49 protein-coding genes and 1 pseudogene (2 of these 50 running past the window's edge) are annotated in these 57671 nt (G+C 65.0%); 33 read left to right on the top strand and 17 right to left on the bottom strand.

The window, feature by feature from the left end; translation table 11 throughout:
- From A9971_RS13785 to A9971_RS13680, 22 genes and pseudogenes are all read left to right on the top strand, one after another.
- Positions 1–347, top strand: the 3' portion of a protein-coding gene (locus A9971_RS13785; protein ID WP_011059019.1) for a DUF2946 domain-containing protein. 52 nt of this gene lie to the left of the window's left edge; only the last 347 of its 399 coding nucleotides appear in the window; the start codon falls outside the window, past its left edge; it ends in the stop codon at positions 345–347.
- Positions 348–396: 49 nt separating this feature from the next.
- A complete protein-coding gene (locus tag A9971_RS13780; protein ID WP_232644061.1) occupies positions 397–891 on the top strand; it encodes a copper chaperone PCu(A)C in 495 nt (164 codons plus the stop codon).
- Positions 892–946: 55 nt separating this feature from the next.
- Complete coding sequence (locus tag A9971_RS13775) at positions 947–1357, top strand: DUF2946 domain-containing protein (protein WP_183000714.1); 411 nt, start codon at positions 947–949, stop codon at positions 1355–1357.
- 88 nt (positions 1358–1445) lie between these two features.
- Positions 1446–3578 (top strand): TonB-dependent copper receptor, encoded by a 2133-nt coding sequence (locus A9971_RS13770; RefSeq protein ID WP_015633979.1) that lies wholly within the window; start codon positions 1446–1448, stop codon positions 3576–3578.
- A gap of 99 nt (positions 3579–3677) precedes the next feature.
- Entirely contained in the window at positions 3678–5060 is a 1383-nt protein-coding gene (locus A9971_RS13765) for a PepSY domain-containing protein (protein WP_053148836.1), read from the top strand.
- 155 nt (positions 5061–5215) lie between these two features.
- Positions 5216–7345, top strand: coding sequence for a TonB-dependent siderophore receptor (locus tag A9971_RS13760; RefSeq protein WP_183000713.1), 2130 nt, complete (start codon positions 5216–5218; stop codon positions 7343–7345).
- 41 nt (positions 7346–7386) lie between these two features.
- A complete protein-coding gene (locus tag A9971_RS13755; protein WP_011059013.1) occupies positions 7387–8175 on the top strand; it encodes an ABC transporter ATP-binding protein in 789 nt (262 codons plus the stop codon).
- Positions 8172–9131: an ABC transporter substrate-binding protein gene (locus tag A9971_RS13750; protein WP_015633976.1), complete on the top strand. Its 960-nt coding sequence runs from the start codon at positions 8172–8174 to the stop codon at positions 9129–9131. Before A9971_RS13755 ends, A9971_RS13750 begins: the two co-directional genes overlap by 4 nt.
- Positions 9128–10139, top strand: a pseudogene (locus tag A9971_RS13745) (FecCD family ABC transporter permease). The gene A9971_RS13750 and the pseudogene A9971_RS13745 overlap by 4 nt, the downstream one beginning before the upstream one ends.
- Positions 10140–10288: 149 nt before the next feature.
- The gene (locus tag A9971_RS13740; RefSeq protein WP_015633974.1) at positions 10289–10588 is read left to right on the top strand and encodes a hypothetical protein; all 300 of its coding nucleotides are present in this window, start codon (positions 10289–10291) and stop codon (positions 10586–10588) included.
- Positions 10589–10813: 225 nt separating this feature from the next.
- Entirely contained in the window at positions 10814–12079 is a 1266-nt protein-coding gene (urtA, locus tag A9971_RS13735) for an urea ABC transporter substrate-binding protein (protein WP_015633973.1), read from the top strand.
- 147 nt (positions 12080–12226) lie between these two features.
- A complete protein-coding gene (gene urtB, locus A9971_RS13730) occupies positions 12227–13729 on the top strand; it encodes an urea ABC transporter permease subunit UrtB (RefSeq protein WP_011059008.1) in 1503 nt (500 codons plus the stop codon).
- Entirely contained in the window at positions 13729–14808 is a 1080-nt protein-coding gene (gene urtC, locus A9971_RS13725) for an urea ABC transporter permease subunit UrtC (protein ID WP_011059007.1), read from the top strand. Before urtB ends, urtC begins: the two co-directional genes overlap by 1 nt.
- A complete protein-coding gene (urtD, locus tag A9971_RS13720; RefSeq protein WP_015633970.1) occupies positions 14805–15665 on the top strand; it encodes an urea ABC transporter ATP-binding protein UrtD in 861 nt (286 codons plus the stop codon). Before urtC ends, urtD begins: the two co-directional genes overlap by 4 nt.
- Positions 15666–15768: 103 nt before the next feature.
- Positions 15769–16467: an urea ABC transporter ATP-binding subunit UrtE gene (gene urtE, locus A9971_RS13715; RefSeq protein ID WP_019094031.1), complete on the top strand. Its 699-nt coding sequence runs from the start codon at positions 15769–15771 to the stop codon at positions 16465–16467.
- A gap of 30 nt (positions 16468–16497) precedes the next feature.
- Positions 16498–17337: an urease accessory protein UreD gene (locus tag A9971_RS13710; RefSeq protein WP_015633968.1), complete on the top strand. Its 840-nt coding sequence runs from the start codon at positions 16498–16500 to the stop codon at positions 17335–17337.
- 57 nt (positions 17338–17394) lie between these two features.
- A complete protein-coding gene (ureA, locus tag A9971_RS13705) occupies positions 17395–17697 on the top strand; it encodes an urease subunit gamma (RefSeq protein WP_011059003.1) in 303 nt (100 codons plus the stop codon).
- A gap of 9 nt (positions 17698–17706) precedes the next feature.
- Complete coding sequence (locus A9971_RS13700; protein WP_011059002.1) at positions 17707–18240, top strand: GNAT family N-acetyltransferase; 534 nt, start codon at positions 17707–17709, stop codon at positions 18238–18240.
- Positions 18241–18247: 7 nt separating this feature from the next.
- Positions 18248–18781 carry a GNAT family N-acetyltransferase gene (locus tag A9971_RS13695; RefSeq protein ID WP_183000712.1) on the top strand — a complete coding sequence of 178 codons (534 nt, stop codon included), beginning with the start codon at positions 18248–18250 and terminating at the stop codon, positions 18779–18781.
- The gene (locus A9971_RS13690; RefSeq protein WP_011059000.1) at positions 18778–19083 is read left to right on the top strand and encodes an urease subunit beta; all 306 of its coding nucleotides are present in this window, start codon (positions 18778–18780) and stop codon (positions 19081–19083) included. Before A9971_RS13695 ends, A9971_RS13690 begins: the two co-directional genes overlap by 4 nt.
- Positions 19084–19191: 108 nt before the next feature.
- The gene (gene ureC, locus A9971_RS13685) at positions 19192–20892 is read left to right on the top strand and encodes an urease subunit alpha (protein WP_183000711.1); all 1701 of its coding nucleotides are present in this window, start codon (positions 19192–19194) and stop codon (positions 20890–20892) included.
- A 98-nt stretch (positions 20893–20990) separates the two neighbouring features.
- A complete protein-coding gene (locus A9971_RS13680) occupies positions 20991–22124 on the top strand; it encodes a sensor histidine kinase KdpD (protein ID WP_011058998.1) in 1134 nt (377 codons plus the stop codon).
- A 209-nt stretch (positions 22125–22333) separates the two neighbouring features.
- On the opposite strand, the gene A9971_RS13675 is transcribed toward A9971_RS13680, so the two are convergent.
- Positions 22334–22636: a chaperone modulator CbpM gene (locus tag A9971_RS13675; RefSeq protein ID WP_011058997.1), complete on the bottom strand. Its 303-nt coding sequence runs from the start codon at positions 22634–22636 to the stop codon at positions 22334–22336.
- A 23-nt stretch (positions 22637–22659) separates the two neighbouring features.
- Positions 22660–23601, bottom strand: a complete 942-nt coding sequence (locus A9971_RS13670; protein WP_011058996.1) for a DnaJ C-terminal domain-containing protein — start codon at positions 23599–23601, stop codon at positions 22660–22662.
- A 297-nt stretch (positions 23602–23898) separates the two neighbouring features.
- Between A9971_RS13670 and A9971_RS13665 the strand changes: the two genes are divergently transcribed.
- Positions 23899–25164 carry an Hsp70 family protein gene (locus A9971_RS13665; RefSeq protein WP_183000710.1) on the top strand — a complete coding sequence of 422 codons (1266 nt, stop codon included), beginning with the start codon at positions 23899–23901 and terminating at the stop codon, positions 25162–25164.
- 66 nt (positions 25165–25230) lie between these two features.
- On the opposite strand, the gene A9971_RS13660 is transcribed toward A9971_RS13665, so the two are convergent.
- From A9971_RS13660 to A9971_RS13635, 6 genes are all read right to left on the bottom strand, one after another.
- Complete coding sequence (locus tag A9971_RS13660; RefSeq protein WP_011058994.1) at positions 25231–26241, bottom strand: AI-2E family transporter; 1011 nt, start codon at positions 26239–26241, stop codon at positions 25231–25233.
- Positions 26242–26366: 125 nt separating this feature from the next.
- Positions 26367–27218 (bottom strand): hypothetical protein, encoded by an 852-nt coding sequence (locus A9971_RS13655; RefSeq protein WP_183000709.1) that lies wholly within the window; start codon positions 27216–27218, stop codon positions 26367–26369.
- Complete coding sequence (locus A9971_RS13650; RefSeq protein ID WP_259652327.1) at positions 27215–36853, bottom strand: hemagglutinin repeat-containing protein; 9639 nt, start codon at positions 36851–36853, stop codon at positions 27215–27217. The genes A9971_RS13655 and A9971_RS13650 overlap by 4 nt, the downstream gene beginning before the upstream one ends.
- A 20-nt stretch (positions 36854–36873) precedes the next feature.
- On the bottom strand, positions 36874–38577 hold the full coding sequence (locus tag A9971_RS13645; RefSeq protein WP_065364943.1) for a ShlB/FhaC/HecB family hemolysin secretion/activation protein: 1704 nt from the start codon (positions 38575–38577) through the stop codon (positions 36874–36876).
- Between the two features lie 245 nt (positions 38578–38822).
- A complete protein-coding gene (locus tag A9971_RS13640; protein ID WP_011058988.1) occupies positions 38823–39122 on the bottom strand; it encodes a PsiF family protein in 300 nt (99 codons plus the stop codon).
- A 71-nt stretch (positions 39123–39193) separates the two neighbouring features.
- Positions 39194–39982, bottom strand: coding sequence for a helix-turn-helix transcriptional regulator (locus A9971_RS13635; protein WP_011058987.1), 789 nt, complete (start codon positions 39980–39982; stop codon positions 39194–39196).
- Between the two features lie 96 nt (positions 39983–40078).
- Between A9971_RS13635 and A9971_RS13630 the strand changes: the two genes are divergently transcribed.
- Positions 40079–40984, top strand: a complete 906-nt coding sequence (locus A9971_RS13630) for a DMT family transporter (RefSeq protein WP_011058986.1) — start codon at positions 40079–40081, stop codon at positions 40982–40984.
- A 2-nt stretch (positions 40985–40986) separates the two neighbouring features.
- Here A9971_RS13630 and A9971_RS13625 read toward each other — a convergent pair whose 3' ends face one another.
- From A9971_RS13625 to A9971_RS13615, 3 genes are all read right to left on the bottom strand, one after another.
- The gene (locus tag A9971_RS13625; protein WP_174395576.1) at positions 40987–41877 is read right to left on the bottom strand and encodes a triacylglycerol lipase; all 891 of its coding nucleotides are present in this window, start codon (positions 41875–41877) and stop codon (positions 40987–40989) included.
- A 120-nt stretch (positions 41878–41997) separates the two neighbouring features.
- Positions 41998–42303, bottom strand: coding sequence for a multidrug efflux SMR transporter (locus A9971_RS13620; protein WP_011058984.1), 306 nt, complete (start codon positions 42301–42303; stop codon positions 41998–42000).
- Positions 42304–42315: 12 nt separating this feature from the next.
- Positions 42316–42954 carry an FMN-dependent NADH-azoreductase gene (locus A9971_RS13615; RefSeq protein ID WP_015633958.1) on the bottom strand — a complete coding sequence of 213 codons (639 nt, stop codon included), beginning with the start codon at positions 42952–42954 and terminating at the stop codon, positions 42316–42318.
- 125 nt (positions 42955–43079) lie between these two features.
- On the opposite strand from A9971_RS13615, the gene A9971_RS13610 reads away from it, so the two are divergent.
- Together A9971_RS13610 and A9971_RS13605 are read left to right on the top strand one after the other, a co-directional pair.
- Positions 43080–44003, top strand: coding sequence for a LysR substrate-binding domain-containing protein (locus tag A9971_RS13610; protein WP_162470465.1), 924 nt, complete (start codon positions 43080–43082; stop codon positions 44001–44003).
- Positions 44004–44113: 110 nt separating this feature from the next.
- Complete coding sequence (locus A9971_RS13605; protein ID WP_015633957.1) at positions 44114–44644, top strand: bacterioferritin; 531 nt, start codon at positions 44114–44116, stop codon at positions 44642–44644.
- Positions 44645–44710: 66 nt separating this feature from the next.
- On the opposite strand, the gene A9971_RS13600 is transcribed toward A9971_RS13605, so the two are convergent.
- Positions 44711–46786: an AsmA family protein gene (locus A9971_RS13600; RefSeq protein ID WP_183000708.1), complete on the bottom strand. Its 2076-nt coding sequence runs from the start codon at positions 46784–46786 to the stop codon at positions 44711–44713.
- A 385-nt stretch (positions 46787–47171) separates the two neighbouring features.
- Between A9971_RS13600 and A9971_RS13595 the strand changes: the two genes are divergently transcribed.
- The 7 genes from A9971_RS13595 to A9971_RS13565 all read left to right on the top strand — a co-directional run bounded on the left by A9971_RS13595 (position 47172) and on the right by A9971_RS13565 (position 52435).
- Positions 47172–47639 (top strand): hypothetical protein, encoded by a 468-nt coding sequence (locus A9971_RS13595; protein WP_011058979.1) that lies wholly within the window; start codon positions 47172–47174, stop codon positions 47637–47639.
- Positions 47640–47807: 168 nt separating this feature from the next.
- Entirely contained in the window at positions 47808–48440 is a 633-nt protein-coding gene (locus A9971_RS13590; RefSeq protein WP_011058978.1) for a TetR family transcriptional regulator, read from the top strand.
- A gap of 280 nt (positions 48441–48720) precedes the next feature.
- On the top strand, positions 48721–49221 hold the full coding sequence (gene ureE / locus A9971_RS13585; protein ID WP_015633955.1) for an urease accessory protein UreE: 501 nt from the start codon (positions 48721–48723) through the stop codon (positions 49219–49221).
- Positions 49218–49892 carry an urease accessory protein UreF gene (locus A9971_RS13580; protein ID WP_183000707.1) on the top strand — a complete coding sequence of 225 codons (675 nt, stop codon included), beginning with the start codon at positions 49218–49220 and terminating at the stop codon, positions 49890–49892. The genes ureE and A9971_RS13580 overlap by 4 nt, the downstream gene beginning before the upstream one ends.
- A gap of 9 nt (positions 49893–49901) precedes the next feature.
- The gene (gene ureG / locus A9971_RS13575) at positions 49902–50516 is read left to right on the top strand and encodes an urease accessory protein UreG (RefSeq protein ID WP_011058975.1); all 615 of its coding nucleotides are present in this window, start codon (positions 49902–49904) and stop codon (positions 50514–50516) included.
- Between the two features lie 38 nt (positions 50517–50554).
- Positions 50555–51127 (top strand): HupE/UreJ family protein, encoded by a 573-nt coding sequence (locus tag A9971_RS13570; protein ID WP_123431194.1) that lies wholly within the window; start codon positions 50555–50557, stop codon positions 51125–51127.
- 168 nt (positions 51128–51295) lie between these two features.
- The gene (locus tag A9971_RS13565; RefSeq protein WP_183000706.1) at positions 51296–52435 is read left to right on the top strand and encodes an AGE family epimerase/isomerase; all 1140 of its coding nucleotides are present in this window, start codon (positions 51296–51298) and stop codon (positions 52433–52435) included.
- Positions 52436–52495: 60 nt separating this feature from the next.
- Here the strand turns inward: A9971_RS13565 and A9971_RS13560 are convergent, their stop codons facing one another.
- The 5 genes from A9971_RS13560 to livM form a co-directional block, all read right to left on the bottom strand.
- Positions 52496–53401: a cation diffusion facilitator family transporter gene (locus A9971_RS13560; RefSeq protein ID WP_011058972.1), complete on the bottom strand. Its 906-nt coding sequence runs from the start codon at positions 53399–53401 to the stop codon at positions 52496–52498.
- Between the two features lie 247 nt (positions 53402–53648).
- Positions 53649–54416 (bottom strand): SDR family oxidoreductase, encoded by a 768-nt coding sequence (locus tag A9971_RS13555; RefSeq protein ID WP_041115482.1) that lies wholly within the window; start codon positions 54414–54416, stop codon positions 53649–53651.
- 871 nt (positions 54417–55287) lie between these two features.
- Positions 55288–56004 carry an ABC transporter ATP-binding protein gene (locus tag A9971_RS13550; RefSeq protein ID WP_011058970.1) on the bottom strand — a complete coding sequence of 239 codons (717 nt, stop codon included), beginning with the start codon at positions 56002–56004 and terminating at the stop codon, positions 55288–55290.
- Positions 56001–56873, bottom strand: coding sequence for an ATP-binding cassette domain-containing protein (locus A9971_RS13545; protein WP_011058969.1), 873 nt, complete (start codon positions 56871–56873; stop codon positions 56001–56003). Before A9971_RS13545 ends, A9971_RS13550 begins: the two co-directional genes overlap by 4 nt.
- Positions 56870–57671, bottom strand: partial view of a high-affinity branched-chain amino acid ABC transporter permease LivM gene (gene livM, locus A9971_RS13540; RefSeq protein WP_011058968.1) — the 3' portion only. It continues 494 nt past the right edge of the window; the window shows 802 of its 1296 coding nt (coding positions 495–1296); its start codon lies off the right edge, out of view; it ends in the stop codon at positions 56870–56872. The genes A9971_RS13545 and livM overlap by 4 nt, the downstream gene beginning before the upstream one ends.

The raw sequence follows: 57671 nt of genomic DNA, 5'->3' as shown, positions 1-57671 counted from the left end.
TCAACATGCTTGCCATGCCGCTTTCCGGGGCCATGCAGCGCAGCGATTCGGGGCTGGACGAGCAACTGCTGTGGGGCAGCTTCTGCTCCTCCACCGGCACCAAGCTGGTGGCCATTTCCCTGGGCAAGCTCGACCAGCAAGCGCCGCAGAACGACGACCATTCCACCATGCAGCACTGCTGGTGCTGCTCCGGCTCGCCGCCGCTGGTGGCCTTGCCCGGGCACGTTCCCCAGCTGTCTTTCACCCGCTTCGCAGTCCAGCCGGGCGCACCGCAACCGCAGGTAGAACGGCTCACCCTGCGCCAGCAATGGCCCAGCCTGAACCCCGGTGCCCCGCCTCTGGCATGATTCCCTTTCGCAAGTGATCTGCGTCTTTGAATCGTTCTGGAGAACTCACATGTTCAAACCATCCCTGGTCAAGCAATCCCTGCTGCTGGCCGCACTGCTGCTGCCTGCCTGTTTCGCCACCGCCCACGACTACAAGGCCGGTGACCTGCAGATCGCCCATCCCTGGTCTCAGGAACTGCCGCCGAACGCGCCCACCGTGGCCGCCTACTTCGTGGTGCACAACCCGGGCAAGAGCGCCGACACCCTGCTCAGCGTCGACTCGCCGATCGCCGGCAAGGCCGAGCTGCACGAGCACGTCAAGCAAGGCGACATGATGAAGATGCAACAAGTGGCCAAGGTGGCGGTGCCCGCCGGTGGCGAGGCGACCTTCGCCCCCATGGGCTACCACGTGATGTTGCTGGAGCTCAAGGACCGCAGCCTGCTCACCGACGGCAAGCGTTTCCCGCTGACCCTGCACTTTGAAAAAGCCGGTGACGTCACGGTCGAAGTGGCGGTGCAGAAGCAGGCGCCGGACGCCATGCAAGGGCATATGCACGCCCAGTAAGCACTGACCGGCCCTCACCGTGAACGCCCCGCACGCGCCTGGCCGCAGGCGGTCCGTGCCGCGCCGCGACTCGTCTGGAGTCCGCCGCGGCAGCTGGATCAGCCTGTTCGCCATGCTGATGATCTTTATCGGCCCGCTGATTTCCCAGTCGATGCCGATGGATCAAGCGATGCCGATGAACATGTCCGTTTCCATGGACATGGGCGACGCTGCGCCCGGCTGCCACGGTGAAAGCCCGCACCACGCACAGAAGGGCAGATCCCAGGGCGAAGAGCATGTGCTCTGGGAAAAATGCGGCTATTGCAGCCTGCTGTTCAATTGCCCGGCACTGCCTTCGGCGCTGTCGTTCGCCGCTCTGTTCACGCCGCCCACACCGTATTTCCTGATCCCCGCCACGCGCCTGGGCCACGCCCGGCAGACCGTGTTCCCCGGCGCCCTGACCCGCGCCCCACCGTTCCTCGCCTGAGTCTTCAGCTCATCTCACACGGCCGGCTGTCAGCGCGACAGACGCGTACTCGCGGCCGTGTCATTCAAGACCGAACGATGGAACATCTATGTTTTCTGCCGACTCTCGCCTGGGCGTTGCCCAGCCACTCAAGACCTTCGCCCTGAACCCTGCGCGCCAGCACTTCAACCGCGCCCTCGCGGTCCTCTGCGGCGCTCTGCTGACGCCCCTGGCGCTGGCCGACGATGCCGCAACGGACCACTCCCGGCACAGCACCGAACTGAGCCCGACGGTGATCACCGCCATCGCCCCCAGCTCGCCCCTGACCGTGGTCACCAACCCCAAGGACCCGCGCCAGCCGGTGCCGGCCAGTGACGGCGGCGACTACCTCAAGACCATTCCCGGCTTTGCCCTGGTTCGCAACGGCGGCACCAACGGCGACCCGGTGCTGCGGGGCATGTTCGGCTCGCGGCTGAACATCCTCACCAACGGCGGCATGATGCTCGGCGCCTGCCCGGGCCGCATGGACGCGCCGACCTCTTATATCTCTCCGGAAACCTACGACCGGCTGACCGTGATCAAGGGCCCGCAGACCGTGCTCTGGGGCCCGGGCGCCTCGGCCGGCACGGTGCTTTTCGAGCGCGAACCGGAACATTTCGGCGAACTCGGCACCCGGGTCAATGCCAGCCTGCTGGCCGGCTCCAACGGGCGCTTCGACAAGACCCTGGATGCCGCTGCCGGTGGCCCCCTGGGTTATGTGCGGGTGATCGGCAACACCGCCCACGCCGACGACTACCGCGACGGCAACAATGACACCGTGGCCTCGCGCTATGACAAGTGGAACGGTGACGTGGCCCTGGGCTGGACCCCGGACGCCGACACCCTGCTGGAACTCACCGCCGGCAAGGGCGATGGCGAAGCCCGCTACGCCGGGCGCGGCATGGACGGCTCGCAATTCAAGCGCGAAAGCCTGGGCCTGCGTTTCGAGAAGTCCAACCTTGGCGAGGTGCTGGACAAGGTCGAGGCCCAGGTCTACTACAACTACGCCGACCACGTGATGGACAACTACAGCCTGCGCACCCCATCCGGCACCGGAATGATGGCCGGCCCCATGGCCTCCAACGTCGACCGTCGCACCCTCGGGGCGCGGATCAAGGCCACCTGGCGCTGGGCCGACCTGCAGTTGATCGGCGGCCTGGACGCCCAGACCAACGAACACCGCAACCGCGCCAGCAGCGGCGTCGACACCTACAAGGAGCTGCCTCGCACCAAGGACGCCGACTTCCACAACTACGGGGCCTTCGGCGAGCTGACCTGGTACGCCGCCGAGCGTGACCGCATGATCACCGGCGCGCGCCTGGACCGCGCCTCGGCCAAGGACTACCGACAAAGCATCGGCTCGGGAATGATGACCCGCTCCAACCCCACCGCCGGCGACACCCGGGCCGATACCCTGCCCAGCGGCTTCGTGCGCTACGAGCATGACCTGGCCGACAGCCCGACCACGCTCTACGTCGGCCTTGGCCACACCCAGCGCTTCCCCGACTACTGGGAGCTGTTCTCGCCGAAAATGGGCCCGGCCGGCTCGGTGAACGCCTTCGATTCGATCAAGCCGGAAAAGACCACCCAGCTCGACTTCGGCCTGCAATACCAGGGTGAAGACCTGGAAGCCTGGGCCTCGGGCTACATCGGCCAGGTGCGCGACTACATCCTCTTCGACTACAACTCGAAAATGATGGGCATGAGCACCTCTCGGGCCGAGAACATCGACGCCCGGATCATGGGCGGCGAACTGGGCGCGGCCTACAAGCTGACCTCCAACTGGAAAGCCGACGCGACCCTGGCCTACGCCTGGGGCAAGAACAGCAGCGACGGCAAGGCCCTGCCACAGATGCCGCCGCTGGACGCGCGCCTGGGCCTGACCTACAGCGAGGACGACTGGAGCGCCGGGGCCTTGTGGCGCGTGGTCGCCGCGCAGAACCGGGTGGACCTGAACAAGGGCAACGTGGTCGGCAAGGACTTCGGCAAGAGCGGCGGCTTCGGCGTGTTCTCCCTCAACGGCGCCTACCGGGTGACCAAGAACCTCAAGCTCAGCACCGGGGTCGACAACCTGTTCGGCAAGGCCTACGCCGAGCACCTGAACCTGGCGGGCAATGCCGGCTTCGGCTACCCGGCGACGGACCCGCAAGCCATCAAGGAACCGGGGCGCACGCTCTGGACCAAGGTTGACCTGAGTTTCTGATGCCCCTTCGCCGGCACGCCGTCTCCTTGTCGCAGGAGCCGGCTTGCCGGCGAACAGCCCCCATAAGAAAAGATCCACAGCCCTGCGGAGCCTTCCCCGATGAACCGACCCAAAGTGTCTTTCTACAACCTGGCCTGGCGCTGGCATTTCTACGCCGGGCTGTTCGTCGCCCCCTTCATGGTGATGCTGGCCCTGACCGGCATCGTCTACCTGTTCAAACCGCAGCTGGACCCGCTGATGTACCCCAGCCTGCTCAAGGTGCCTGCCGCCCACCACAGCCTCAGCGCCGATGAGCTGTTGCAACGGGTTCAGGCCGCCTACCCCCAGGGCCATATCAAGCAGTACCTGCCCCCAGTGGATGCCGAGCGCAGCGCGCAGTTCGTGGTGCAGCACAAAGGCCAGGAACTCAATGTATTCATCGACCCCTACCACGGCGACGTGCTCGGCGAGCAGGATGCCAAGGGCAACCTGCAGGCCATGGCCCGGGCCATTCATGGCGAGCTGATGATCGGCACCCCGGGTGACCGGCTGGTGGAACTGGCCGCGAGCTGGGGCATTGTCCTGGTGGTCTCGGGCCTGTACCTGTGGTGGCCGCGGGGCAAGTCTTCGGCCGGGGTACTCTGGCCACGCTGGAGTGCCCGCGGCCGCCTGTTCTGGCGTGACCTGCACGGTGTGCTGGGTTTCTGGGGCTCGGCCTTCCTGCTGCTGATGCTGCTCAGCGGCATGACCTGGACCGGCTTCTGGGGCAAGCAGTACGCCGACCTGTGGAACCGCTTTCCGGCGGCCATGTGGAACGACGTGCCGACCTCCGACCAGCAGGCCGGAGAGCTCAACAGCGCCAGCCGCCAGACCGTGCCCTGGGCCCTGGAAAACACCCCCATGCCGATGTCCGGCGACCACGCCGAGCACATGGCCCACAACGCCGGCAATACCGCTCCGGCCGTCCCCGCCATCAGCCTGCAGGCGGTGCAGGACATCGCCCGTCAGCGCCAGGTCGAAGCGGGCTACAGCATCACCCTGCCGAGCACGGCGACAGGGGTATTCACCATCGCCGTATTCGCCGACGACCCGCGCCACGACGCCACCCTGCACGTCGACCAGTACAGCGGCCAGGTGCTCGCCGATGTGCGCTGGAAGGACTACAGCAACGTGGCCCGGGCCACCGAGCTGGGAGTGATGCTGCACGAAGGCAAGATGTTCGGGCGCTTCAACCAGATCCTGGTGCTGGTGGTGTGCCTGATGATCCTGCTCGGCGCCGTGAGTGGTCTCATCATGTGGTGGCAACGACGGCCCCAGGGCCGGCTCGGCGTACCACCACTGCGCCACGACCTGCCACGCTGGAAGACCGCAATGCTGGTCATCGGCCTGCTGGCCCTGGCCTTCCCGCTGGTGGGGGCTTCGCTGGTCGTGGTCTGGCTGCTGGACCGCCTGCTGCTATCGCGCTGGAACCGTGATCCTGAATCAGCCTCATCTTCAACATGAATCAGCCGAGATGCGCATTCCAGAGGGCTCCGTACACTCCGCGCGCTTCAGTCGCGCACAGTTATAATGTTACTTTATAACGCTTGGTGTAAGATCCCCGCCCGCAGCCTCATCCGCTGCGGGCAACCCTCTGGAAGAAGTGATTCACCGTCCCGATGAACAAGTACCTGCTGCCCAGCCTCTGCCTGATGGCCCTGACTTCCCCGGCCCAGGCCGACGGCTCCGCCCTGACCCTGCCCACCGGCACCATCTCCGCCGCCGCCAGCGAAGCCGACGACAGCATCAGCCTGGCCACCCCCACCAGCGCCGGTTCGCGCCTGGGCCTGAGCGCCCTGGAAACCCCGGCCAGCACCGACAGCCTGAGCGGCGATCGAATCCGCGCCCGGGGCGATCGGAGCATCCAGGACGCGGTATCGCGCAGCGCCGGCATCAGCCGCACCGGCACCCCGGGCGACGGCGGCACCTCGCTGTCGGCACGGGGCTTTACCGGGCAGAGCTCGGTGATGCAGCTGTATGACGGCAACCGCATGTACACCGGCATGGGCACCGTGACCTTCCCGGTGGACACCTGGGCGGTGGAGCGGGTCGACGTGCTGCGCGGCCCGGCCTCGGTGCTGTACGGCGAAGGCGCCACCGGTGCGGTGATCAACACCGTTGCGAAAAAGCCGTTCAGCGGCGAAATCGAAAACCACCTGCGCCTGGGCTACGGCTCCTTCGATCGCCAGCAGCAGGCCCTGGACAGCGGCGGCTCCCTGAGCGACACCCTGAGCTACCGGCTCAACCTCAACCGCGAACGCAGCAACGGCTGGTTCGACCGGGGCGATTCCTCCGGCGACTTCGTCAGCGCTGCCCTGCGCTGGCAGGCCCGTGACGACCTGGCCTTCACCCTGGCCCACGACTACGGCGACCAGAACCCGATGAACTACTTCGGCACGCCGCTGATCGACGGGCGTTTGCACAAGAGCCTGCGGGACAAGAACTACAACGTCGGCAACGACAAGCAGCACTACAACGACCAGTGGACCCGCCTGACCAGCCAATGGCAGATTTCCGACAACCTCAGCGCTAGCAACGAGCTGTACTACCTCAAGGCCCAGCGCCGCTGGCAGAACGCCGAGAGCTACAACTTCAACAGCCTGGGCCGGCAACTGACCCGCAGCGGCAACTTCGGCATCGGTCACCAGCAGGAACAGGTCGGCGACCGCCAGACCTTCACCTTCAAGCACTCGCTGCTGGGCCTCGACAGCCAGACCCTGACCGGGGTCGACTACAACCGCATCCGCTTCCACATGAAGAGCAACTCGCCCTTCATCGACAGCTTCAGCAACGGTCAGCCGGTGGACCTGTACCACCCGGCCCCGGGCGACTTCGCCAGCGACAGCCCCTACCGCGACCAGTTCAAGACCACCACCAGGCAGATGTCGGTGTTCGCCGAAAACCGCCTGCAGCTCAGCGAGCGCTGGTCCCTGGTGAGCGGTGTGCGCCGCGACTACGTGCATATTGATCGCGATGACTTGAAGGACGACAGCCGAAGCGACAAGACCCTGACCGGTAACAACTGGAAGGCCGGGCTGGTGTTTGCGGTGACCCCGGACACCTCCCTCTATGGCCAGTACTCCACCAGCACCGACGGTGTCGGCGGGCTGATTTCCCTGAGCAAGAGCCAGCAGCAATTCGACCTCTCCAGCGCCAGGCAGACCGAGATCGGCCTCAAGCAGATGTTCTGGGACCAGCGCGGCGAATGGACCCTGGCGGCCTACCACATCGTCAAGAAGAAGCTGCTGACCGATGTCCCGGGCGACCCAGACCTGAAACAGCAGGTGGGCCAGCAATCCTCCAACGGCCTGGAAGCCAGCCTGGACCTGCAACTGCCCCGCGCCTGGCAACTGCAGGCCAACGCCGCCATCGTTCGCGCCCGGTACGACGACTTCCAGCAGGACGTCGACGGCGTGCAGGTCTCCCGCGACGGCAAGCGCCCGGTGGACGTGCCCCGGCGCACCGCCAACCTGTGGCTGAGCAAGGCCCTCGACGATGACCTGCGGGCCGGCGCCGGAGTACGCTACGTAGACGCACGCTACGCCGACATGGCCAACCGGAATCAGTTGCCCAGCTACACCGTGGTGGATGCCGCGCTGTCATGGAAAGCCTTGCCCAGCACCACCCTGGGCCTGCAATTGAACAACCTGTTTGACCGCCAGTACGCGCAAAGCCAATACAATGACGGCCAGCAATGGATACTCGGCGAGCCGCGCTCGTTCTTCGTCACCGCTGACTACACCTTTTAACCTCACCTGCGGCCACCGCGCGGGGACCACACGGATACGGCATGACCTCGCTGAACCTCACCAACCTGGCCTGGACACCCTTGGGCCAGGGCCACTGCCACCACCAGTTCCAACTGCGTGAGGCCAGCCTGCAGGTGGCGGCCGGCGAGTTCGTCGGCCTGATCGGGCCCAACGGCAGCGGCAAGACCAGCCTGTTGCGCTGCGCCTATCGCTTCAGCAAGCCGCAGCAGGGCGAGGTGCAGCTTGAGCATCAGAATGTGTGGAAGCAGTCGCCGCGCTGGTGCGCGCAACGCATCGCCGTGGTCCTCCAGGAGTTTCCCGACGCCTTCGGCCTGACCGTGCAGGAGGTGGTCGCCATGGGCCGCACCCCGCACAAGGGCCTGTTCGACGGCGACACCCAGGACGACCGGCGCATCGCCCGCGAGGCCCTGGAATCGGTGGGCCTGCTGGGCTTCGAGGACCACGCCTTCGCCACCCTGTCCGGCGGTGAGAAACAGCGGGTGATCCTGGCCCGCGCCCTGGCCCAGCAACCCCAGTTGCTGATCCTCGACGAGCCCACCAACCACCTCGACCCGCGCTACCAGCTGGAGTTGCTGCAGCGGGTCAAGCGCCTGGGCATCGGTACCCTGGCGAGCATCCACGACCTGAACCTGGCCGCAGCCTTCTGCGACCGCCTGTATGTCCTCGACCATGGGCGCATCGTCGCCAGCGGCACGCCCGGCGAGGTGCTCACCGTCGAGTTGCTGCGCAACGTCTTCGGCGTCGAGGCGCTGATCGACGCCCATCCCCTGTCCGGCTACCCACGAATCACCTGGATCACCCAACCATGACCTTGCGCTCCCTGCTTCGCTCCAGCCTGCTCCTGGCCCTGTCTCTGGGGGCCGCCCAGGCCTTCGCCGAGGCCACCCATTACCCGCTGACCATCACCAGCTGCAACCGCGAAGTGACCTTCAAGCAAGCGCCGAAACACGCCCTCAGCCATGACATCAACATGACCCAGATGATGCTCGCCCTGGGGCTCAAGCCACGCATGGTGGGCTACAGCGGGATCAGCGGCTGGAAGGCCGTGACCCCGCAGATGAGCGCCCTGCTCGACGGCCTGCCGGAACTGGCGGCCAAGTACCCGTCGGTGGAAACCCTGCTCAATGCCAACGTCGACTTCTTTTTCGCCGGCTGGGACTACGGCATGCGCGTGGGCGGCGACCTCACGCCCCAGACCCTGGCGCCGCTGGGGATCAACGTCTACGAGCTGACCGAGTCCTGCGCCTTCGTGATGAAGCGCCCGGCCGCCAGCCTCGAGGACACCTACACCGACCTGCGTAACCTCGGGCGGATCTTCGACGTGCAGGATCGCGCCAACGCCCTGATCGCCCGGATGCAGGAGCAGGTGGCCCAGGTACAGAAGGACCTGCCCAGGGACAAGCCGCGGGTATTCCTCTATGACAGCGGCGAAGACCGGGCCATGACCTCGGGCCGCCTGGGCATGCCCCAGGCCCTGATCGACGCGGCCGGCGGGCGCAATATCCTCGATGACGTCGACGCCAGCTGGACCCGGGTCAACTGGGAAACCGTGGTCGAGCGCAACCCGCAGGTGATCGTGATCGTCGACTACAGCGAAGTCAGCGCCGAGCAGAAGCAGCAGTTCCTGCTGAACAACAAGGCCCTGCAAGGAGTCGATGCGATCAAGAACCAGCGCTTCATCGTCATCCCCTATGTGCAGGCCACGCCGGGCATCGACAACGTGCTGGCGGTGGAAACCCTGGCCAAGGGTTTCCACGGCGAATGACCAGTCCCCGCTATGCCGCACTGTTGATGGCCCTGGGCGCCCTGCTGCTGGCGTCCTGCGTGGTGTCCCTGGGCTTTGGCCCGGCGCGGGTGCCGGTGGAGGTGGTGGGGCGCATTCTGTTGCACAAGGCCCTGGGCCTGGGCGTTGTGGACTGGAGCCCGGGCCAGGAGCACATCGTCTGGCTGATCCGCGTGCCGCGCATGCTCCTGGGGGCCCTGGTGGGTGCCGGGCTGGCACTGATCGGCGCGGTGCTGCAGGCGGTGACCCGCAACCCGCTGGCCGACCCGCACCTGCTGGGGGTGACCTCCGGCGCCACCCTCGGCGCGGTGATCGTGGTGCTGCACCTGGGCCAGGTCATCGGGCTTTTGACCCTGCCCCTGGCGGCCTTTGTCGGCGCCCTGCTGAGCATGGCGCTGGTGCTGGGGATCGCCGCCCGCAACGGCCGCCTCGACAGCGACCGGCTGTTGCTGTGCGGGGTGGCGGTGTCGTTCGTGATGATGGCCGCGGCCAACCTGCTGCTGTTCATGGGCGACCACCGCGCCAGCTCCGCAGTGATGTTCTGGATGCTCGGCGGCCTGGGCCTGGCGCGCTGGGAACTGCTGGCGATCCCCGCCGCCAGCGTGCTGCTGGGGCTGGTGTTGCTGCTGGGCATGGCGCGCCCGCTGAACGCCCTGATGGCCGGCGAGCAGACCGCCGTGACCCTGGGCCTGAACGCGCGCAATGTGCGCCTGAAGGTGTTCCTGATTGCCTCGCTGATGACCGGAGTGCTGGTGTCCATCAGCGGCTCCATCGGTTTTGTCGGGCTGATGGTGCCGCACATTGCCCGGCGCCTGGTGGGCGCCGAACACCGCCGGCTGCTGCCGGTGTGCGTACTGCTGGGTAGCCTGTTCCTGGTCTGGGTGGATGTGGCTGCGCGCACCCTGATCGCCCCCGAGGACCTGCCCATCGGCGTGGCCACCGCGGCCATCGGCGGGGGGGTTTTTCATCGGCCTGATGCGCCGCCGCTGACTGTGCCCGCCTCTGTAGGAGCCGGCTGGCCAGCGAAGGCGCCCGTGAGCCTTGTGCAAGGTTCAAGGGCCTCTTCGCTGGCCAGCCAGCTCCTACAATCGTCGCCCTTGCTTTAAGATCGCGCGCTTGGATCTCTCAGGATGAGTCTCATGTTCAGAACCGCGCTCCTGGCCTTGCTGCTCGGCACCTCCCTTGGCGCCGTGGCCGACACCTCGGTCGACGTCTCGAAAATCTACGGCAACATCCAGATCGTCAACAGCTTCCCCGACTACAAGGTCAAGGTGGTGAACTCCTTCCCCGACCTGAAGGTGAAGCAGGTCAACTCCTTTGCCGACGCGCCGGGCAAGTGGAAAATCGTCAACAGTTTTCCCGACTACAAGATCCAGATCGTCGACTCCTTTCCCGACTTCACCATCAAATATGTCGATTCCTTCCCGGGCGTGAACTGAAGCCACCCCCAGGCCACGGCTGCCGCCAAGCGGCAGCACCACAATGACGCACCCCGACGCACCAGCCCCTTGCCCAAGCCTCGTCTTGGGGCATCACCTCCCCCACCCGCGCCGTTAAAGCGACGTTTTCATGCCTTGCGCCGACTCGGCACACCCCTTGCAAAACAGCCCTTCAGCAGTCCGCATCTACCACCTGAAAAATCAAGAGTTCATGGAGATCGCACAATGAAGCGTCGTAGTTTGCTCAAGGCTTTCACTCTCACGGCAAGCATTGCCGCGATGGGCATGACCTGGACCGTCCAGGCCGCCGAAACCATCAAGGTGGGGATCCTGCACTCGCTGTCGGGCACCATGGCGATCTCCGAAACGTCCCTCAAGGACATGGCGCTGATGACCATCGACGAAATCAACGCCAAGGGCGGGGTCAACGGCAAGCTGCTGGAGCCGGTGGTGGTGGACCCGGCCTCGAACTGGCCGCTGTTCGCCGAGAAGGGCCGCCAGTTGCTGACCCAGGACAAGGTGGCGGTGGTATTCGGCTGCTGGACCTCGGTGTCGCGCAAGTCGGTGCTGCCGGTGTTCGAGGAGCTCAACGGCCTGCTGTTCTACCCGGTGCAGTACGAAGGCGAAGAGATGTCGCCCAACGTCTTCTACACCGGCGCCGCGCCGAACCAGCAGGCGATCCCGGCGGTGGAATACCTGATGAGCGAGGACGGCGGCAGCGCCAAGCGCTTCTTCCTCCTGGGCACCGACTACGTCTACCCGCGCACCACCAACAAGATCCTGCGTTCGTTCCTGCACTCCAAGGGCGTGGCCGACAAGGACATCGAAGAGGTCTACACCCCGTTCGGCCACAGCGACTATCAAACCATCGTCGCCAACATCAAGAAGTTCTCCGCCGGTGGCAAGACTGCGGTGATCTCCACGGTCAACGGTGACTCCAACGTGCCCTTCTACAAGGAACTGGCCAACCAGGGCCTGAAAGCCACCGACGTGCCGGTGGTGGCCTTCTCGGTGGGCGAGGAAGAACTGCGCGGCATCGACACCAAGCCCCTGGTGGGCAACCTCGCGGCCTGGAACTACTTCGAGTCGGTGGATAACCCGGTGAACCAGAAGTTCGTCGCCGCCTGGAAGGCCTACGCCAAGGCCAAGAACCTGCCGGGCGCGGACAAGGCGGTGACCAACGACCCGATGGAAGCCACCTACGTCGGCATCCACATGTGGGCCCAGGCGGTGGAGAAAGCCAAGTCCACCGATGTCGACAAGGTTCGCGAGGCCCTGGCCGGGCAGACCTTCGCCGCCCCTTCGGGCTACACCCTGACCATGGACAAGACCAATCACCATCTGCACAAGCCGGTGATGATCGGCGAGATCCAGCCCGACGGTCAGTTCAACGTGGTCTGGCAGACCGACGGCCCGATCCGCGCCCAGCCCTGGAGCCCGTTCATCCCGGGCAACGACAAGAAGCCGGACTACGCGGTCAAGAGCAACTGATCCGAACCTGACGCCTTCCCCGTAGGAGCGAGCTTGCTCGCGACGAGGTCCGCAGGACCTCCAACGAAAACCGCCCGGCTGGCCGCTGCGCGGATCGCGAGCAAGCTCGCTCCTACAGGTTATCCGGGCGCTTTCAAGGACACCGATATGCCCACTGCCCTCTACCGTTTGATCCTCGCCGGCCTGCTGTTACTGCCATGGACGGCCCAGGCCGGGGATGCCGAAGACTTCGTCGCCGGCAACTCCGGCGAGCAGGCCCGGCTCCTGGAAACCTGGGCCGCGCAGCCCGACCCGGCGCGCCTGGAACTGCTCAACGCCCTGCAGCAGGGCCAGTTGAACATCGCCGGCGAAAGCAGAACCCTGCGCCTGAACAACCGCCTGCGGGGCCTGATCGACAGCGCCCTGGCCAGCCACCAGTTGCTCGCCAGCGACGCCAACAGCCGTCTGGCCGCCGCCCGCCAACTGCAGAAAAGCGCCAAGCCGGCGCAACTGAAATTCCTCGATGCCCGACTGGCCGCCGAGCAAGCCCCCGACGTGCACGATGCCCTGAGCCTGGCCCTGGCCAACCTGCAACTGGTGGACAGCGACCCGGCGGTGCGCCTGGCCGCCGTGCGCCTGCTGGGGGAAACCGGCGACCCGCTGGCCCGCACCCGCCTCGAAGGCCTGCTCGAACCCGGGGTCGAAGCCGATGCCGCGGTACGCACCGCGGCCGAAACCAGCCTGGCCCAGGTCAAGCGCAAGCTGCTGGTGGGCGAAGTGCTGGGCCAGGCCTTCAGCGGCCTGTCCCTGGGCTCGATCCTGCTGCTGGCGGCCCTGGGGCTGGCCATCACCTTCGGCCTGCTGGGGGTGATCAACATGGCCCACGGCGAGATGCTGATGCTCGGCGCCTACGCCACCTATGTGGTGCAGTTGCTGTTCCAGCGCTACGCCCCGCAAGCCATCGAGTACTACCCACTGCTGGCGCTGCCGGTGGCGTTTTTCGTCACCGCCGGGATCGGCATGGCCCTGGAGCGCACGGTGATCCGCCACCTCTACGGCCGGCCCCTGGAAACCCTGCTGGCCACCTGGGGCATCAGCCTGATGCTGATCCAGCTGGTGCGCCTGCTGTTCGGCGCGCAGAACGTCGAGGTGGCGAACCCGGCCTGGCTCTCCGGCGGCATCCAGGTGCTGCCCAACCTGGTACTGCCCTACAACCGCATCGTGATCATCGCCTTCGCGCTGTTTGTCGTGGTGCTCACCTGGCTGCTGCTGAACAAGACCCGCCTGGGCCTGAACGTGCGCGCGGTGACCCAGAACCGCAACATGGCCGCCTGCTGCGGCGTGCCCACCGGGCGCGTGGACATGCTCGCCTTCGGCCTCGGCTCGGGCATTGCGGGCCTGGGCGGCGTGGCCCTGAGCCAGATCGGCAACGTCGGCCCGGACCTGGGCCAGAGCTACATCATCGACTCGTTCCTGGTGGTGGTACTCGGCGGGGTCGGGCAACTGGCCGGCAGCGTGCTGGCGGCCTTCGGCCTGGGGGTGGCGAACAAGATCCTCGAACCGCAGATCGGCGCCGTGCTCGGCAAGATCCTGATCCTTGCGCTGATCATTCTGTTTATCCAGAAACGCCCGCAGGGACTCTTCGCACTGAAAGGACGGGTGATCGACTGATGAATCAACCACTGCTCATTACCGCCACCCAGAAAGCCGGGCCCAGGGTCACGATCACCGTCGGGGCGTTGCTGCTCCTGGTGCTGCTGGCCCTGCCGCTGCTGTCGCTGCTACCGGCGGACAACCCGCTGCAGGTCTCGGCCTACACCCTGACCCTGGTGGGCAAGATCCTCTGCTACGCCATCGTCGCCCTGGCCCTGGACCTGGTCTGGGGCTACGCCGGGCTGCTGTCCCTGGGCCACGGCCTGTTCTTCGCCCTGGGCGGCTACGCCATGGGCATGTACCTGATGCGCCAGGCCGCCGGGGATGGCCTGCCGGCCTTCATGACCTTCCTTTCCTGGAGCGAACTGCCCTGGTACTGGGCCGGCACCGAGCATTTCCTCTGGGCCCTGTGCCTGGTGGTGCTGGCCCCGGGTCTGCTGGCCCTGGTGTTCGGCTTCTTCGCCTTCCGCTCGCGGATCAAGGGCGTGTACTTCTCGATCATGACCCAGGCCCTGACCTTCGCCGGGATGCTGCTGTTCTTTCGCAACGAGACCGGCTTTGGCGGCAACAACGGCTTTACCAACTTCCGCAGCATCCTGGGCTTCGGCATCACCGAACCGGGCACCCGGGCGGTGCTGTTCCTGGCCACGGTGGCGCTGCTGGTGGGCAGCCTGTACCTGGGCTGGCGCCTGGCCCGAAGCAAGTTCGGCCGGGTGCTGACGGCCCTGCGCGACGCCGAGAACCGCCTGATGTTCTGCGGCTACGACCCGCGCGGCTTCAAGCTTTTCGTCTGGGTCCTGAGCGCCGTGCTGTGCGGCCTGGCCGGGGCCCTGTACGTGCCCCAGGTGGGCATCATCAACCCCAGCGAAATGTCCCCCACCAACTCCATCGAGGCCGCCGTGTGGGTCGCCCTGGGCGGGCGCGGCACGCTGATCGGCCCGCTGCTGGGGGCCGGTGTGGTCAACGGCATGAAGAGCTGGTTCACCGTGGCCTTTCCCGAATACTGGCTGTTCTTCCTCGGTGCGCTGTTCATCGTCGTGACCCTGTACCTGCCCAAGGGCGTGATCGGCCTGCTGAACAAACGAGGTGAACAATGAGAGTCACAGCAACGGCGGACTTCATGCTCGAACCCATTCTCGACACCAACAAGGACGCCGGCACCAGCCGCGACGCCATCGGCCTTGGCCACGCCGCCGGCAAGGGCCTCAACACCCGCCACGGCACCATCCTGACCCTGGAGGACATCAGCGTCAGCTTCGATGGTTTCAAGGCCCTCAACGACCTCAACCTGTACATCGGTGTCGGCGAGTTGCGCTGCATCATCGGCCCCAATGGCGCCGGCAAGACCACCCTGATGGACGTGATCACCGGCAAGACCCGCCCCTCCCGGGGCAAGGCCTGGTTCGGCGAAACCCTGGACCTGACCCAGATGAGCGAAGTGCAGATCGCCCAGGCCGGGATCGGCCGCAAGTTCCAGAAACCCACGGTGTTCGAGGCCCTGAGCGTGTTCGAGAACCTGGAGCTGGCGCAGAAGACCGACAAGTCGGTGTGGGCCAGCCTCGGGGCCCGCTTGAGCACAGAACAGCAGGACCGCATCGCCCAGGTGCTGGAGACCATTCGCCTGAGCCCTTCGGCTCAACGCCAGGCGGGCCTGCTGTCCCACGGCCAGAAGCAGTTTCTGGAGATCGGCATGCTGCTGATGCAGGACCCGCAACTGCTGTTGCTGGACGAACCGGTGGCGGGCATGACCGACGCCGAGACCGAATTTACCGCCGAGCTGTTCAAGACCCTGGCGGGCAAGCACTCGCTGATGGTGGTGGAACACGACATGGGCTTTGTCGGCTCGATTGCCGACCACGTCACCGTGCTGCACCAAGGCAGCGTGCTGGCCGAAGGCTCCCTGGAACAGGTGCAGGAAAACGAACGGGTGATCGAGGTTTACCTCGGCCGTTAGCGCAACCGCCGTTCGCCGGCAAGCCGGCTCCTACCCCTCCCGCAGGAGCCGGCTGGCCAGCGAAGACCGCCCCGCAATCCCCACAAAACTCGAGTACCCGACCATGCTCCAAGTCGACAAGCTGCACCAATACTACGGCGGTAGCCACATCCTGCGCGGCCTGAGCTTCGAAGCCCGGATTGGCGAAGTCACCTGCCTGCTGGGGCGCAACGGCGTGGGCAAGACCACCCTGCTCAAATGCCTGATGGGCCTGCTGCCGGCCAAGGAGGGCGCGGTCAACTGGGAGGGCCGGGGCATCACCGGCTACAAGCCCCATCAGCGCGTCCACGCCGGGATCGCCTACGTGCCCCAGGGCCGGGAAATCTTCGGCCGCCTGACCGTGGAGGAAAACCTGCTGATGGGCCTGTCCCGCTTCCCCGGCTCCCAGGCCAAGGAAGTGCCGGCCTTCATCTACGAACTGTTCCCGGTGCTGTTGCAGATGAAGCAGCGCCGTGGCGGCGATCTCTCCGGCGGCCAGCAGCAACAACTGGCCATCGGCCGGGCCCTGGCCAGCCGCCCGCGCCTGCTGATCCTCGATGAGCCCACCGAAGGCATCCAGCCCTCGGTGATCAAGGAGATCGGCGCGGTGATCAGCAAGCTCGCGGCCCGGGGCGACATGGCGATCCTGCTGGTGGAGCAGTTCTACGACTTTGCCGCCGAACTGGCCGACCAGTACCTGGTGATGTCCCGGGGGGAAATCATCCAGCAGGGCCGCGGCGAAAATATGCAGGCCGAGGGTGTACGCGGCCTGGTTACGATCTAATCTGTAGCCTCCTAACGATAACGACCCAGCATGAACCTACCTGCCGCCACCGCCCTGTTCACTCCCAGCTGGCACGCCGAACTGGAGCTGGCCTATGCCCGTTGCGGCGCCACCACGCGCCCGGTGCTGCGCCGCCACCTGGGCCCGCTGCGGGTGCAGAAGCACCTGTATGCCGAAGGCCCCGAGGTTTGCCAGCACATCATCGTCCACCCGCCCGGCGGCATTGCCGGCGGTGATCGGCTGGCCATCAGCGCCCGGGTCGACAGCGGTGCCTGGGCCCAGTTGACCAGCCCCGGGGCGGCCAAGTGGTATCGCGCCACCGGCCCGGCCAGCCAGGCCCTGAACCTGCAGGTAGCGCCGGGCGCGACCCTGGAGTGGCTGCCCCAGGAAACCATCGTCTTCAGCGCTGCCCAGGCCGAGCTCACGACCCGCATCGAATTGCAGGGCGATGCCCGGCTGTTCTACTGGGACATCATTGCCCTGGGGCGCCCGGCCAGTGGCGAGCGGTTCGAGCAGGGCCATTTCCAGGCCCACCTGGACCTGTACCGCGACGGCCGGCCGCTGTGGCATGAACGCCAGCGCATCGGCGGTGGCGACGGCCTGCTGGATTCCCCCATCGGCCTGGATGGCCAGCCGGTGTTCGCCACCTTGCTGGTGACCGGTGAAATCGACAGCGAACTGCTGGAACGCTGTCGCGCCCTGGCACACCCGGTACGCGGCGACCTGAGCCAACTGCCGGGCCTGCTGGTGGCCCGCTGCCTGGCCAGCGAAGCTCTGCAGGCCCGGGCCTGGCTGATCGAGCTGTGGCGCCTGCTGCGCCCGGCGCTGCTGGGCCGCGAAGCCAGGCCACCCAGAATCTGGAACACCTGACCCGCATGCCCTTTTCCACTGCACCTTTTTCTACTGCCTGACAACGGATTGACCACGATGGATCTGACCCCACGCGAAAAAGACAAGCTGCTGATCTTCACCGCCGGCCTGGTGGCCGAGCGGCGACTGGCCCGCGGCCTCAAGCTCAACTACCCGGAAACCATGGCCTATATCTCCGCGGCGCTGCTCGAAGGCGCCCGGGACGGGCAGACCGTGGCCGAACTGATGCACTACGGCACCACCCTGCTCAGCCGCGAGCAGGTGATGGAAGGCATCCCGGAGATGATCCCGGACATCCAGGTGGAAGCCACCTTTCCCGACGGCACCAAGCTGGTCACCGTTCACCAACCCATCGCTTGAGGCCGTGCCATGACCTATCGCATCCGCGATGCCCTGCATGCCGACCTGCCGGCGATCCGCGACATCTACAACGACGCCGTGCTCAACACCACGGCGATCTGGAACGAGCAACCGGTAGACCTGGGCAACCGCCAGGCCTGGTTCAGCGCACGCCAGGCCCAGGGCTATCCGATCCTGGTGATCATCAACGCCGAGGAGCAGGTGCTCGGCTACGCTTCCTTCGGCGACTGGCGGCCTTTCGACGGCTTCCGTCACACCGTGGAACATTCGGTCTATGTGCGCAGCGACCAGCGCGGCAACGGCCTGGGCCCGCAGTTGATGGCGGTGCTGCTGGAGCGCGCCCGGGGCTGTGGCAAGCACGTGATGGTGGCCGCCATCGAGAGCGGCAACAGCGCCTCGGTCCGTCTGCATGAGCGCCTGGGGTTCATCAGCACCGGGCAGATGCCTCAGGTGGGCACCAAGTTCGGGCGCTGGCTGGACCTGACCTTCATGCAGCTGATTCTCAACCCCGGGGCGCAACCGCCCGCCCCGCACAAGGAGTGAAATCTCGATGAACGCCGCCCAACTGCGCCTTGTCCATGGAGAAAGCTTTGCCCATTACCGTCAGGGACTGATCGAGTTGCTGCTGGACTCGGTGCAGCACGGTGCGTCCATCGGCTTCATGGCCGATCTCGACGACAGCCAGGCCCGCAGCTACCTCAGCAGCGTGCAGGCCGGGGTCGAGGACGGCAGCCTGCTGTTGTGGGTGGTGGTACGCGACGAGAAAGTCCTGGCCAGCGTGCAACTGGCCCTGTGCATGAAGGCCAACGGGCGCAACCGCGCCGAGGTGCAGAAGCTCCAGGTCCTGCACAGCGCCCGCCGCCGCGGCCTGGGCCAGCAGTTGATGAATGCCCTGGAACAGGCCGCCTGCCAGCACAAGCGCGGGCTGCTGTACCTGGACACCGAGGCCGGCTCCGCGGCGGAAGAGTTCTACCGCGCCCTGGGTTATACCCGGGTCGGCGAACTGCCCAACTACTGCCAGAGCCCGGACGGCACCTATACCGCCACCGCCATCTACTTCAAGACCCTGGGACAACCCCTATGATTCCTGGCCAATACCAGATCCAGCCCGGCGAGATCGAACTCAACGCCGGGCGCCGCACCCTGCGCCTGAACGTATCCAACAGCGGCGACCGGCCAATCCAGGTCGGCTCCCACTACCACTTCTTCGAAACCAACGACGCCTTGACCTTCGACCGAGCCGCCAGCCGCGGCATGCGCCTGAACATCGCCGCCGGCACCGCGGTGCGCTTCGAACCGGGCCAGACCCGGGAAGTGGAACTGGTGGAACTGGCCGGCAAGCGCCGGGTATTCGGCTTCGCCGGGCGGATCATGGGCGACCTCTGATCCCTCGACCCTACGCACGTAGGAGCCAGCTTGCCGGCGAATGCGGTCTTTCGGGCCCCTTCGCCGGCAAGCCGGCTCCTGCAAGACCTGTTTTTGTAAGGAGCTGCGATGAAGATTTCCCGTGAAGCCTACGCCGACATGTTCGGCCCCACCGTAGGCGACAAGGTGCGGCTGGCCGACACCGAGCTGTGGATCGAAGTGGAGAAGGATTTCACCACCTACGGTGAAGAAGTGAAGTTCGGCGGCGGCAAGGTGATCCGTGACGGTATGGGCCAGAGCCAGTTGCTGGCCGCCGAGGTGGTGGACACCCTGATCACCAACGCCCTGATCATCGACCACTGGGGCATCGTCAAGGCCGACGTCGGCCTCAAGGACGGGCGCATCGCCGCCATCGGCAAGGCCGGCAATCCGGACATCCAGCCCGACGTGAACATCGCCATCGGCGCCAGCACCGAGGTCATCGCCGGTGAGGGCATGATCCTCACCGCCGGCGGCATCGACACCCATATCCACTTCATCTGCCCGCAGCAGATCGAAGAGGCGATGATGAGCGGCGTCACCACCATGATCGGTGGCGGCACGGGACCTGCCACCGGGACCAACGCCACCACCTGCACCTCCGGGCCCTGGCACATGGCGCGCATGCTCCAGGCGGCGGACGCCTTCGCCATGAACATCGGCTTTACCGGCAAGGGCAACGCCAGCCTGCCGGAGCCCTTGATCGAACAGGTCAAGGCCGGGGCCATCGGCCTCAAGCTGCACGAGGACTGGGGCAGCACCCCGGCCAGCATCGACAACTGCCTGAGCGTGGCCGATGAGTACGACGTGCAGGTGGCGATCCACACCGACACCCTCAATGAATCGGGCTTCGTCGAAACCACCCTGGGCGCCTTCAAGGGCCGCACCATCCATACCTACCACACCGAAGGCGCCGGCGGCGGCCATGCCCCGGACATCATCAAGGCCTGCGGCCTGGCCAACGTGCTGCCCAGCTCCACCAACCCGACCCGACCCTTCACCCGCAACACCATCGACGAACACCTGGACATGCTGATGGTCTGCCATCACCTGGACCCGAGCATCGCCGAGGACGTGGCCTTCGCCGAAAGCCGCATCCGCCGGGAGACCATTGCCGCCGAGGACATCCTCCACGACCTCGGGGCCTTCTCCATGATCAGCTCCGACAGCCAGGCCATGGGCCGGGTCGGCGAAGTGGTGACCCGCACCTGGCAGACCGCCGACAAGATGCACAAGCAGCGCGGCCCGCTGCCGGGGGATGGCCCGGGCAACAGCAACTTCCGGGTCAAGCGCTACATTGCCAAGTACACCATCAACCCGGCGATCACCCACGGCATCAGCCATGAGGTGGGCTCCGTCGAAGTGGGCAAGTGGGCCGACCTGGTGCTCTGGCGCCCGGCGTTCTTCGGGGTCAAGCCGACCCTGATCCTCAAGGGCGGGGCCATTGCCGCCAGCCTGATGGGCGACGCCAACGCCTCGATCCCGACCCCGCAGCCGGTGCACTACCGGCCGATGTTCGCCAGCTTCGGCGGCAGCCGTCACGCCACCAGCCTGACCTTCATCAGCCAGGCGGCACTGGAGGCCGGGGTGCCGGAGCAGTTGGGGCTGAAAAAGCGCATCGCCGTGGTCAAGGGCTGTCGCAACGTGCAGAAAACCGACCTGATCCACAACGACTACCTGCCGGATATCGAAGTCGACCCGCAGACCTATCAGGTCAAGGCTGATGGCGTCCTGCTGTGGTGCGAACCGGCGGACGTGCTGCCCATGGCCCAGCGCTACTTCCTGTTCTAGGGCCGGCCCACCACTGGGCAGAGTGGCTGCTGAAATGTTCGATTAGGCGCTAAGATGCGTCTCGGTTTTCCACTCACTGCCCACTAAGGTGCCCGGCTATGCGCCTGTCCGATTTTATCGTGCAGCACGTTGATCGAATCGTTGATGAATGGGAACAATTTGCCAGGAGCCTCGCCCAGGACTCCCTGACCCGCACGGACCTGCGTGACCACGCGCGCTCCATCCTGCTGGCCGCCGCCCGGGATATGTGCACCGCCCAGAGCCCCGGGGAACAACGGGCCAAGGCCAAGGGCGAAGGCCCGGAAAAAACCCCCAGCCTGGATGCCGCGGCCGCCAGCCATGGCGAGCTGCGCCATCACGTGGGGTTCGACCTGGTGCAGATGACCTCGGAATTCCGCCACCTGCGAGCCTGCGTGATCCGCCTGTGGGTGGCCAGCCTGCAGACACCGGACCTGGCCTACCTGCAGGACATGATCCGTTTCAACGAAGCCATTGATGAAGCCCTGGCCGAGTCCACCGCGGCCTATGCCGAACAGGTCAGCCGCTCGCGGGATATCTTCCTGGCAATTCTTGGCCACGACCTGCGGGCGCCGTTGCAGGCAGTGAGCATGTCCACTGAAATGCTGGCACGCAAAGTCGCCCTGGACGGCGACGCCCAGGCCTTCGTTTCACGTATCAAGAGCGGCACCCGGCACATGGGCGCCATGGTCAGCGACCTGCTGGAGTTCGTGCGCAGCCGCCTGGGCAGCAGCCTGCCCATCGAACCTGCGCCCATGGACCTGGCCAGCGCGGCCAAGGCGGCCATGGACGAAGCCTGCGCCGGGCAGCCCGATTGCACCCCGCTGATGAGCTTCGAGGGCGACAGCCATGGCATCTGGGACCGCGGGCGCATCGAGCAGATGCTGCAGAACCTGATCGGCAACGCCCTGCAGCACGGCAACAACCGCCGCACCGTGACCGTGACCATCACCGGTGGCGCGGAACAGGTGCTGTTGACCGTGCACAACTACGGCACGCCGATCCCCCCGGAGGCCCTGGGCACCCTGTTCGACCCGTTGGTGCGCAGCGTCGACGAAGAACTGGGCAACCCCAGCACCAGCCTTGGCCTGGGGCTGTTCATCGTCAAGGAAGTGGTGGTTGCCCACCAGGGCAGCATCGAAGTCAGCTCCAACGCCAGCGATGGCACCACCTTCACCGTGGTCCTGCCGCGCGTCTCCCGCGCCAGTGCCTGAGGCGCTTTGTAACCGCTAGTGCGTTTGTATCGTTTGTGCCGTTTGTATCGTTTTGTAGCCGCTGCTGAGCGCCAGCGAAGCTGCGAACGAGGACGCAGTCCTCGCAACCCGCTTTTTCCTGACACACCGCAGTCGCCTGGTTAGACGGGCGCTGCGCGCCCGGTCGCAGCCTCGCTAGCGCTCGGCAGCGGCTACAGGCCTACACACCCTCAGTCCACCAACAGGCGGCCCAGGCGCTGTTTGAGCATCTGGTTCTCGGCGCGCAGTTGCCGCACTTCGTCCAGCAGGTCCAGGGCCAGGGCCACGCCTTCCCATTCCAGGTCCAGGTCGCGGCGCAACTTCGCCGCGCGCTTGGCCAGGGACAGCTCATAGTCGTTGAAGCGCCAGTCCTTGGGGGCCCGGCCCTGAGGTTCGAGGATGCCGTGCTCGACGATTTCGATCACGTAGGCCGCCGACAGGTCGGCCACTTCACAGAACTCTTCCATGTCCAGCTGAACGATCAGGGTGCTCATGATCAGCGCCTCCTAGTGTCGAATCAGAAATTTTCCCGGGGGTCGAACGCTGCCTTCTTCGCCAGCTCCTGCCACAAGGCCTTGACGTCGTCGCCCGCCTGCTTGGGCATGACCGCCTTGAGTTGCACGAACAGGTAGCCGCGCTGGCCGGCCTTGTTCAGCAGGCCATGGCCCTTGGCGCGCATGCGCTGGCCATTCTGGCTGCCGGCCGGAACCTTGAGGTTGATCTTGCCGGTCAGGGTCGGTACCGCGACCTCGGTCCCCAGCGCCAGCTCCCAGGGGGCCAGTGGCAGGGTGATGATCAGGTTCTCGCCTTCGACATCGAACTTGGGATGCGGCGCGAAGCGAATGGTCAGGTACAGGTCGCCATTCGCGCCGCCGCCCACGCCCGGCGCGCCCTGGCCCTTGAGGCGGATGCGCTCGCCGTCGGTGACACCTGCCGGAATCTTCACGTTCAGGCTCTTGCTGGTGTTGCTGACGTGTTGGCCATTGGCGTTGTACTGCGGCACCTGGAAGCTGATCTTCTTCGACTCGGTGGACAGGGTTTCTTCAAGAAAGATCGGCAGTTCCATTTCCACATCCTGTCCACGACGACCGCTGCTGCGGCGCTGCTCCGGGCCGCCGAATCCTGGCCCCCGGTTACCAAAGATCGAACTGAAGAAGTCCGAGAAATCGCCACCGTCCTCGCCGCCGCCAAAACCGCCACGGCTCTGCCAGCCCGGCGGGCCCTGGAACGGTTGGCCATGCTGGCCGTACTTGCGCAGGTCATCGTACTCGGCGCGCTTGTCGGCGCTTTTCAGCGCTTCATAGGCTTCCGAGGCGTCCTTGAACTTGGCCTCGGCATCCTTTTCCTTACTGACGTCGGGGTGGTACTTGCGCGCCAGCTTGCGATAGGCGGCCTTGATCGCCTTGTCGTCCGCTGTCGGCTCCACGCCGAGAATCTTGTAATAGTCTTTGAAGTCCATCGAGGGAATCACCATCCGTTATCAAAGTCGCGCGGCGTGCAGCACAGCATGCTCGGTCTGGCAGCATGAGAATTGATCAATCTCAATCCTCTGACTGAACGGCGCATCAGAAGTTTATCGGCAGCCTCGGGCGGATCTTGTGATCCCAGGTGGCTGCGCGGCCCATGCCTGCAAGTTTGGGGGTAAAGGATAGTCTTTCAAGGCACGACAGGGGGTGATTTAGCAGATAGTCGGCCTTTGCAAGGCGCGAGGACTGGCGTACGCTGCGCGGCCGTTTTTTTCACCGGATCCAAAGACATGAACAACGCCACCCCGGCCCGTGCCTGCGGCATTGACTTCGGTACCTCCAACTCCACCGTCGGCTGGCTGCGCCCCGGCGAGGAGACGCTGATCACCCTGGAGGACGACAAGATCACCCTGCCTTCGGTGGTGTTCTTCAATATCGAGGAACGCCGTCCGGTGTACGGCCGCCTGGCGCTGCACGAGTACCTGGAAGGCTACGAAGGCCGGCTGATGCGCTCGCTCAAGAGCCTGCTGGGTTCCAAGCTGATCAAGCACGACACCAGCGTGCTGGGCACTGCCATGCCGTTCAAGGACCTCTTGGGGCTGTTCATCGGCCAACTGAAAAGCCGCGCCGAAGCCGCCGCCGGTCGGGAATTCGAAGAAGTGGTGCTGGGGCGCCCGGTGTTCTTCGTCGATGACGACGCCGCCGCCGACCAGGAAGCCGAAGACACCCTGGTGGAAGTGGCCCGCAAGATCGGTTTCAAGGAAGTGTCCTTCCAGTACGAGCCCATCGCCGCGGCCTTCGACTACGAATCCACCATCGAGCGCGAGGAACTGGTGCTGATCGTCGACATCGGCGGTGGTACCTCGGACTTCTCCCTGGTGCGCCTGTCCCCCGAGCGCCGTGGCGTCGATAACCGCCACGACGACATCCTCGCCACCGGCGGCGTGCACGTCGGCGGTACCGACTTCGACAAGCAACTGAGCCTCCAGGGCGTGATGCCGCTGTTCGGCTACGGCAGCCGGATGAAGAGCGGCGCCTACATGCCCACCAGCCACCACATGAACCTGGCGACCTGGCACACCATCAACTCGGTGTACTCGCAGAAATCCCAGCTGGCCCTGGGCAGCATGCGCTATGACATCGAGGACACCGGCGGCATCGACCGTCTGTTCAAGCTGATCGAACAGCGCGCCGGGCACTGGCTGGCCATGGAAGTGGAAGAGACCAAGATCCAGCTGACCCACGCAGAGAACCGCTTGGTAGCCCTGGACCGGATCGAACGCGACCTCAGCGTGGACCTGAGCCGGGCCCTGTTCGAATCCTCCATCGACGGTTTGCTGGAGCGCATCCGCACCAGCGTCACCCAGTTGCTGAGCGACGCCAATGTCGGTGTGCGCCAGGTCGATACGGTGTTCTTCACCGGTGGTTCCAGCGGCATTCCGGCGCTGCGCCAGAGCGTGGCGGCGATGCTGCCCAATGCCCGGCATGTGGAAGGCAATATCTTCGGCAGCATCGGCAGCGGCCTGGCCATCGAGGCCAAGAAGCGTTACGGCTGAAACAGCTTCGCCGGCCCGCCGGCTCCTACAAGGTTCTGTAGGAGCCGGCGGGCCGGCGAACAAGGTTCACACCAATCCCGCCAGCTTCAACTCGCTCTTCAGGTACGCGTAATAGATCGGCCCCGCCACCACCCCGGGCAGGCCGAAGGCGGCCTCGAACACCAGCATCGCCAGCAGCAGCTCCCAGGACTTGGCACTGATCTGCCCGCCAACGATCCGCGCGTTGAGGAAGTATTCCAGCTTGTGGATAAAGATCAGGTAGCCCAGCGCCGCCACCGCCACCCAGATCGACAGCGACAGGCCGACGATGGTGATCAGTGTGTTGGAAATCAGGTTGCCGATCACCGGCAGCAGGCCCAGCAGGAAGGTCAGCACGATCAGGGTCTTGGTCAGCGGCAGCTTGACCCCGAACAGCGGCAGGATCAGCGCCAGGAAGATCCCGGTGAAGAAGGTGTTGAGCAGGGAGATCTTGATCTGGGCGAAGACGATGTTGCGAAACGCCTGGACCAGCAGGTGCAGACGGTCGAACAGCGCCGCCGCCAGAGGCTTGCGCTTGGTCAGGTCGGGGACCCGCTGCAGGGCAATGATCGCCCCCAGGACCATGCCGATCAGCAGGGTCACGAACATGTGCGCCGCGTCCTTGCCTACCAGTTGCAACTCGCTCAGGTGCTTGCTGGCCCAGGCGCCGATGGCGGCCTGGAACTCGGCGGCGCTGGCCGGCAGGTAGGAATCGAGGAACGGCGGCAACTGGCCCCGGGCCTTGTCCACCACCACCATGAACTTGCCCAGCGAGGCACCCGGGTTCTCCGCCTCATGCAACAGGAAGCTGATGGCTCCAGCGAACAGTAGGGTCAGCAGGCTGACCACCAGGGTGCCCAGCAAGGCCACCGCCAGCCAGCGCGCACGCCGGCCTTCGATCAGCCGCTGCAGTTGCGGGGTGAGCATGTTGACCAGCTCGAACACCAGCAACCCGGCCAGCAGGCTGGGCAGCAGACGCAGGGGCAAGGCCAGCAACAGGCCACCGAAGATGATGATCCAACTGATGAACAACAGATGACGCTGTGAAAACGCTGGCATATAGCCTCAAGACAGACAGCGGGGAAAAGACCGGCAGTCTGCCAGCCTTCACCCCTGAGGAATAGTGGCAGGCGCCGTGAGGACGCGGGCTTACAGGGTACTGGAGTGTTGTGACAGGCGAAGGTTCAGTCGGCTTTGGCCCCGGGCGCCGGGGCCGAAAGGTCGGGCAGCGGCACGTCGTAGCCGCAGTAGTGCAGGCGGGTCAGGGTCAGGCGCTTGTCGGGATAGTCGCTGCCCCAGGCGCTTCCCCGGTCATAACGGGCCTTGCCGCGGGCACAAGCAGCCTGGAGCCGGTTTTGTGCCTGGGCCAGAGCCGAAGGTGCCAGACGCTTGATCTGCAAGCTGGCAAAGAACGGCAGGATAAAGGTCCGATCCAGATCGTAACCCTTGGCGCCCAACGCCAGACGTTGCCCGGCATGTACATAGAACGGTTGAGTCAGGCCGCTTTCCCCTTCCCAGCACCAATACCTGACCTCATCCTCCCAGAGCCCCACTGCAGCCCCCTGCCAGTGCTCATAGAAGCGCAGGCACTGGTAGCCACCCCGGGTGACCCAATCCACTTCACGGGGTTTGGCACCACTGCCGGGCAAAGCCAATGCAGCCAGCTTGCCCTGGAGAAAGGCGTCGTGGGGATACATCAGCCCATAACCCTCACCGTCGAGAAAACTGCTGACCTTCATGTACAGCGAAGACGCCGATACCTGGACATCGCCATAGGCGAAGGTCCCCTCGGTAGCGACAGACAGGCTGTCGCTGATTCTGTCGTAGTAGAAACCGCCCATGAGCGTACCGCATTCTGTGTGCCGGAACGGTTCAGGCAGGTCGAAGGAGAAACGCTGGGGCAAGGTCACCCGCTTGGCCCCTTCGCTACACAACATGCGCTGCTCGGTGCGTCGCTCCTGCGGCTTGGCGGGGAGGTTCAGGCATCCCCCGAGCAGCAATGCCAGCCCCACCACCACACTTGGACTCCCCCTCATCTGCGGATAGTGTCCTTGCCATTGGCATCGATGAACGTAGGTTCAATGTACCGGGGATTCTTCTTGAACTGGTCCTGCAGCGCATTGGGCGCATCACCGCACATGCCCTTGGCAACACACAGGTAGTTCGAGTGCGGGCTATCCACTCCCATCAACGAGGTGCTGGTCGCCAGCGAACCGAAGAAACGAGCCACCGGGTCGGACGAGTGCGTGAAGTTCTGCCCCAGCAGATCCGACACGGTATCGGTGACCGGCAACATGCCGAAAAAGGTCTTCGACCCCGGACGGTTGACCTGGAAGAAGGCGCCGTTGCCGATATCGAATCCGGCGGCATCGGCGGCTTCAAAGAAGCTCTTGGAACCCACTGGGGCGCCCGACAACTGGATGCTCCCGACCTGGCCATTGAGGTTGAAATCCAGGCCGGAAATCGCCCGGTAGGTCAACAGACCGCCCTGGCTGTGGCCGGCAACGTCCAGCTTGTACTCATCCTTGATCCCGGCCTGGAAGAAATCGTGCAGCTGCTGGGCGTTACCAGAGCGTACCGTCCCGCCCAGCGCCACATCCCACAGCGACTCGACCAAGTCGCCGAGAATCCCGTGCTCGGGGTTGTAGGCCTGCATGAAGGAATCGGAGCCGGTCTGCATCGCACCGTTGACCAATGCCGCCATCAGCGAGTTCTGGATGCCGTTGGTGAACACTGCACCATCACCATCGGGACGCTCGATCTCCATCAGCTTCTGCACGTTCTCGATCATCGGTTTGCCGGACAACGGGTCCACCTTGATGGTCTTGCCGTCGGACTCGTACTGGTACTTGGTCTCAACCCGGTAGAAGCGCATGTCACCCGTGATCAAGGCCGGCACTTGGGTGATCAGACCACCATGGTTCTCGACGCCGGGCATGATGCCACCGGTGTACTTGCCAGCCTTGTCGAGCACGGTTTCCAGGAGCCCAGGAATCCAGGCCAGCGGCAGCAACGACGGGTTGTCGGCCACCACCTGGTCCGCCGCCTTACTCAGGTCGCCAAACTGGGTGAAGATACCCGAGGCATTCTTGCCATAGTTCTTCATCCCCTCCTTCCACTGGTTCAGGGTCTGAATCGGGTGGTTCACCGACTCCAGGGACGACTGCGAGACATACAGGTCGGTACGCTTTTCCTTGTCCTTGGTGATTTCATAGGCCAGGGACACATCGCGGTTCAGGCCTGCAGTGGAGTCGGCGCCAGTCTTGGCGTCGTTGCGCACGGTGATGGTGCCCGCGCCCACTGTGGCGCGCACTTCCTGCTCGCGCTCCTTGCGGTAGTCATAGCCGCTGACGCTCCAGCCGGACGCCCCGGTCTTGCCCTTGCCTTCCTGGCTCTTGTCCGTGGTGAAGGCCACGTCCTTGCCGCCGGTGGCCTTGGCGCCATCGCCGCCGCCCCAGCCAAAGGTGCCGCCCGCATTGACGTAGTAGCTGTGCTCCTTGTCCTGGCCGGAGATATCGCGGAAGCCCAGGGTGCCGGTGTCCAGCTTGAGGTTGCCGTTGTCGGCGGCGACCAGCGCGCCGTCGAGCTGGGTGTGCTTCTCGGTGCGGATGTCCACCCCGTTCTTGCCGGTGATGCTGGTCTGCTCCTGGACCCAGTTGGTTTTGCCGGTGGTCTTGCCCATGCCCAGGGAACCGCTGACGCTGCCACCGCCGCCCAGGCCGATGCTCACGGTGACACTGGCATCCATTTCCTTGCCGCTGACCTTGCCGGTGTCCGGCACCGAGGACACGGTCAGGTCACCGCCAACCCGGCCGATGACCTCACCACCGCGCAGGGTGGCGCCGGCGATGGTGGTGTCCTTGCCACTGCTGAAGCGCAGCTGGTCGCCGGCTACCAGATTGGCGTTCTGCTGCCGCTGGTTGTCCCGGTCCAACTGGCCCTTGCCCATGTCGACGCTGGCGTAGACCGAGATGAAGTCCTTGCCGCCCACGGCCAGGCCCACTTCACCACCGCCGCTGTGGCGGTTGGACTCGCTACTGGAATCGTTCTGCGCGGCGCGGATGGTCAGGTCGTTACCGGCGCCCAGGTCGATATCGCGCCCGGCCTGGACCTGGGTTCCGATCAGGGTCAGGTTGTTGCGCGCCTCAAGGCTGACATCACGCCCGGCGAGGAATACCGACGGGGTGTTGGTGCCCTGGTTCATCTGCTCGCTGGCCACACCGTTGCTGCCACCGATACCGGCACGGGCGCTGCCACCGCCGCTCTGGCCATTGATGCCGCCCTGGCTGCGGGCGGTCTTGCTCTCTTCGGAGACCGAACCGCGGGCCACATCCACATTGATGTCACGGCCCACCAGGGTGATGTCGCGCCCGGCGTCGAACTGACCACCGCGAATGTTGATGTCATTGCCGGCCACGGCGCTGATATCCCGACCGGCCCCCAGGCTGGCAGGGCTGTTGCTGTGCACTTCCTGGCGCGAGCTGCTGGACTGGCTGGCCGTACCGAAATGGGTCGCGGTGGTCGGGCCCGAGGTGAACTGGTTGATCGCATCCACGGTGCTGAGCACGCTGGAGGCCTTGCTGGTGTTGTCCTCGCCTTTGCCGGTGCCCTTGAGGGCGTCCATGGTGTTGCCGTAGTTGTGGCTGACATTGACCGTCAGGCCATTGCGGTCACGGCTCTTGCTGCGCTCCTCGATCGAGGTTTCCTTGCCCGCGTCGATGCTGATATCGCGCCCGGCCTGCAGGTTGATATCACGCCCGGCATCCACTCGCGAGCCTTCCAGGGTCAGGTCACGTCCGGCCTTGATGGTTGCATCCTGCCCGGCCAGCAACTGGCTCGGCGCCACGGTCTGCTCGGCATTGCGCGATTTCTGCTTGAGGCCTTCGCTGCCCAGGAACGCGGTGACGCCATTGCGATCGCTCTCCAGGGACAGCCCCACATGCTTCTCGGATTTCCAGTTGCTCTGGTCCGAACTGTTGCTGCCGGCCAGCACGTTGACATCGCGCCCCGCCCCCACATTCAGGTTGCGCTCGGCCGCGGCCGTGCTGCCGATCATGTTGACGTCACGAGATGCCTGCAGGGTGGTGTCACGCCCGCCACTGACCACGCTGCCGACACTCTGGGATTGAATGTTTTCCTGGCCGGATTTCTTCGAGGAAGCAATCGAAGTGAAACTGCCGGAACTGGAGAACCCCACCTTGCTCTTGTACTTGTCGCTCTGGCTGCTGGAGGTGTTGGCCGCGTCCATCAGGTTGATGTCGCCGTTCTTGTCGATCAGCCCGGCGCGCACTTCGGCATCGCGCTTGGCTTCGATGGAACTGGCCGAGAGGTTGACGTTGGCCCCGGATATCACCACCGCGTCATTGCCGGCACTCAGCTCGCTGCCCACCTGGGTGGTGCTGCTGGAGGTGCGGCTGTTGCCGCTCTTGCTCAGGCCGAAGCTGCCTTTCTTCTTCTGGCTGTAGGCGCTGTCCTGCTGCTCCTGGGCCGAGACCAGGCTGACGTCCCGGGTAGCGCCCACCAGCAGGTCGTTGCCGGCCTTGAGCTGGCTGCCGACCACGGTGACGTCGCGTCCGCCGTTGAGGCTGATACGGCCGTCCTTGTCCTGGCTGACGTTGACCATCAGGTCGTGCCCGGCGCTGATCTCGGAAGCCACGTTGGTGGTGGAGGAATCGGCGCTGCGGGTGGTCTTGCTCTTGCCCCAGGAACCTTTCTTCTTCTGGTAGAAGGTCGAGGACTGCTCGTCCTGGGCCGAAGCGATGACGATGTCGCGCTTGGCATTGAGGGACAGGTCGTTGCCGGCGCTGACCTGGCTCGCTACCACCGCCAGGTCGCGCCCGGCATTGAGTTCCAGGTTGCCGCCGGTGGTCACGCTGGAGCCCAGGGTCTGCACCGTGTCGTTGGTCACCAGGCCGCGACGGATCGCGCTCTGGGTGAAGGTGTGGTCCTGCACCGCCAGCAGGTCGATGTCGCGACCGGCGCTGAGCTTGGCATCGCCGGCACTGGCGAGCTGGCCGAGGTTGGTCAGGTCGCGACCGGCGCTGAGGTCCAGCTGCTGGCGCGCGGTGATCTGGCTGCCCTGGTCGAGGATGGTGCGATTGCCCGAGCCGTAGCCGACGGCCACTGCGGTGCGGTCGTTGATGATGTCGCCCTTGATCGAGGTGACGCTGACCTGGTTGCCGCGGATTTCCCCGGCCAGGGCGTTGCGCACGCTGTCCTGGGCCATCAAGCTGACCCGCTCGTTGGCCTCGATCAGGCCGCCCTGGTAGAGGCTGCCGCCAGCATTCACGCTCAGGTCGTTGCTGGCCCGCAGGGTACCGACGTTGGTCAGGTCGCCGCCGGCGATCAGGGTCATGTCGCGCCCCTGTATCAGGCTGCCACCGCGCAGGTTGCGGGTTTCCGCCTGGGCCAGGTAGAGCACCGGCACCAGCACTTTCTCACCCTGCACTTCGCGGGTTTCCATCCACACGATGTCATGGGTCAGCGAGGCCACCTGGGCCGGGGTCAGGGACACGCCGATGCTCAGGTTCAACTGGTCCTTGGAAGCGATGGCGTTGTCCATCAGGTAGCGGTACTGGTCGTAGTCGCTGGTCAGCCCGGCCGCCAGGAAGCGCTGGCCGGTCTGGGCCAGCACTGCGTCGCGAATCAGCCGGGTCTCGTACAGGCCGTCGCCCAGGCGGCGCCAGGTCTGGTCGGTGTTGTAGTTGAGGTTGCCGAGCATGTAGTCCGAGCTCATGAAGCGCGACAGGTCGGTGAAGGTCGGATTGGTCTCGATCAGGTAGCGGCCCTGGGGGTTCTGGCTCTTGACGAACAGGCCGTACTCGCCCTGAGGCACGCGGAAGCTCGACAGCGAGGTCGGGTCCACGGCGGCGAACGGCACGCCGGAGAAATCCACCGGGACGAAGCTGACCTGGGTGGTGCCGTCGGCGCCGACCTTCTCGATGCGTTGCACATCCTTGGCCACCTGGTTGGCCGCCGCGGAGCTCTGGGCATTGACCGTGATCACCTGGCCGCCCACCTGGGCCAGGTTGTTCTGCAGCGTCTGCCCGGTGAGCTGGGCGCGGCTCTGTTCGCTCTGCACGCCGTTTTCAAGGGTGCCGCTGACCTGCAGGTGCAGGCGCTGGCCGGCCTGCAGGGTGGAGGCGTAGGCGCTCTGGGAACCCGGGGTGATCACCGTGTGGCTGGCGGGTTCGTAGATCGGGTACTGGGTCACCACGGTCGGCAGCGGGTCCTGCTGGCCCGGCGCGCGATTGGCGTTGGCGGCGTTCCAGGCGATGGTGGCGCGCTCGGCGGCGCGGAACGCGCCCTTGGAAACCCCGTGCAGGAAATAGCTGATGCTCTCGACCCGTTTGTTCAGGGTCAGGCCCCGGTTGTACAGGTTGTTGGCGGTGATGGAGACATCGCGGTTGGCGGCGATCAGGCTCTGGTCGTTTTCCACCGTATCGGCATTGATGGTCAGGTCACGGTTGGACACCAGGCGGGCGCCAGCGGAGTGCTCGCCCATGGTGCCTTCGTAGGTGGTGTTAACGATGTAAGTGGCGGTGTGGTAATCGCCGGAACAATCGGTGCAGTTGATCACGATATTGCGCTGGGTGATGGTTTCGCCGACCTGGTAATGGTCCATGGCGTTTTGCAGCAACGCCACGTTGAGGTTCATGTCGCCCTCGCTTTCGATGGTTCCGGAGCGGTTGCTCAGCAGGGCCGCGCGGCCCCCGTCGAGGGCGGCGAAGCTGAGGTTGCCGGCGCTGTAGATGTCGCCGTAGCTGTTGGCCAGGCCGTTGCCCCGCAGGAGCATGTCGCCGCCGCTGTAGATCAGGGTGTCGGCCGAGGTGGTGATGCCGTTGCTGGAGCGCAGCTGCATCTGCCCCAGGGCGCCCAGGGTGCCGCGGTTGTTGATCTGCCCCGCCGACACGTAGAGGTTCTGGCTGGCGATCAGCCGGCCCAGGTTGTCCAGGGTGCCGCGCAGGTTCAGCTCGGTGTCGCCGCCGCTGGCGATACGACCGCCGTTCTGGTTGAGGTCGCTGGCGCCCACCGTGAGCTTGCCCCGGGACGACAGCAGGCCGCTGTTGTTCAGGTTGCCCCCCAGGTCCAGGGTCAGGTAGCCGTCACTGGCCAGTTCCCCGGCGTTGTTCAGGGTGGCGGCGCCCACCCGCAGGCCGCTGGCGCTGGCGATACGGTCGCCCGCACTGAGGTTGAGATCGCCACCGGTGCTCAGGTCCAGGGCGCCGTTGAGCTGCATCAGCCCGCTGCGGTCCACCCAGCCGATGTCCCAGTCGCCCCGGCCCAGGCCGGTGATGCGCCCCTGGAGGCCCGAGAGCCCGCCCAGGTCGAGTTTGAACAGGCCGTTGCCAGCGTGCTCGATGCTGCCGCCGACGTTGTTCAGGTTGCCCGCATTCAGGCTGAAGGCGTTGGAGCCCAGGGCCAGGCTACCGCCCTGGTTGTACAGGCTGCCGCCCAGGCTGACCCGGCTTTGCTCCCCGCCTACGGCGCGGATTCGCCCGCCGGCGCTGTTATCCAGGTTGCCGCCCACCAGCAGCAGCGAGCCGGCCGACTCCACCAGGCCGCCCTGGTTGTAGAGGTTGGCCGCGGTGGTCAGGTCCAACTGCTGGGCGCTGATTTCGCCGCCCCAGCGGTTGTCCAGGGTCTGTCCGGAAGCGCTGAGCAGGCCGTTGGCGTAGAGCTTGCCTGCCTGGTTGGTGAGGCGGTCCACCACCAGCTTCAGGTTGCCGGCCTGGCTGCTGATCAAGCCGGCCTTGCCGTTCAGGGCACTGTTATCCACAGCCCCGGCCGTCACCGCGAGGGTCGCGCCCTGCAGGGTGCCGCCACGGTTGTCCAGGCTGCCCTGGCCCAGGGTGACTTCACCATGGCCGCCCTGGGCCAGGATCATCCCTTCGGCGTTGTTCAGGCCCCCGGTCACCAGGTTCAGGCCGTCGCTGCCAGCGAGCAGTTGCCCCTGGCGGTTGTCCAGCGCGCCGCCATCGACCTCCAGGCGCTTGCCCTTGAGGGTGCCGCCCTGGTTGTCGAGACGGGCCAGCTGGGTGACCTTGAGTGCCTGGTCACCGGCGTCGATGACCCCGGCGCTGTTGTTCAATACGCCATTGTTGAGGGCCACATGCAGCCCCCCGGCCTTGGCCACCACTGCGCCCCTGGCGCTGTTGTCCAGGCCCGCGGCGTTGATCCCGACGCTCTCGCCGAGGATCACCCCGCCACTGTTGGTCAGTTGGCCGCCGTCGACTTGCAGATGCCCGTCGCTTTGCAGGCGCCCCTGGCTGTTGAGCAACTGCCCCGGGGTGGCGCCGTCGGCAGTCAAGGTCAGCAGCAAGCCGTCGCTGCCCGCCGCCAGCAAGCCTGCGCCCTGGTTGTCCAGGCGCTGGGTGCTCAGGCTCAGGCGGTCGCCCACCAGTTGCCCGCCACGGTTGTCCAAAAGGCCGTTGTTGGTCAGCAGCAATTGATTGCCCACCACCACGCCGCCCTGGTTGTTCAGGCTGCCGGAGCCGATCTGCACATCGCCGTTCTTGGCCTGCAAATGGCCCAGGGCGTTGTTCAGATGCTGCTTGACCGTCAGGGTCAGCTGGCCGGCTTCGGCGCTGAGTACCCCGCCCTGGTTCTGGCTGAGGCTGTCGAGGTTGGCAGTCAGTACGTTGCCGATCACCTGGCCCTGGTTGTTGGCCAGGTCCCGGGCTTCCAGCAGCAGGTTGTCCTTGCCTTGCAGCAGGCCGCCCTGGTTGTCGATGTCCGCGGTGTGCAGCTCAAGCCCGGTGGCATCCACCGTGCCGCCCTGGTTATCGAGCTTGCCACTGCTGGTGAGGGTCAGCTGCGGAGCAACCAGGGTGCCAGCGCGGTTATCCACGCTGGCGGACTTGAGGCTGAGCAGCGATGTGGCCTGGAGCTTGCCACCCGCATTGATCAGGTCCTGGGCGAGGCTCACCTGCAACTCGCCCTTCTCGGCGCTGACCAGGCCCTTCTGGCTGTTGTCCAGGCGCGTGCCAGTGATCTTGATCTGGTCGGCCAGCAGCTTGCCGCCCTGGTTGAGCAACTCTGCGCCCTGGGTTTCCAGCAGGGTCTGGGCCTGGAGCTGGCCACCGTTGTTGTTCAACTGCTCGCTGACCTTGAAGGTGGCGCTGCCCTGGCTGGCCCCGATCAGGCCCTGCTGGTTGTCCAGCCGTCCGGCGCTGATCTCTACCCGGTCGGCAATCATCGAGCCTTTCTGGTTGCTCACTTCGCGGGCCTTGAGGGTCAGGTCGGCGCCCGCCACTTCCAGGCGCCCGCCGTTGTTGTTCAGGCTATCCAGAGTGAGCGTCGCGGCCTGCTGCTCGCCAAAGCGGATCAGGCCGCCCAGGTTGGCGATGGCCGGGGTGGTCAGCACCAGCTCGTGCTGTGCCAGCACCCGGGCCTGTGCGCCCTGGTTGACCAGGCGCGCGGTCTTGACCTCGACCTTGGGCCCCTGAATCACCCCGTTCTGGTTGTTCAGGGCCTGGCGCGCGGTCAGCTCCAGGTTGCGGCTGGCCAGTACGTTGCCGCGGTTCTCCAGGGTGCCGGCGGTCAGCTTGACCTCGCCGTGATCGTTGCGGCTGTTGTCGGTGTTGACTCCGGCTTCGATGATGCCGTGGTTGACCACTTGCGCGGCGTCCACCACCTGGACCCGGTCCCGGGCCGCCAGGCTGGTCTGCACCTGGATCTGCTCGGCGGCCTGCAGGGTCGCCTCGGTGCCGGCGTAGGCCTTGCCCTTGAGCTCGATGCTCTGGGCCTTGATGGCGATGGCCTGGTTGGCGCCCATGCCGGCGACCGTGACCTTGCCGTTGGCGTCGATCTGGATATCACCGGTGCTGGCCGCCATTTCCCCGGACATGTTCACCCCCACGCCCTTTTCCGTGCCCACCAGGCGGATCGCCCCGGCGTACATGCCGCCCAGGGCCGAGCTGTCGATGGCCAGTTCCGGCTTGGCGCTGGCGTCGGCATCCCGGGCCGTGACGCTCAGGTCATCGGCCTTGACGTCGTTGCGCCCGGTGATGACGTTGAGCTTCTTGGCGTACAGGTCGGCATTGAGCTTGGTACTGCGGGTGATCAGGTCGAACTGGTCGATGTTGCTGGCGTTGAGGCCGGCGCCTTCGATGCTGATGTCGCCGCCATCGACCTGGAAGCGATCGAGTTTCTGCCCTTCGATCACCGGCTTGCCGGTGGTCAGGGTGGCCCGTGGGGTGTTGATGAAGCCGCAGCCGTTGCAGGTGATGCCATGGGGGTTGGCGACGATCACCCGGGCCGACTGCCCGGCCACTTCGGTATAGCCCGCCAGCTTGCTGCGATTGCTGCCGGTGACTTCGTTGAGAATGACCTGGGCCGCCTGCCCCTTGAGGTTGGGGTTGCCCATGATGTAGCCGCCCAACTGCGTGTTCTGGGTCGAGCCGGTACCGTTATTGAGGATCAGGCCGTTGCTGCCGACGTTGTATTCGCTGAACTTGTTGTGGGACAAGCCGGCGCCGTTGGCGGCGTTGATGTTGACGATGGGTACGCCATTGCCGGCCGCGCCGATGGTGGCGTTGCCCCCCGCGGCCGGGTCCAGGGCCAGGCCTGCGGCCACGCTGACGATCGGGTTGAGAAACAGGATCCCCGACAACGACAGGGCAATGCATTGGGCAAAAGGCTTGCGTACGTCCATGTGCGAATCATCCATTCAATAACGTTGCGGGCGAGTCAGAAGAACAGGTCTACCCGGAAGTACACCGGGTGCTCTCGCCTCTCGATAATTGCCGGTCGCTCCAGGGAGCGTGCGAAGCTGACGGATGCAGCCAGGTACTGGCCGCGGGCATTGAGTTCCAGGGCATTGCCGCTCATGCGGCCGCGGGCATCGTGGTTGTAGCGATCGCCCTTGATCACCCCCACGTCATACGCAAAGGCCATGCCGTATTCCTGGACAAAAGGCTGCAACGCCGGCCAGGTCACCGCACGGCGCCAGCGCAGTTGGTTGCGCCAGTAGCCGCCGCTGTTGCCGGACAGGGTCTGGTCCTGGAAGCCACGCACCGAGTTGAGGCCGCCGAGGCTGATGCGCTGGGGGCTGAAGAGCACGTCCTCGCTGCGCTGCCCGGTGGCCAGGCTGTCGAAGCTGAAGTTTTCGTTCCACAGGCGAAAGGGCTGCAGGTAGCTCAGGGTCAGGCTGTATTTGTTGTAACGGGCCACCGGCTCGCTGCCATGGGGATTGCCGCTGCCCTGGGCATCCAGGGCGCCGATGCCCTGCTGCCAGCCAATGTCGGCGTTGACCAGGGCATTGCCGATGCGCCGCCCATGGTTGAAGCCCAGCTGGCTTTCGGTGATGCGGTTGCTGGACACGTCGATCAGGTTGTCATCGAGGTAGTTGCGCGTGCGCAACTGGCTCAGGCCCAGGCTCATGCCGGTCTTGCTCAGGTTGTCGCGGTGCAGCACCCGTTCGGCGCGCAACTGCTGGTTCTTGCTTTCGCCGTCCATGGTGAAGTCGAAGCCGGTGCTGTCATTGCGGGTGCGGTAGTAGCTCTGGCTGTAGGAATAACTGAGGGTCCACCAGCCCCAGGGCAGGCTGTAGAACAGGCTCTGGTTGTCGGAGTGGCGCCAGCGGTCACTGACCGTGTCCTGGTTGGCCCGCAGGCTGAGCTGGTCTGCCAGGCCCAGGGGGCTGTCCCAGTCCAGGCCGAGGCCGGCCTGCTGCTCGCCGGTGCTCTTGTCGCCGCTGTTGTTGCGGGTGGCCGATACCCGCCAGGGTTTCAGACGCTGGCCCTTGAGCCCGACACGGCTGTCGCCCAGTTTCTCTCCCGGGGCCAGTTCCAGTTCCACCTGGCGCGAAGGCAGGCGAGTCAGCTGGTCCACCAGTTGCTCCAGCTCCCGCAGGTTGAGCACCTCGCCGGTGGTGCCGGGAAAGGCCATGGCCAGTTCCCGCGAGCTGGCCAGGGCGGAACTGTCCAGGCTCTCCAGGCGGCCTTCGACCACCACGATGGTCAGTTGCCCCGAGGCCAGTTCCTGGGCCGGCAGGTAGGCCCGGGTGGTCACATAGCCCTGCTGCAGGTAGTGATGGGTGATGGCCTTGAGCAGGGTGTTGATCTGCGTCACCGACAGGCACTGGTCGCGATAGGGCGCCACCAGGCGCTCTCGGTCGGCGGCGGAAAGATGATCGGCACCCTTGAGAATCACGGTCTTGATGGTGAAGCAGCGCTGCTCGCCCGGTTGCGGGGCAGGCTCGGGGGGCAAGGTCTTGCCGGGGAGTTGCTGGAGTTCGTCGAGGCGCTTCTGCTGCTCTTGCAGCAACTGCTGCTGGCGATCCCGAATCAGGTCGCGATCACCCGGCGTCTGCAGCGGCGCGGCACTGAGCGCGAGCGAAGCAGACAAAGCACAAAACGCTACTACAGGCCTGAACAAGCCAAAACGCGACATGCTTTCCATTCCTTAGAATCACGGATTTTGGCTGGCCAAACGTCCGCGTGGTGCGTCCCGGCACCTGTTTTCGAAGGGAACAAAGTGTAAATGTAAAAAAATTTACATAACAAAAAAGCGACGAGCGGTAGCTGCCAGACCTATCTCATTGAAAGCTAATGGTTTATGTGCTGCGAAACTCTGAAAAACCGATGCAGGCCAAGGTCCTGTAGCGCGCGCGATACCTCGGCCCCATCGATTCAGGCTCATTTCTTCTTCAGGCAATCACTCATGAACGCCTTGCGCGCATCGCCCTTGAGCGCCTGGGTGGTGGCCGTGGCGTTGCAGGTCTTCATTCTTTCCTGAGGCGTGGACGGGGTAGCCGCAGCTGCCGGGGCCGCCTTGAGGCAAGTGCTCATGAAGGCTTTGCGCTCATCGCCCTTTAGGGTCTTGGCGGTGGCCTCGGCATTGCAGGTAGTCATCTTGTTCTGCTGGGCGGTGGCGGCAAAACCCTGGGAGCACAGCAGCAGGCCCACCATCAACAACGGAATACGCAACATCTTCATGGAGTTTTCTCCTTGTCACCGCACCGACGGGCACGGCCTCCAGCGCAGTGTAGACAAAGCCTGTTACACCTTCACCTGTTCTGCAGGCCGGCCCGGCGATACTGCTCCGGCGTGCTGCCAGCCTGGCGCTGGAACATCGCGATAAACGCCGAGGCGCTGCTGTAGCCCATGTCGAAGGCGATTTCCTGGATGCTGCGCGAGCTCTCCAGGGCCTCGATGGAGGCCAGGAAACGCTGGCGCTGGCGCCATTCGCCAAAACTCATGCCCAATTCGCGCACGAACTGCCGGGCCAGGGTCCGCTCGCTGACATGGGCCAGCCCCGCCCAGTGGGCCAAAGGCTGGTTGTTGCCCGGTTCGGCCTGCAGGGCCTGGAGCACCCGCAGCAGGTCGGGGCTGCTGGCGTAGGGCAGGTAACAGGTATGCACCGGCGCCTGGCGCAACTGGTCCAGCAGCACCTGGGCCAGGCGCTGGTCGGCCTCGCCCTCGGGGATCTGCACGTCACGGGCGGCGAAGTCCTTGAGGATCGCCTTGAGGATCTCGCTGATGGCCAGGGTACTGCCCCCGGCCGGCAACTCGGCACACAGCTCCGGGGCCAGCAGTACGGCGCGGTAGTTGATCGGCTGCGCGGTGTAGAAACTGTGGGGCGTCTGTGGCGGCACCCACACCGCATATTGCGGCGGCGACATGAAACGCTGGCCGGCAATCTCCATGTGCATCACGCCGTGGGCCGAATACTCCAGGCAGCCCCAGGGGTGGCGATGCTCCAGGGCATGGCTGTGGGCGGCGAAGTCGGCATAGCGGAAGTACACCGGCGCGGGCAGCCCGTGGAAATCCAGGAGATCGATGTGTTTTTTGCTCATGCTGTCCGGATGTCGGGGCGGGTTGTCCGGTTCGCAGTATAGGCATTGATCCGGACAAGAGGATAATCAGCCTTCATCAACTGTCTGGTTGTCTCCATGCAATACGCTTATCCACTGCTGGCCATCTTTATCTGGGCCGGCAATACCGTGATCAACAAACTCGCCGTGGGCGCGATCTTTCCCGCGGAGATCGGCTTCTATCGCTGGTTGCTGGCGGGCCTGCTGTTCACCCCCTTCATGCTCAAGCCGGTGATCAAGCACTGGCCGGAGGTCCGCCCCAACCTCTGGCGCATCGCCATTCTCGGCGTGCTGGGCATGGCGGTGTACCAGAGCCTGGCCTACTTCGCCGCCAGCCTGACCTCGGCCACCAACATGGGCATCATCCTTTCGCTGATGCCGCTGATGTCCCTGGCCATGGCCATCGCGGCCCTGGGCCAGCGCCTGACTGCCGGAGCCCTGGTGGGCGCCGTGCTGTCCTTCGCCGGGGTGCTGGTGGTGGTGTCCTCCGGCAGCCTGGCCGCGCTGCTGCAACACGGGGTCAACCTGGGGGACGCGATGATGCTGGTGGCCACCCTGGCCTACGCCATCTACAGCACCCTGCTGAAGAAATGGCAGCTGCGCCTGCCGCCGCTGGTGCTGTTGTATCTGCAGGTGCTGGTGGCGGTCGTGGTGCTGCTACCGTTGTTCCTGGCTTCGCCGAAGGTAGGCCCGACTCTGCAGAACATTCCGCTGGTGCTCTATGCCTGCCTGCTGGCTTCGATGCTCGCGCCCTTGGCCTGGATGCAGGCGGTGGTGCGCCTGGGGCCAAGCCGGACCACGCTGTTTTTCAATCTGCTGCCGTTGATCACGGCGCTGATTGCGGCAGTAGTGCTGCATGAGCAGTTGGCCTGGTTCCATTTGGTGGGTGGCTTGCTGACCTTGGGCGGGGTGATTCTCTCGGAACGCTGGACCACCGTGCTGGGACCGCTCGCCGGCAAGCCGGCTTCTGCCGGGCAACGCTGAGATCAGAGGCCGGCGGACTTGAGGCGCCGGGCATGTTCGACGAACAGGCGGATCGGCTCCGCGCCCTTGCCCACCAGCCCCAGGGACTGATTGACGATATCGAAATGGTCCAGCGGGTAATCATCGCCAATGACCTGCCCCAGGTGCGAGCTGTAGCGCCCCACCATGCCGTCGCACTGGCCGGCTTCACGGACGAAGGTGCGGGCGAACAGCCGGCAACTGCGGTTGGTGCCGTCGAACAGGTTACGCCCGCGGTTGGTCTTGCCCGGCTGCAAAATGCCGGACCAGGAGTAGTAGTGCACACCGTCGACCTGCGCCGGCCCTTGCCCGCCCCATTCCTGCGGCAACCCCTGGGGGTACTGGCGGTTGAACAGGGCCACGCCCTCGGTGGTCAGGGACTGGTGCGAAGCATGGATATCCACCGGCTGCTTCGGTCCGCGATAGCCGGTTTCCAGCAACCGCATCAGGCTTGAAATCCCCCTCAGCAGCAGGCTCAGCACTCGCCCCCGCAGGCTATGGGCGGGTGAATGCCGCTGCAGATAATCCGCCAGCTCGGAGCCATGGTTGGGCCCCGCCACCGACGTTACCGAGGCCACCCAGTCCGGCCGCCTGGCGGCGGCGTAGCGCGCGGTGAGCGCGCCCTGGCTGTGGCCGATCAGGTTGACTCGGGCGGCGCCGGTCTCGGCCATGATCCGCTGGATCTGCGCCAGCAACTGCTCACCGCGCACCTCGCTGGAATTGAGCGGCGAGACCTGCACCGCGATCACCTGCGCCCCGCCCCGGCGCAAGGCCGGAATGATCCCGTACCAGTAGGGGTACAGCAGCAGGCGGACAAAGCCGAGCATGCCGGGCACCAGGACCAGGGGGTAACGGGTGGCAAGCTCTTGGGACATGCGGCGACATCCTTGTGCGAAGGCAGCGGGGCTGGCTGAAAGCTAGACCATAACCGAGGCCGTCGTCAGCCCCCATGACGCTTTGGCGACAAACCGGTGACAGCCCGTTTCTCCCGGCAGCTACTTCAGCCCGGCCACCCCCGCCACGATCAGCCCCACCGACACCAGCTTGACCGCCGTCAGGCTTTCTCCCAGCAGCAGGCAGCCCAGCAGCACCGTGCCCAGGGAACCGATGGCGGTCCAGATCGGGTAGGCCACGCTCACCGGCAACTCGCGCATGGCCAGGGTCAGGAAATAGATCCCGCCCACCGCCGCGACCACCGTCAGCAGCGACGGCCAGGGCCGGGTAAAGCCCTCGGCGTACTTCATGCCCATGGCGAACGTGACCTCGAAGGCCGCCGCCAGCAGCAGGAACATCCAGGCCATGGCGCCGCCCCCTCAGAAACTCTGCGCCAGGGCCAGCAGGCGCTGCTGGGCTTCGCCACAGGACTGCGCGAATCGCTCGGGCGCCGACTCCTCGCCTTCCGCCGCAACCACGGTGACGTCTTCGATACCGATAAAACCCAGGGCCGTGCGCAACCAGCGGTCCGCGTGGTTCATCGCTTCATGCTCGCCCCCCGGGCCAAAGCCGCCCCCGCCGCGGCTGGTAACGATCAACACCTTCTTGCCCTGCACCAGGGGCTGGTACTGGGCCACGCCGTTGTCCTGATGGGTGTTGAAGGTCAGCCCCAGGCGCACGATGTGATCGACCCAGGCCTTGATCCCGCTGGGCACGCTGAAGTTGTGCATTGGCGCCGAGATCACCAGGCGCTGATGGCCAAGCAACTCCGCCACCAGTTCGTCGCTCAGGGCCAGGTCGGCCTGCATCGACAGAGGCCGCGCCTCGGGCTGTGGATAAAACGCGGCGGCGATAAAGGCTTCGCTGACGTGGGGCAAGGCACCCCGGCCAACCTCGCGCCGGGTCAACCGCCCCTGGGGATTGGCCGCTTGCCAGGCCTGGAGGAAGGCGTCGGCCAGGCGCCGGCTGTGGGAACGCTCGCCCCGTGGGCTACCGTGGATCGCAAGAACTGTACTCATCTCATCTGCCTCAGAGGGGTTGCTGATGGAGGCCTTGAAACCAAGGCCGGTCCGCGCTAAAGCTAAGAGCACAGCCGCACTGCAACAAATGAACAGAATTTCTTCCAGATGAATTTATCTCAGCCATGGAGCACTCAATGTTCGCCCACCTGCCCCTCACCGCCCTGCGCACTTTCGAGTCCGCCGCGCGCCTGCTGAGTTTCAAGGCCGCCGCCGAGGACCTGTCGGTGACGCCCACCGCGGTGTCGCACCAGATCCGCAGCCTGGAGCACTGGCTGGGGGTGGCGCTGTTCGAACGACTGCCGCGCCAGGTGCGCCTGACCGAGCCCGGCCAGCGCTTGTTTCACAGCTTGCACGGTGCTCTTTTGGAAGTGACCCAGAGTGTCGATACGCTGCGGCCCACACCCAGCAATGCCCAACTGACCGTTTCCACCACCGCGGCCTTTGCCGCCCTGTGGCTGGTACCGCGGCTGGGGCGCTTCTATGCCCGGCACCCCGGCATCAGCCTGCGCCTGGATACCCAGTGCGAGGTGGTGGACCTGCAACAGGACGCCAGCATCGACGTGGCGATCCGCTACAGCCAGGAGGGCTACCTGGACCTGCACGGCCTGTGCCTGTTCGACGAACGTTTCGCAGTCTACGGCTCGCCCCAGCAGGTGGCCCTGGCCCGCCAGCAGGCGCCGACCCTGATCAGCGTGCACTGGCGCAACTCCCGGCTGTATGCCGACGGTTGGCAGGCCTGGTGCGCCCAGGCCGGGGAAAGCTGGTTCGATGACGCGCCGCTGATCCGCTCCTACGACGAGGAACAGTACGCCCTGCAAGCGGCCATTGCCGGCCAGGGCCTGGTCCTGGCCAGCGACATCCTGGTGTCCCAGAGCGTGGCCAGCGGCCTGCTGCAGCCCTACCGACCCGAAGTCCAGGTGGACGGCGCCGGCTACAGCGCCCTGTGCGTGCCCGGCCGCGAGCGCCATCCGCCGGTGCGCGCCTTTCTTCAATGGCTGCAGCAGGAATCATTGCTGGCCGGGCACCCGCCACTGGCACGCAGTTGACCGCCGGGCACATCCGATAAAACTTTTTGCCGCCGCCGCGACTCACAACCAAGGTAGCGATCAGGCCAACAGAGCCTGGCGTAAATCGGATTAGCCTCCAGGAGATCGAGATGAGCGACATGCATTTGTCTGATGTGAACACCCTGCGCGAACGGGCCCGCCAACACGTGGAAAACGGAGCCGTGACCGAGGGCTACAACGCCGATCGCGAGGAGATACTGCGCCTGCTCAACGAGTCGCTGGCCACCGAGCTGGTCTGTGTGTTGCGCTACAAGCGCCACTACTTCATGGCCAACGGGATCAAGGCCAGCGTCGCCGCCAGCGAGTTCCTCGAACACGCCACCCAGGAAGCCGAGCACGCCGACAAACTGGCCGAGCGCATCGTCCAGCTCGGTGGCGAACCGGAGTTCAACCCCGACCTGCTGTCCAAGCACTCCCATGCCCAGTACGTGGCCGGCAACACCTTGAAGGAAATGGTCTACGAAGACCTAGTGGCGGAGCGCATCGCGGTCGACAGCTACCGCGAGATCATCCAGTACATCGGTGACAAGGACCCCACCACCCGCCGCCTGTTCGAAGAGATCCTGGCCCAGGAAGAAGAACACGCCGACGACATGGCAGACATCCTCAACGACCTGTAACGCCCTCTCCCCCAAGCCCGCCCTGCCTGCAGCGGCGGGCTTTTTTCTGGCCGCGCGCCCAGGCCCTTAATGAGTCGGTTTCACCGTCACCGGTGCCTTGCCCGAGCGCATCTGCTGCAACAGCGGCGCGCACTGGTTGGGCTCATCGCCGCTGGGCGCCACCAGCGCCAGCAGCCCCGCCGCCGGCCCGGCGATCACCCCCAGGGCCACCATGCCGGCACCGCGCAGTACCAGGGGCACGGCCTTGACCCCGGCACTGGGCTGGATGAACTTGCCCTGTACATAAAGCGGCGAGCGCAGGGAGAACAGGCGCAGGCCCTTGGATTCCGGAGTGATGGTCAGGTCCAGTTGCTCGCTGGCCATATTGGCGGTGCCATCGATGTAGATGATGGCGTTCTCGGTGTCGAAGACGAACAGCCGGGTAGTCGCCAGGCCGCTCTTGATGCCGAAGTCGGCCGCTGCGCAATTGATCTTCACTTCCTTGTCGCCAAACATCTTGCCGACCACATAGTTGCCGACGTTGAGCCCGGCGATCTCCATCAGGCTGCGGCTGATGGCGCCATCGTTGATCAGCATCTTCAAGTCACCGTTGGCGCTGCCCAGCAGGGCCGCCACCGAGTTGCCGCGGCCGGCGATGTCGGCATCGCCATTGAGCTCGCCAAAGCTGGTCTTCATCGGTTCGAAGGTGGGGAACAGCTGCTTGAGCTTGAAATTGCGCGCCGTCAGCCTGGCCCGGCCCTCCAGCGGCGTGGTGTGGCCGTTGAGGCGGATCTGGGCATCGAGTTTGCCGCCGGCCACGCCGAAGCGCAGGGGCTCCAGGCTGAGCTGGCCGTCGTTGAGCACCAGGTGGGTGTACAGATCGGTGAACGGCAGCTCGGCGCTGTGGACGATGCGCTTGCCGGTGAATTCCACATCGGCGTCCATGTCCCGCCAGCGCTCGGTGCGGAACTCTTCCACCGGCAGCACCTTGTCCGCCGGCTGCTTGCTCTCGCCGCCCCGGGCCTTCTGCTTGGCGTTGGAGTCGGCGCCGATCAGCGGCGCCAGGTCGCTCATCAGCAACTGGTTGGACACCAGCGCGCCACTGAGCTTGGGCCTTGGCTGGCTGGCCACGTAGGTCAGGTTGCCGTGGATGTCGCTGTCGCCGATCTTGCCGTTGAAGTCCTGGTAACTGAAGGTCGCGCCCGCCGGATCGTGCAGCTTGGCGGTCAGGTGGCCGTCGGTGGAATAGGGCGGCGAATCCGGCAGGGTCACCCCGGTCAGCGGGTAGAGGTTGCCCAGGCTGGTGCCCGCCAGCTTCAGGCGCAGATCCAGGGCGCCGAGGTTCAGCGGGTCGGTCAGGCTGCCGCGCAGCTCCACCTTGGTGTCGCCGATCTGCGCCTGGGCCTGCAGCGGAAACGGCTTGCGGGAATCCTGCAAGGCCAGCAGGCCGCCGATCTTGCCGGTGCCGGCGAGCTTCTGCCCGTGATACTGGCCCTTGACCTTGAGGGCGAAGGCATAGGCCTGGGCCTCGGCGCCTTTCTCGGCCACCTTCTTCGCTTCACTTTCACCGACGATATCGCTGAACGGGATCGGCTTGCCGAGCAGTTCCACCTGCAGGTCCAGCTGGGTCTTCAGGCTCTGGTCATCGAGGGTCACGTGGCCCTTGTCGAAACCGATGGCACCGATGTCCACCGTCCAGTTGGACGGTTCGGCGTTCGGGTCCTTGGGGTCGAACTTGAAAGTCCAGTTGGCGCGCCCGTCGGCCAGGCGCTGCAACGCGGCGTCGGGCTCGGTGAGGTCGATGCGCGGAATGCTCACCCGTTGCGCCAGCAGGGCCAGAGGCGAAATGCGCAGCTCAACCCGCTTGAGGCTGACCATCTCCGGCGCCTTGGACCAGTCCGGGTTGCCCAGGGTCAGGTCCTGGGCCACCACGTGAGGCCAGGGCACCCAGGCCCGCCAGCCACCTTCGTCAGGTTCGCGTTGCCAGACCACCGACAAATCGCCATTGATCGCGAAGGGCCGGTGCAACTCCTCGGAGACCTTGGCATTGAGCGTGGGTTTGATCCGGTTCCAATCGAAGAACGCGATCACCAGTACCAGCACCGCCAGTAGCAGGATCAGGCCAGTGATGGACCAGGCGAGAATTTTACGAGTGCGCGTCATTGCACGAGGCTCCTGAAGACAACTGAGCGCCCAACCACGACGCATCGATGAACTGCCGATGGAAAAATCACCGGCCATGAAAACTACGACTGACAAAGCCCGCGCAGGTTTAATCCGGCTACCCGATCCGCTGAAAAAACCTGCTTTCCTGATCACTCGGACAGCTTTGTGTTACCTCGAGCCGCCCCTCCCTGAAGCGGCAGTGAGTCGAAAATACCCACCCTGGTGCAAAAGCAATCGGCGTTAACGCCCGAGCTAGAGCCTTCGCGGCAAACAATCAATTCCGTTGATTATTACCATTGTGTTTATGAACTTTTATATCGATTTAGCGGCGGTAACATTAGCTCCGTACCCAATTTATCGCCCTACCAAGGAGCAACCCATCATGAAACGCCAACTTTTACTGAGCCTCGCCTTATCTGTTCTGGCTGCCAACGCCTTCGCCCTGCCAGCCGCTGAACAAGCCACCCCACAGGTCAAGGCCAGCCACAGCGTGTTCACCCAGACCCTGGCCGAAGGCGGTTCGGATCGCCTGATCGAACGCAACAAAGTCGCTGCCGACGGTTATGACCGTACTCCACAAGGCCAGAGCGTTGCCGAAGACGGCTATGATCGCACCCCTCAAGGCCAGAACGTTGCCGAAGATGGCTACGACCGTACACCTCAAGGCCAGAACGTCGCCGAAGATGGCTACGACCGCACCCCACAAGGTCAAAACGTAGCTGAAGGCGGCCGTGATCGCCTGGAAGAGAAAGGCCTGGTGGAAGATGGCTACAGCCGTACACCTCAAGGTCAGACCGTTGCCGAAGGCGGTGCTGATCGCCTGGCCGAACGTCATCAAGCTGCGAGCTGAGGCCATGCTGGCCCTGGAAAAAAGCCCGATCCCTGGATCGGGCTTTGACTTTTATAGCAGCTGCATTTTTCCCCCTGCCTCTCCCGCCTGTCTCTGACAGCAGTTCGACTCCGGCAAAGTTGATTTGCTAGAGTGCGCCGCTCCCATTGAGCAAAGAACGCCCCGCCGATGCTGCCCCGCGCCGAACAGAAGCAACAGACCCGCAACGCCCTGATGGATGCCGCCCGGCACCTGATGGAGTGTGGCCGTGGGTTTGGCAGCCTGAGCCTGCGGGAAGTGGCGAAAGCCGCGGGTATCGTGCCCACCGGTTTCTACCGGCACTTCAGCGACATGGACCAACTGGGCCTGGAACTGGTCAGCGAAGTCGGCCAGACCTTTCGCGAAACCATCCGCCTGGTGCGCCACAATGAATTCGTCATGGGCGGCATCATCGATGCCTCGGTACGCATCTTCCTCGATGTAGTGGAAGCCAAGCGCTCGCAGTTCCTGTTTCTGGCCCGAGAGCAGTACGGCGGCTCGCTGCCGGTTCGCCAGGCCATCGCCACCTTGCGCGAGAACATCAGTTCGGACCTCGCCGCCGACCTGACCCTGATGCCCAAGCTCCAGCACCTGGACGCCGCCGATCTCAGCGTCATGGCCGACCTGATCGTCAAAAGCGTGTTCGCCACCCTGCCCGACATCATCGATCCCCCGGCCCAGGCCCTGCCCGAACACCTCACGCCCCAGGCCAAGATCACCCAGCAACTGCGCTTCATCTTCATCGGCCTCAAGCATTGGCAAGGCCTGGGCAGCACCGAGTAACTCGCCCGCACCGCCCCCCCTTCACACTATGCGCCCCGCTCTGGGCTGCGCGTTTGCGCCTGCCTGCCCGCCGGGCACCGGATTGCAGCAAAAACATTTCCCGCGCACCAACTCAGTGCTATAAATCAGCTCAGCACATCAATTTGTAACAAGATGAAACAAGGTTTTGCCCCTTTTTCAGGCGCAGTTCCGGCATCGAGAAAGGGTTTTTCCTCTCCACCGAGTGATTGGCAAGGCCCTTGCTCTGGCTTGTGCATCGCTCATAGCTGGAAGCTTTCCGATGCTGGTGATCCACCGCAGAACCGCCCCCCAAGCCACCTGGTCCGCCGAACTGCACCTGACTTACGAGGCCCGCAGCAAAAGCCGCCTGCGCTGTTTCAGTGCCGCCGGTGAAGACGTCGGCCTGTTTCTGGAGCGGGGCCAGCCACCGCTGCACGATGGTGAGTTCCTGGAGGCCGAGGACGGGCGCATCGTCAAGGTCTGCGCCCGCCCGGAAGCCCTGCTGCACGTCACCTGCCGCAACGCCTTCGAACTGACCCGCGCCGCCTATCACCTGGGCAACCGCCACGTGGCCCTGCAGGTGGGTGACGGCTGGCTGCGCCTGCTGGACGACTATGTGCTCAAGGCCATGCTCGAACAGCTGGGGGCCAGCACCGCGCCCCTTGAGGCACCGTTCCAGCCCGAGCATGGCGCCTATGGCGGCGGCCACCATCATTCGCGCCACGGCGATGAAGACTTCAACTATCCGCCGCGCCTGCACCAGTTCGGCGTCCGCCCATGAACCCGGCCTGGGCCCTGCTGCGCCTGGCCAGCCCGCAGTTGCCGATTGGCGGCTACAGCTATTCCCAGGGCCTGGAAATGGCCGTGGAGCAGCAGCGGGTAAATGATCAGGCCAGCGCCCGCCGCTGGGTCAGCGATCAACTGCTGCTGAACCTGGCACGCTTCGAAGCACCGCTGCTGCTCGCCCACTGCCAGGCCGCAGCCGACCAGGACTGGGCCCGCTTGCAGCAGTTGAGCGACGAACATCGGGCCAGCCGCGAAACCCGCGAGCTTTACCAGGAAAGCCGGCAGATGGGTTATTCCCTCAAGCAACTGCTGGAGGGTTTGCCGGAACTGGACAGCGATGCCAGGGAACTGCTGACGCAACAGGACGAACCCCACCTGGCCCTGGGCTGGGCCCTGGCGGCACGGGCCTGGGGCATCAGCCCGGCGGACGCCCTGGCCGCCTGGCTGTGGAGCTGGCTGGAAAACCAGCTGGCGGTGCTGATGAAGACCCTGCCCCTGGGCCAGCAGGCCGCCCAGCGCCTGACCAGCGAGCTGCTGCCACTGTTGCAGCAAGCCCAGCACCACGCCGCGAACCCCGACCCCAACCATCATGGCAGCGCCGCTTTCGGCCTGTCCCTGGCGAGCATGGCCCACGAGCGCCAGTACAGCCGCCTGTTTCGTTCCTAGGAGAAACTCATGAACGCACAACCTCTGCGCGTCGGCATCGGCGGCCCGGTGGGCTCCGGAAAAACCGCCCTGACCCTGGCCCTGTGCCTGGCCCTGCGCGAACGCTACAACCTGGCGGTGGTGACCAACGACATCTACACCCGCGAAGACGCCGACTTCCTGGTACGCAATGAAGCCCTGGCGCCGGAGCGGATCATCGGCGTGGAAACCGGCGGCTGCCCGCACACTGCGATCCGCGAAGACGCCTCGATCAACCTGGAAGCGGTGGACCAGTTGAACCGGCGCTTCCCGGGGCTCGATCTGATCCTGGTGGAGTCCGGCGGCGACAACCTCTCGGCCACCTTCAGCCCCGAACTCTCCGATCTGACCATCTATGTGATCGACGTTTCCGCCGGTGACAAGCTGCCGCGCAAGGGCGGTCCGGGCATCTGCAAATCCGACCTGCTGGTGATCAACAAGATCGACCTGGCGCCGCTGGTGGGGGCCTCCCTGGAGATGATGAACAGCGATACCCAGCGCATGCGCGGCGGCAAGCCGTTCGTCTTCAGCAACCAGAAAACCGGCCAGGGCCTGGCGGACATCATCGCCTTCATCGAACGCCAGGGCCTGCTCACCGCTGCCTGATCCCCGAACCCAATCCGCTCAACAAGGAAAGCCACTCCATGACCCTAAAACGCATCCTCGGGGCCCTGGCCCTTCTGCTGACCCCGGCCCTGGCCATCGCCCACCCGGGCCATGGCGACAACGGCCTGATGGCCGGTATCAGCCACCCCATCAGCGGCCTCGACCACCTGCTGGCCATGCTCGCTGTCGGCCTGTGGGCCGCCCAGCAGCAAGGCGCCGCGCGCTGGGCGCTGCCTTGCACCTTCGTCGGCACCATGCTGATCGGTGGTGTGCTGGGCTTCGAGGGCCTGGAGTTGCCGGCCCTGGAAAGCGGCATCGCCGCTTCGGTATTGGCCCTGGGCCTGGCCGTGGCCCTGGCCGTGCGCCCGCCCCTGAGCCTGGCGATTGCCGCCACCGCGCTGTTTGCCCTGTTCCATGGCGTGGCCCACGGCCTGGAACTGCCGGACATGTCCAACCCTTGGGCCTATGCCGCCGGTTTTGTGGCGGCCACTGCGGCCCTGCATGCCGCCGGCTATGCCGTGGTACGGGTACTGCCTCAGGCGGCAGCGCCGCTGGTGCGCCTGGCCGGTGCGGCCTCGGCCGCTACGGGCGTGTGGTTGCTGGCAGGCTGATCCCTGCTTCATCTGCAGGAGCCGGCTTGCCGGCGAAGGCGGTCTTGCGGGCCTCCTTCGCTGGCAAGCCAGCTCCTGCCAGCAGGTCGTGCTCGGCGGGCAAGCCGCCTTGTGGGGCTTCTCTGGTAACATGTCGCGCATTCAAAACTGCCGTGACGACGCCAGCCAATGCCCGATGTATCCCGCTCCGCCACCTCGCCTGAATCGAGCGCTCTGTTCAACGCCATGCAGCAGCATTTCCACAAGGTGATAGTGCCGCTGTGGCAAGGCCCGGGCTGGAATCCGCAGTTGGCGCTGCCCTATGAGGCGCTGGACGCCGAGCATCGGCCGCTGCCGCCGCAGCGCTATCGAGCCATGGCCTGTGCCCGGCAGTTGTATCTGTTCTCCCAATTGATCGGCGATGCCGCCGCGCCCTTTGCCCAGGAGCGCGCCGCCGCGCTGTTTCGCTCGCTGCAGCGGCACTTCCACGACGCCGAGCACGGTGGCTGGTTCTACAGCATCGACCCTGAAGGCGCGCCGCTGGATAGGCGCAAGGACCTCTATACCCACGCCTTTATCCTCTTCGCCTGCGCTCATTACTGGGCCAAGGTCCGCGAGCCGCTGGTGGAGTCGGTGCTCAACGCCGCCCTGGAAGTGGTAGCCCAGCGCTTCGCCCGCGGCGACGGGCTCTACGAAGCCAGCCTCGCCGAGGACTGGTGCATATTGGGTTCGGGGCCGCTGCAAAATCCACTGATGCACCTGGCCGAAGCCTTTCTCGCGATCCTGGCCGTACGCGAGGACGCTGCGGTGCAAGCCGCGTTGCTGGACCTGTGCCAGGCCATGGAGCAGCAGTTCATCGACCCCCAGCACGGGGTGATGATGGAGAAGCCCCTGGGAGCTGTGGATAACTGGTTCGAACCGGGGCACCAGTTCGAGTGGTACTTCCTGCTGGCCTCGTCACAGTTACTGCGCGGCAGCGCCCTGCACGCTTGCGTGGAACGAGCCTTCGCCTTTACCGAGCAACTGGGAGTCGAGCCCGAGAGCGGCGCCGTGTGCGCCATGCTCGAACTGCCGCCCCGAGCCGGTGTCAAGGACGCCACCCAGCGCATCTGGGCCCAGGCCGAGTACCTGCGCGCCCTGACCTTGCGTGCGGACAGCCAGACGCCCTTGCTGCGTCAGCTAAAGGCGCTGCAAGCGCATTTTCTGCATGCCGGGGGCTGGAATGAATGCCTGGATGCCAGCGGCGCGGTCAGCCGGCGGGATATGCCGTCGACCACGCCTTATCACCTGGCGACCTGCTATCGCGGGCTGGCGGAATATTTTGCCTGACAAGCCGGCTCCTACGCGGTGTTGTAGGAGCCGGCTTGCCGGCGAAACAGGCGCCGCCCATCAAGCGATCCACTTACGATCCCCGGTAAAGCTGATGGTCAGCCAGCGCGCTGCGTCGGCCTCTCCCAACTGGCTGGAAATCTCCTCGCGCAAGCGGTCCAGAGTCGCCACATCCTGCAGCGGATAGTGCGCCGGCAAGACGATATGGATCTCGATGAACCGCGCCCGACCGTGCTTCTGCACGTAGCTGATGTAGTCGTCGAAACCATGGGCGGCCTTGGCCTGTTCCATCACATTGCGGACCTTTTCGTCCAACTGGTCCGGGGCGATCCCCAGCACATCACGCAGGGCCGGGCGCAGGATCTTCAGCGCCGGCGGCAACATGCTCAGGGCCAGCAGGATCAGGATCGCCGGGTCGACATACACCGCCCACTGGCCGTGCCCGTACTGCTTGAGCAGCAAGGCGATGATGAAGCTCACCAGCAGCCCCACCGAGAGCATCGCGTCCACCAGCCAGCTGATGTTGTCGAACTGGATCAGCGACGACTTGAGCTTGCGGTTACGCCGGCGCACGTAGAAGAAGTAGGCGAACTCCGCCACGGCGAAAAACGCCGCATAGAAAATCACCAGCCCCAGCTCGACCTCACGGCCACCGTTGATGATGCCGAACACCCCATTGAGGAAGGCGTAGATGGCGATGAGCATCAGGAAGCTGCCTTCGATCAGCAGCACCATGGGTTCCAGGTGCCAGAAGCCGAACTGGAAACGGTGGTTGCTTTCCTTGGCGATCAGCTTGGCGGTGATCAGCATCAGGACCTTGATGAAGGTGGCGATCAGCGAAAAAAATCCATCGAACAGGATGGATTGGGCGCCAGAAACAAAACCCGTGACGATACCGGCGATCGCCACGGCGAACATCAGTACGGTCGATTGTTTGAGCAGAGCCTGCTCACCTCGGTTACTCACGATTCCTCCTATCGAACTTCAAAAACGCCGCCTCGTGTGAGGCAGCGGCGAAATTTCTGGCGGGAATTCTAACCTGTCAGGGCTGACCACAAGCTGAAACGAATCAGCTTATGTGTATCCGAGTACAACTGTAGCCGCTGCCGAGCGCTGGCGAGGCTGCGACCGCCTCCGCAGGAGGCGCAAGATCTTGCGGGCGCCGGAGGGCCCTGCGGCCCTGTCGCAGCCTGCGGCAGCGGCTACAGGAGGCTCATGACTTGGCGTTGCGTTCGATGGCGAAACCGGCCCAGGTCTGGCTCACAGGCATCAGCTCCAGGCTGTTGATGTTGACGTGTGCCGGGGTATTGAGCACCCAGAAAATGGTGTCGGCGATGTCCTCGGGCTGGATCGGCTCGGCCCCGGCGTAGGTGGCGTCGTAGCGTGCCTGGTCACCGGCGAAGCGCACCAGGGAGAACTCGCTTTCGCACAGCCCCGGCTCGATGTTGGTGACGCGCACGCCGGTGCCCTGCAGGTCACAGCGCAGGTTCAGGGAGAACTGCTTGACGAAAGCCTTGCTCGCGCCATAGACGTGGCTGCCCGGGTACGGGTAGTTGCCGGCGATGGAGCCCAGGTTGACGATGCCTGCGCCGCGACCGTGGGCGATCAACCGTGGCAGCAGCAGGCGGGTGCTGTACATCAGGCCCTTGATGTTGGTGTCGACCATGGTGTCCCAGTCATCCAGGTCGCACTTGGGCGCCGGGTCCACGCCCAGGGCCAGGCCGGCGTTGTTGATCAGCCCGCGCAGCTTGCTGAACGAAGGCGGCAACTGGGCGATGGCCTCTTCCATGGCCTTGCGGTCGCGCACATCGAGCACCAGGCCATGCACCTCGGTCTGTTTGGACAGCTCCGCGCACAGGGCGCTGAGGCGCTCCTCGCGGCGGCCGGTCAGTACCAGGGACCAGCCGGCTGCGGCAAAGCGCCGGGCGCAGGCTTCGCCAAAACCGGAAGTCGCGCCCGTAATGAACAGTGTGGAAGTCATGGTGTTCTCCTTGCTGGGTGGCGAGCCGCCGTTTCGATAAAAAACGCTTCGCAGCATGCCCGGGCCGGCTCCTACCGGCAACCGCGCCGTTGGCCGTAAAGAGCCGCAAGCGGTGAGCGCGCCCGATGCTCGCTGTACAAAAAACACTCACCAGGCGCCAAGCCACGGGTTACATGGCCTGCAGCCATGTGCACGCACCTTATCCACAGGCCGGTCCACAGTCTTTGGGGGCAAGTGCAAAGGGCTGAAAGCCGCTATCCACAGGGCCTGCGCGGGTCCAGCAGAAGTTTTTTGCTTGACCCGGACCGCGGGTCCATGCAGCCGGCCCGGGCAAAGATGACCGCACGGTCAAGGTTGACAAGGCCAGAGGCCAGTAACTACGCCGCTCAGAGCCGTCTTTCCAGAGTTTAATCACAGACTTATCCACAGGCTTATCCCAACCCTTTTCCAGGTACAGCTGCGACAATAAAAAGGTTGACAAGCGCACCTTCAGCTCCCACAAAAAGCACCGATCAAAAAACAACCAATCGCCTGCAAGCCACGTGGTTAAAGGCCTGCAGCCAGCTACACCCACGTTACCCACAGCCCGCTCCACAGCAAACGGGGACAAGTCAAAACAGTGGAAAAACAACTGTTTGCAGCGTCTTTATGCCGCGTTAAAGCAGCTTGCCAGGAATGTTTTCCACAATTACCGGACACAGGCTTGGTGCAGGCGCAAAGCGCCAGTCGGCGCTCGGTGAAATCAGAAAGGCGGTCAGGCGGCGCCCTTCGCTGGCAGCCAGCGCCTACAGGGAAGGACGGGATGGGGTGGGCATAACAATGCCCCGGCGGCGCGGGCCGGCGGGGCATGCTTTATCCACAGAGCGGACGGTCAGTGGCCGCCCAGGTAAGCGTTGCGCACCTCCTCGTTGACCAGCAGCTCCTTGCCGGTGCCGCTCAAGCGGATCTCGCCGTTGACCATCACGTAGGCGCGGTCCGAGAGCTTCAGCGCGTGGTTGGCGTTCTGCTCCACCAGGAAGATGGTCATGCCGGTGGCCGCCAACTCCCTCAAGGTGGCGAAGATCTGCTTCACCACGATCGGCGCCAGGCCCAGGCTCGGCTCATCCAGCAGCAGCAACTTGGGCCGGCTCATCAATGCCCGGGCAATGGCCAGCATCTGCTGCTCGCCGCCAGACATGGTCATGGCCCGCTGGGTACGCCGTTCCTTGAGGCGGGGAAACAGCTCGAACATGCGCTGCATGTCCTCATTGGCGTACTTGTCGCCAATCGGGATGGTGCCCATCAGCAGGTTTTCCTCCACGGTCATGTCGGGGAACACCCGACGCCCTTCCGGGGACTGGGCGATACCGTTGGAGGCGATGTAGTGGGACGACTTGTGGGTGATGTCCACACCGCGATAGAGAATCTGCCCGGACTCCGCCCGGGGCTGGCCGAAGATCGACATCAGCAGGGTCGACTTGCCGGCACCGTTGGAGCCGATCAGGCTCACGGTTTCCCCTTCGTTGATGTGCAGCGAGACTTTCTTCAGGGCCTGGATCGGGCCGTAGTACACGTCCAGGTCCTTGAGTTCGAGGATAGGTTGAGTCATGCCAGTTCCTCTTCGTCGGCACCCAGGTAGGCGGCAATCACTTTCGGATCATTGCGGATCGCCTCCGGGCCGCCCTCGGCGATCACGTTGCCGTGGTCGAGCACCACGATGTGGTCGGAAATACTCATCACCATGCCCATGTCGTGTTCGATCAGTACCACGGTCAGGTCGTGCTCGTCGCGCAGCAGCCGGATCATTGCGCTCAGCGCCTCGGTTTCCTGGGGGTTGAGGCCGGCGGCCGGCTCGTCGAGGCAGATGATCTGCGGCCGGGTGCACATGGCCCGGGCGATCTCCAGGCGCCGCTGCTGGCCGTAGGACAACTCGCCGGCCAGGCGGTTGGCGCAGTCCACCAGGTCCACCACCTCCAGCCAGTAGAAGGCATGGTCCAGGGCGGCGCTTTCCGCCTTGCGGTAGCCCTTGGTGTTGAGGATGCCCGCCAGCAGGTTGCGGTTGACCCACATATGCTGGGCCACCAGCAGGTTTTCCACCACGGACATTTCCTTGAACAGGCGAATGTTCTGGAAGGTCCGCGCCAGGCCGGCGCGGTTCACCAGGTGGGTGCCGCCGAACATCTTGTAGTACAGGCGGCTGGCGAAGCTTTTCGGCGAGACGAAGTCGGTGGCGCGAAAGGGCTCGCCCAGGAGCTTGATGACGTTGGTCTGCCGGCCCCGGGTATTGAGCTCGATGCGCCCGCCGGAGGCCTTGTAGAAGCCGGTCAGGCAGTTGAACACCGTGGTCTTGCCGGCGCCGTTGGGGCCGATCAGGGCGAAGATCGAGTTGCGCTTGACCTTCAGGCTGACGTCGCTGAGGGCCTTGATGCCACCGAAGTGCATCATCAGGTTTTCGACCGAAAGAATGTATTCGCTCATGGCGCGTTCCCCTCAGTCAGAGCACCTTTGCGTGGAGTGACGCCGGTGCGGCTGATGCGGATCAGCCCTCGCGGTCGCCAGATCATCATCAACACCATGAGAATGCCGAACAGCAGCACCCGGTACTCGGAGAAGCTGCGCAGCAACTCCGGCGCCACAGTCAGCACGAAGGCCGCGATCACCACGCCCACCGTCGAGCCCATGCCCCCCAGCACCACGATGGCCAGGATCAGCGCCGATTCGAAGAAGGTGAACGACGACGGGTTGACGAAGCCCTGGTAGCTGGCGAAGAACACACCGGCCAGGCCGGCGGTGGAAGCACCGATGGTGAAGGCCGAGAGTTTGACCAGCACATGGTTCAGGCCCATGGCGCGGCAGGCGATCTCGTCTTCACGCAGGGCTTCCCAGGCCCGCCCCACGGGCATGCGGGTCAGCCGGTGCTTGATGTAGAGCACCAGCAGCACCACCAGGAACAGCACGATGTAGATGAACAGGAATTTCAGGTTGGGGTTGTATTCCAGGCCGAAGAACTCATGAAACGGCACCCCGCCGTCCTTGGCCTTGCGGCCGAACTCCAGGCCCAGGAAAGTCGGCGACGGCACCGGCATGCCGTTGGGGCCACCGGTGAAGGACAGCCAGTTATTGAGCACCAGGCGGATGATCTCGCCGAAGCCCAGGGTCACGATGGCCAGGTAGTCGCCGTGCATCCTCAGCACCGGGAAGCCCAATATGCACCCCGCCAGGGCCGCGGCAATCGCCGCCAGGGGCAGCACGGTCCAGAAGCCCAGGCCCAGGTAC

The sequence above is a fragment of the Pseudomonas sp. UME65 genome (assembly GCF_014170225.1).
Taxonomy (GTDB): Bacteria; Pseudomonadota; Gammaproteobacteria; order Pseudomonadales; family Pseudomonadaceae; genus Aquipseudomonas; species Aquipseudomonas protegens.
This window is presented reverse-complemented; position numbering and strand designations above follow the sequence as displayed.

Excerpts from the sequence above, each read along its gene's own strand:
- urtA (WP_015633973.1), top strand. The coding sequence starts at position 10,814 with ATGAAGCGTCGTAGTTTGCTCAAGGCTTTCACTCTCACGGCAAGCATT.
- A9971_RS13655 (WP_183000709.1), bottom strand. The coding sequence starts at position 27,218 with ATGAGGGGGAGTCCAAGTGTGGTGGTGGGGCTGGCATTGCTGCTCGGG.
- ureA (WP_011059003.1), top strand. The coding sequence starts at position 17,395 with ATGGATCTGACCCCACGCGAAAAAGACAAGCTGCTGATCTTCACCGCC.
- urtB (WP_011059008.1), top strand. The coding sequence starts at position 12,227 with ATGCCCACTGCCCTCTACCGTTTGATCCTCGCCGGCCTGCTGTTACTG.
- ureG (WP_011058975.1), top strand. The coding sequence starts at position 49,902 with ATGAACGCACAACCTCTGCGCGTCGGCATCGGCGGCCCGGTGGGCTCC.
- A9971_RS13620 (WP_011058984.1), bottom strand. The coding sequence starts at position 42,303 with ATGGCCTGGATGTTCCTGCTGCTGGCGGCGGCCTTCGAGGTCACGTTC.
- A9971_RS13650 (WP_259652327.1), bottom strand. The coding sequence starts at position 36,853 with ATGGATGATTCGCACATGGACGTACGCAAGCCTTTTGCCCAATGCATT.
- A9971_RS13610 (WP_162470465.1), top strand. The coding sequence starts at position 43,080 with ATGGAGCACTCAATGTTCGCCCACCTGCCCCTCACCGCCCTGCGCACT.
- A9971_RS13635 (WP_011058987.1), bottom strand. The coding sequence starts at position 39,982 with ATGAGCAAAAAACACATCGATCTCCTGGATTTCCACGGGCTGCCCGCG.
- A9971_RS13670 (WP_011058996.1), bottom strand. The coding sequence starts at position 23,601 with ATGGACTTCAAAGACTATTACAAGATTCTCGGCGTGGAGCCGACAGCG.
- urtC (WP_011059007.1), top strand. The coding sequence starts at position 13,729 with ATGAATCAACCACTGCTCATTACCGCCACCCAGAAAGCCGGGCCCAGG.
- A9971_RS13630 (WP_011058986.1), top strand. The coding sequence starts at position 40,079 with ATGCAATACGCTTATCCACTGCTGGCCATCTTTATCTGGGCCGGCAAT.
- A9971_RS13675 (WP_011058997.1), bottom strand. The coding sequence starts at position 22,636 with ATGAGCACCCTGATCGTTCAGCTGGACATGGAAGAGTTCTGTGAAGTG.
- urtE (WP_019094031.1), top strand. The coding sequence starts at position 15,769 with ATGCTCCAAGTCGACAAGCTGCACCAATACTACGGCGGTAGCCACATC.
- A9971_RS13770 (WP_015633979.1), top strand. The coding sequence starts at position 1,446 with ATGTTTTCTGCCGACTCTCGCCTGGGCGTTGCCCAGCCACTCAAGACC.
- A9971_RS13565 (WP_183000706.1), top strand. The coding sequence starts at position 51,296 with ATGCCCGATGTATCCCGCTCCGCCACCTCGCCTGAATCGAGCGCTCTG.
- A9971_RS13710 (WP_015633968.1), top strand. The coding sequence starts at position 16,498 with ATGAACCTACCTGCCGCCACCGCCCTGTTCACTCCCAGCTGGCACGCC.
- A9971_RS13780 (WP_232644061.1), top strand. The coding sequence starts at position 397 with ATGTTCAAACCATCCCTGGTCAAGCAATCCCTGCTGCTGGCCGCACTG.
- A9971_RS13580 (WP_183000707.1), top strand. The coding sequence starts at position 49,218 with ATGAACCCGGCCTGGGCCCTGCTGCGCCTGGCCAGCCCGCAGTTGCCG.
- A9971_RS13740 (WP_015633974.1), top strand. The coding sequence starts at position 10,289 with ATGTTCAGAACCGCGCTCCTGGCCTTGCTGCTCGGCACCTCCCTTGGC.
- A9971_RS13595 (WP_011058979.1), top strand. The coding sequence starts at position 47,172 with ATGAAACGCCAACTTTTACTGAGCCTCGCCTTATCTGTTCTGGCTGCC.
- A9971_RS13555 (WP_041115482.1), bottom strand. The coding sequence starts at position 54,416 with ATGACTTCCACACTGTTCATTACGGGCGCGACTTCCGGTTTTGGCGAA.
- A9971_RS13680 (WP_011058998.1), top strand. The coding sequence starts at position 20,991 with ATGCGCCTGTCCGATTTTATCGTGCAGCACGTTGATCGAATCGTTGAT.
- A9971_RS13600 (WP_183000708.1), bottom strand. The coding sequence starts at position 46,786 with ATGACGCGCACTCGTAAAATTCTCGCCTGGTCCATCACTGGCCTGATC.
- A9971_RS13570 (WP_123431194.1), top strand. The coding sequence starts at position 50,555 with ATGACCCTAAAACGCATCCTCGGGGCCCTGGCCCTTCTGCTGACCCCG.
- ureE (WP_015633955.1), top strand. The coding sequence starts at position 48,721 with ATGCTGGTGATCCACCGCAGAACCGCCCCCCAAGCCACCTGGTCCGCC.
- A9971_RS13690 (WP_011059000.1), top strand. The coding sequence starts at position 18,778 with ATGATTCCTGGCCAATACCAGATCCAGCCCGGCGAGATCGAACTCAAC.
- urtD (WP_015633970.1), top strand. The coding sequence starts at position 14,805 with ATGAGAGTCACAGCAACGGCGGACTTCATGCTCGAACCCATTCTCGAC.
- A9971_RS13750 (WP_015633976.1), top strand. The coding sequence starts at position 8,172 with ATGACCTTGCGCTCCCTGCTTCGCTCCAGCCTGCTCCTGGCCCTGTCT.
- A9971_RS13765 (WP_053148836.1), top strand. The coding sequence starts at position 3,678 with ATGAACCGACCCAAAGTGTCTTTCTACAACCTGGCCTGGCGCTGGCAT.
- A9971_RS13615 (WP_015633958.1), bottom strand. The coding sequence starts at position 42,954 with ATGAGTACAGTTCTTGCGATCCACGGTAGCCCACGGGGCGAGCGTTCC.
- A9971_RS13545 (WP_011058969.1), bottom strand. The coding sequence starts at position 56,873 with ATGAGCGAATACATTCTTTCGGTCGAAAACCTGATGATGCACTTCGGT.
- A9971_RS13695 (WP_183000712.1), top strand. The coding sequence starts at position 18,248 with ATGAACGCCGCCCAACTGCGCCTTGTCCATGGAGAAAGCTTTGCCCAT.
- A9971_RS13550 (WP_011058970.1), bottom strand. The coding sequence starts at position 56,004 with ATGACTCAACCTATCCTCGAACTCAAGGACCTGGACGTGTACTACGGC.
- A9971_RS13755 (WP_011059013.1), top strand. The coding sequence starts at position 7,387 with ATGACCTCGCTGAACCTCACCAACCTGGCCTGGACACCCTTGGGCCAG.
- A9971_RS13645 (WP_065364943.1), bottom strand. The coding sequence starts at position 38,577 with ATGTCGCGTTTTGGCTTGTTCAGGCCTGTAGTAGCGTTTTGTGCTTTG.
- A9971_RS13605 (WP_015633957.1), top strand. The coding sequence starts at position 44,114 with ATGAGCGACATGCATTTGTCTGATGTGAACACCCTGCGCGAACGGGCC.
- A9971_RS13665 (WP_183000710.1), top strand. The coding sequence starts at position 23,899 with ATGAACAACGCCACCCCGGCCCGTGCCTGCGGCATTGACTTCGGTACC.
- A9971_RS13590 (WP_011058978.1), top strand. The coding sequence starts at position 47,808 with ATGCTGCCCCGCGCCGAACAGAAGCAACAGACCCGCAACGCCCTGATG.
- A9971_RS13640 (WP_011058988.1), bottom strand. The coding sequence starts at position 39,122 with ATGAAGATGTTGCGTATTCCGTTGTTGATGGTGGGCCTGCTGCTGTGC.
- A9971_RS13700 (WP_011059002.1), top strand. The coding sequence starts at position 17,707 with ATGACCTATCGCATCCGCGATGCCCTGCATGCCGACCTGCCGGCGATC.
- A9971_RS13660 (WP_011058994.1), bottom strand. The coding sequence starts at position 26,241 with ATGCCAGCGTTTTCACAGCGTCATCTGTTGTTCATCAGTTGGATCATC.
- A9971_RS13625 (WP_174395576.1), bottom strand. The coding sequence starts at position 41,877 with ATGTCCCAAGAGCTTGCCACCCGTTACCCCCTGGTCCTGGTGCCCGGC.
- ureC (WP_183000711.1), top strand. The coding sequence starts at position 19,192 with ATGAAGATTTCCCGTGAAGCCTACGCCGACATGTTCGGCCCCACCGTA.
- A9971_RS13760 (WP_183000713.1), top strand. The coding sequence starts at position 5,216 with ATGAACAAGTACCTGCTGCCCAGCCTCTGCCTGATGGCCCTGACTTCC.